Source organism: Mesorhizobium sp. BR1-1-2 (genome assembly GCF_020165435.1).
GTDB lineage: Bacteria > Pseudomonadota > Alphaproteobacteria > Rhizobiales > Rhizobiaceae > Mesorhizobium.
This window is the reverse complement of the sequence record NZ_JAIUID010000014.1, coordinates 1-55,495: the sequence shown is the minus strand read 5'-3', so window position 1 is coordinate 55,495 and position 55,495 is coordinate 1. Positions and strand designations below refer to the sequence as shown.

The following is a 55,495-nucleotide window of genomic DNA, read 5'->3' as shown; positions in this document are numbered from 1 at the left end:
CACGGCGGCGCGGGACGAGATGCTGACCCTGCCGCTCGGCGGAACAGCGATCGGCACCGGCCTCGGCTCGGCGCCCGGCTACCGCAAAGCGGTCTACCGCCACTTGCGCGAACTCGTCGGGGCCGACGTGCGCCCGGGCGAGAACATGTTCGACGCCATGCAGAACGCCGACGGCTTCGCGCGCGTCTCATCGGAGATGAGGATCTGCGCCGAGGTCATCGGGAAAATCGCCTCGGATCTAATCATCCTGTCGTCAGGCCTTAACAGCGGCGTGGCGGAGTTGCGGCTGCCTTCAGTGCAGCCCGGCTCCTCCATCATGCCCGGCAAGATCAATCCGGTCCTTCCCATGATGATGCAGCAGGTCGCGTTCGCCGTGGTGGGCAACGACGCGGCGGTGTCGCTGGCGTCGCTCCAGGGGCAACTCGAGATCAATCATTTTGAGCCTGTCATTGCTTCGCGCCTATTCGACTCCATCGAACTTCTCGCGAAATCGACCCGTATCTTCGCGGATCGCTGTATCTCCGGTATCGAAGTCGACCGCGACCAATCACTGAAGAACCTGATGTGCTCGGCGGCCATTGCGACCGTTTTCGTTCCGAAGCTCGGCTACACAACGGCTTCGAAGCTTGTGCACGCGTCGGTGATGGAGCAGCGGCCGTTTATCGATCTGGCTGTAGAGGTGGGCTTGGTGACCCGCGACGAGGTACTGGACGTGCTGCACAAGAGCACTGCCTATCACGAGGACGTCGCATGAAGCCCCACTCGGCACTTGCCATCCTGCTGCGTGATCTAGCGGTAAGCTCGTGGATTGAAGCGGCCGCAATAGCGCCGTTCTTCGGACTGTTCGAACGCGCCAGCCGGCTGAAATCACCGGTCACCGGCGAGTCCAGCAGATGGAGGTCAACACGCTGGGTGAGGTGGTGCAGACCGGGCAGAAGCTGATGGTGATCGTGCCCGATGGCACGAAGCTCGATATCGAGGCGATGCTGCTCAACCGCGACAAGGGTTTTGTCGGCGAGGGGCAGGAGGTGCGTGTGAACCTTGAGCCTTTCACACGCTATGGCACCCTGAGCGGCAAAGTGCTAACGGTCTCCAATGACGCAATCCCGCTGGCTCGCCGCAGCAGTCTCAAGCGGCCAAGGAAGAGACCGCGCGGCAGCGCCGGGCCGTTGGTCTTCCCGGTACGCATTGCGCTTAGTGAGGCGTCGATCCGTGTGACGGCAGAGGTCAAGACGGGCAATCAACGGGTGCTGGAATTCCTGCTCGACCCATTGATGAAGATGATGGATGGAGCATAGCGAGGGCAGCGGCCTTGGAGCGGCGAGGGGACTTGCCTACATCGTACATGTCGTCGATATGGAGGTCGATGAGTTCGCCGAAGGTTTTCAGGCGCGCTGTACGGGACCTGGTCGGGGTCTCGCCGCGATCAACTTGACGCTCGGCGTCCGTTGCCCAGCGCCGTGCGTCGTCTCGGCGCAGGAAGGTCTCGCTGACGTAGCGATCTTTGCGACAGACTTGGACGCGCCAGGAACCGGACGAGAGTTTGTTAGGTGGCCATTTTTTCGTGTGCGCTCCGTGTGCACTGAGAGATCGAAACGTGGCGAAAAGGGTCGTATTCTGGCGTAAATTCGGATTGGCTCGCTGGGAGCTAAGAATTTGATGTTAAAGAAAATAAATCAAGATCATAGAGTGGCCGTGGCCCCCATGATGGACTGGACGGACCGCCATTGCCGGTTCTTCCATCGCCAGCTGACGCGCCGTGCGTTGCTCTACACCGAGATGGTGGTGGCGGACGCGGTCATCCAGGGCGCGCGCGAACGCCTGCTTGGTTTTGATGATGCGGAACATCCCGTCGCGCTGCAGCTCGGCGGCTCCGGTCCGGGGAAGCTGGCCGAGGCGGCGCGCATTGGCGAGGCTTTCGGCTATGACGAGATCAACCTCAATGTCGGCTGCCCGTCGGACCGCGTCCAGTCCGGTACGTTCGGCGCCTGCCTGATGAAGGCGCCTGACCTCGTCGCGGACTGCGTCGCGGCGATGAAGGCGGCCGTGGCCATCCCGGTAACCGTCAAATGCCGCATCGCCGTCGACGAGCAGGATCCCGAGCCGGCGCTGGATGCGCTTGCAGACGGCGTTTTTGCGGCCGGCGCCTACGCCCTTTGGGTGCATGCGCGCAAGGCATGGCTGGAAGGGCTGAGCCCCAAGGAAAACCGCGACATCCCGCCGCTCGACTATGGCCGCGTCTATCGGCTAAAGGCGAGAAAATCGAGCGAATTCATCGGCATCAATGGCGGTATTCAATCGCTTGAAGAGGCGCGGACGCATCTCCATTACCTCGACGGCGCCATGCTCGGCCGCGCCGCTTATCATACTCCAGGTATTCTGACCGGCATCGATTCGATGTTTTATGGAGAGCGGGCCGGTCCCTTCGATTTCGCCGCGCTGATCGATGTCATGGCCGGCTACGCCGCACGCCATATCGAACAGGGCGGGCGGCTCGGCCACGTTACCCGCCATATGGTCGGGTTGTTCCATGGATTGCCCGGTGCGCGCCGCTACCGCCAGATCCTCTCCACGGATGCAACGCGCCCCGGCGCTGGGCCGCAGGTGCTGAAGACGGCGTTCGCTGCGGTCGACCTCAGCGCGGCGGTCGACAAGGCCGCCTGAACCGCTTTTGCCGAACGTCAATCCCGGAGGGTCATCCGGTCGCCGCGCACGTCGAAGCCGGACAGCGAACTGATGAAGTTCATGCCGAGCAGGCTCTGGCCAAGCATACCGGGCGCCGCGACCATCACCGGCATGTTCTTGCGCACGATGCCGCCGATCGCCAGTTCGTTGGTTTTCACCGCGGCGGCGCGCGCCGTGCCGTTGGCGGTCGAGACCGGTATGGTGAAATCGAGAGCGGCGGGATTGATACCGGCTGCCTGGGCGTCCTGCGAGGTCAACACGGTGCTGGTCGCCCCGGTATCGACAACCGTGCGCACCGGCGCGCCGTTGATCAGGATGCGCGCCTCGAAATGGCCATTGTCGGCCTTGTCGAGCGTCACGGTGGCATGGCCGTTCTCAAAGCCCAGCGCCAGCGGGCTGCCGGGAACGAGCCCGGCGGTTACCCGGCTGGCGAAGTCCTGCAATTCGTAGCGATATTGATAGCCGGCGATCAGCGCGAGCGCGATGGCCGCCCATGCGCCGAGATTGCGCGCCATGGCGCTGAGCGGGCGGCCCGATCTTAGAAGGCCGGCGCCGATGAGCGCGCCGAAGGCGCCCAGCCAGATCAACCGGCCGAAATCATCGTTTTCGACGCCGAGCGTATTGCCGGCGGAATCGTTGAACATCAGCAGCACCGCGCCGACGCCGATGAGGAGCATCAGGATCCAGAACAGGCGGTTCATGTCGGCGATCCGTTCACGAGAGCGCGTCGCGTTCGCGCGCCATGCGGGTGCGGCGGGTTTCGCGGCGCGGCCGGCGCTCGATCGTCTCCAGCCTCGCCGGCAGTTGGGCCATGACGTCGCGGCGCGCCTGCGCCGTCATGTCGATCCAGGCGCCGATCTCGTCCCGGGTGCGGCCGCACCCAAAACAGAAACCGGTCTTCATATCGATCGAACAGACCAGAATGCATGGGGATTCGATGGCCGTCATGGATGTTTCCTTGGCTGACTTCCACATGGTGCAACGACATGGCCTTTGCAAGCCCTCGGGAATGCGTCGCCCGCGGCCGCTTTTACATCAAGAGTGGGAGGTTGTGCCGGCGCACGAGGGCGGCTATGCCGCTGCGATCTGCAAGGACGATTTCCACGACATGACCAGAGCACAGCCTTTCGATGATTTCCGTGATCTGCTGGCCAATCTGCCGGCGGCCGACACGGCAGCGGAGGCCCGTGTGCGAACGCTGTTCGCCAAGGCGGACAAGCCAAGGAACTCGCTTGGTCGCATCGAGGATATCGCTGGCTGGCTGGCGGCATGGAGCGGCCGTGCGCCGCCGGCGGTGACGCGGCCTCTGGTCGCCGTCTTTGCCGGCAACCATGGTGTTGTCAGGCACGGCGTCTCGCCGAGGGCCGTGGCGGCGACCGCCAACGCCGTCGAACTGTGTGCGGCCGGCGGTGCAGCGATCAACCAGGTCTGCGTCGCCAACGACCTCGGGTTGAAGGTCTTCGATCTCGCCTTGCATATTCCGACAGCCGACATCACGCAGGATGCCGCACTCGACGAGCGGGGCTGTGCCGCGACCATGGCCTTCGGCATGGAGGCGATCGCCGGCGGTGCCGACCTGCTTTGCCTCGGCGATCTGGGCGTCGGCAATTCCACCGTCGCCGCGGCCCTGTTCGCGGCCCTCTTGGGCGGCAAGGGAGCCGATTGGGTCGGCGCGGGCTCCGGCGCCGATGCGGCGATGCAGGCGCGCAAGGCGGAGGTGGTCGATGCGGCGCTGGCTTTCCACGCCGGCCATCTCGATGAGCCGTTGGAGGTGCTGCGCCGGCTCGGCGGCCGCGAGTTCGCGGCGATAGCCGGCGCCATCCTTGCGGCAAGGACGCAGAGGATCCCTGTGCTGCTCGACGGAATTGCGGCAACGGCCGCGGCGGCAGTGCTGCATGCCGCAAACCCTGCGGCGCTGGATCATTGCCTGCTCGCCGGCCTGTCGCCGGAGCCCGCGCATGCGCAGGCCGCCGAGCGCCTTGGCCTTCGCCCCTTGCTTGACCTCGGCGTCGGCCACGGCGAGGGAGTAGGCGCGGCACTTGCCGCAGGCCTAATCAAGGCAGCGGCACTGACCAGTTCGGGCATGGCCGCGGCCGTTCGCGACTAGGCCGAGCATTCGTCGCTCATTCCACGCATGAGGCGCGTCAACGCCGACGCGCCGCGACCGCAGCGGTCGGCAGGGCCGGCAGTTCCTCCATCACCCGGCTCAGCGGGAAGATGGCGATCGCCTCTGTGCCTTCGCGCAGCTTGGAATGAAGTTGGAACTCGCCGCCATGCATGGCGAGCAGGCCCTGCACGATCGGCAGACCAAGTCCGGTGCCCTGTTCGGCGCTCTTGATGGCGATCGAACCCTGGCCGAAGGCCGAAAGCACTACCGGGATCTCGTCTTCCGGTATGCCGGGGCCATTGTCCTTGACCGAGATGTATTGTCCGCCACCGGCCGTCCAGCCGACGCGCACGCGGATTTCGCCGCCGGTGGCGGTAAACTTGATCGCGTTGGACAGCAGGTTGAGGGTGATCTGGCGCACCGCGCGCTCGTCGGCGAACAGGCGCGGCAAGGCATGTTCGAAATCCTGAATGACGCGGATATCCTTGTTGCGCGCCTTCAACTCCATCATGTGGCAGCAATCCTCGACAATGCCGAGCAGCATCACCGGCTCTTCATTGAGCTGGTAGCGGCCGGCCTCGATGCGCGACAGGTCGAGGATCTCGTTGATGAGGTCGAGAAGATGCTGGCCGGATTCGTGCACGTCATGGGCATAGTCGCGATAAGTGGGATTGCTCATCGGCCCCAGCACTTCGTTCGACATCACTTCGGAAAAACCGAGAATGGCATTGAGCGGCGTGCGTAATTCATGGCTCATCGAGGCAAGAAAGCGCGATTTCGCCAGATTGGCATCTTCCGCGCGCCGCCGCGCCTCGTCCGACATCGCCTTCGCCGTCTCAACCTCCGCGACCAACGCGTCGGTTTCGGACCGGAACGACAGGAGCATCAGCGACGAGCGGTTGAGGTGTCGCGCCACATAAACGAAGAAGGGTATCGACACGACAAGCAGCCCGGCCATGATCGCCTCGACCGGCATCCACAGGCGGATTCCGGTATAGGCGTAAATCGCCACCGGAATGGCGAAGGTCGCCAAAAGGGCGCCGCTCAGCGACGACGCCATGACGGCGGTTGCCGCCATCGCGAACAGCAGCACCACCGCCTTGACCACCTGGAACTGGTCGACCTGGCACACGTCGCAGCCGAGCCAGACGAACCAGCCCCAGCCGAGGCCGCACAGGAAATGTCCGAACAGGAATTCCCTCTGTGTTTGCAAGGGGTTAAGCTCGGACGCTTCCGCGCGTTCGACGCGGCGCGCAATGAAAGCCACGATCGTGTAGCAGGTCAGGGTGAACAGCGCCCAGAGAATGATCTCATTGCCGATGCCGGCCAGCCGGCCAAGCGCGGCGATCGCCAGGACGACCAGCGGAATGGCAATGGCTCCGCTGGTCATCGCGCGCGCATGGAGTTTCAGCAATTCGCGATCGAAATCCGGATTGCCGGCCTGTTGCGAAAGACGGTCGCGCGTCTTGCGCACCGCGCGCGCGACATCGCTGTTGCGATGGCGTTTCCTGCGGTCCACAATGAATTTGTCCGCTGTGTTCGAGCGTTGCAAAGGCATGAAGACTTCAATTATGCGGGCGGCATTTCGAGGTGTTAAGCTACGTTCGAATGATTAACCAACCGTTTGCCATATGAGCCGTTCCTGGTCGCAAGGACCGCGCCAGCGGTACGCTGCGCCGCGCCCGCGAAGCCCATGGCGCAAGTTGCTGGACTATGGGCTGACGGTCATCGTTCTGGGGTTGCTCATCGTGCTTGCGGCGCGCCTCGATCGCGTGGAGACGCGAAAGACACAGGGCGTCGCCATCATCAATGATGGCGACTCGATCACGCTCGGCGCCGAACGCATCCGCATGCGCGGCATCGACGCGCCGGAATACACCCAGATCTGCCGCAAGAAAGGCGCCGACTATTCCTGTGGCACGCTTGCGCGCCAATCTCTGGTGCGCCTGATCGCCGGCAGGCCCGTCATCTGCAGCGGCTGGCAGCGCGACCGGTACGGCCGGCTGCTCGGCGATTGCAAGGCCGGGGACACCGATCTCAACCGCGCACAGGTGGAGGCAGGCTGGGCTGTCGCTTTCGGCGATTACGAGAGCGAGGAAGCGATCGCGCGCGCGGCAAAGGCCGGCATCTGGGCAGGTACGTTCGACCAGCCGCAAGATTGGCGCGACAGCCACCATGGCGAGTCCGTCGAGAGAAAACATGGCACGCTCGCCTCCATCGGCGATGCCGTGCGAGAGATTTTCCGCTTCTGGTAAGCCGGCGGAAGCTGAACCCTGCCATCACCGGCAAGAACTGGAGGATCGAATGAAGCTCTTCGACGGCGGCCGAGCGCCCAACCCAAGACGGGTTCGCGTTTTCCTGGCCGAGAAGGGAATCGCGGTTCCGCTGGTGTCCGTCGACATGGGCGCGCTGGAACACCGGCAACAGGCGGTCAGCTCGCGCAATCCACTGCGGCGACTGCCGGTGCTGGAGCTTGACGATGGCACCGTCATCACCGAGTCCGTCGCCATCTGCCGCTATTTCGAGGAACTCAACCCCGAGCCCGCACTGTTCGGGCGCGGGGCGCTCGGCAAGGCGCAGGTCGAGATGTGGCAAAGGCGGATGGAATTCAACCTGCTGACCTGCGTCGCGCAGGCCTTCCGCCATATCCATCCGGCCATGAAGGAATGGGAAATCCCGCAGATTCCCGAATGGGGCGAGGCCAACAAGCCGAAGGCAATCGAATTCCTGAGACTTCTCGACGGCGAGCTGGGAACCCGCGAATTCGCCGCCGGCGACGCCTATTCGATCGCCGATATCACCGGGATGATCGCCATCGATTTCATGAAACCGGCGCGCATCAAGGTGCCGGACGAGTGCAGCAATGTGTTGCGCTGGTATCGGATGATTTCGAGCCGGCCGAGTGCCGCGGCCTGAGGATGACTGCGGAACTCGAAAGCCTTGCCGCGACGGTTCGCTCCTGCCGCATCTGCGTCGACAATCCGATCGGCCGGCCGCTGCCGCACGAGCCGCGCCCGGTGCTGCGGCCCTCGTCGAATGCCCGCATCCTGATTGCCAGCCAGGCGCCGGGATCCAAGGTGCATCTGTCGGGCATGCCGTTCACCGATGCTTCGGGCGACCGGCTCAGAGACTGGCTCGGCGTCACCAGCGAGGAGTTCTACGACACCGAGAAGTTCGCCATCGTGCCGATGGGCTTCTGTTTCCCCGGCCAGGACGCCAAGGGCAGCGACTTGCCGCCAAGGCGGGAATGCGCGCCGGCCTGGCGCGCGCCGTTGATGGGGCTCATGCCACAGATCGACCTGGTGCTGACGATCGGCATCTACGCGCAGTCCTGGCACATGGGTGCCGCGCGGCGCCCGTCCCTGACGGAAACGGTGAGGGACTGGCGCTCCATCTGGGAGGAATCCGCTGGCCAGAAGGTGCTGCCGCTGCCGCATCCGTCCTGGCGCAACACCGGCTGGCTGAAGCGGAATCCCTGGTTTGAAATGGATTTGCTGCCTTTCCTCAGGTCGGAAATCCGCTATCGCCTCGGTTAGACATTCAGCAAGAAACCACCGGCTTTTCCGCCAATCAGCAGAATTTTTTTCTTGTGAAAGGCTATAATAACGCCGATTATGGCCAATCCATTCCTTCAGGAGCATTCGATGGACCGCCTTGACCGAAAAATTCTCCGCCTCCTGCAGGAGGACGCGACGCTCGCGGTCGCAGATGTCGCCAAGAAAGTGGGACTGTCGACGACCCCTTGCTGGCGGCGCATCCAGAAGCTCGAGGAAGAGGGCGTCATCAAGCGGCGTGTCGCCATTCTCGATCATGAAAAGGTCAATGTGCGGGTCACCGTCTTCGTCTCGATCCGCACCAATTCGCACAGCCATGAATGGCTGCGGCGCTTTTCCGAAGTCATCCAGGAATTCCCCGAGGTGGTCGAGTTCTACCGCATGAGCGGCGATGTCGACTATCTCCTGCGTGTCGTGGTGCCCGACATTGCAGCCTATGATGCCTTCTATAAGCGGCTGATCGCCAAGATCGAGATTCGCGACGTCTCGTCCTCCTTCGCCATGGAGCAGATCAAGTACACGACCGAGATCCCGCTCGACTACATGGTGCTGGACAAGGAATCGGGTGCGAACGCGGCCTGAACGCGCGGGGCCTTGCGCATGCAAAGTCACGCAAGCTCGCCTTGCTTAGTTCTTCTTTTTGTTGAGGAAAGTCCAAGGCGAGTTGACCGGTAGGGTGACTGTGTCCGGCACGGTGTCGACGCCGGTCACGCTTGCCCTGCGCACGGTGTAGCCCGACTGGATGACCGAGACGCCGTCCAGGATGAAGAGCTGGCTCTTCTCCATGCCTGGTTTCAGCGCGCCGGTTACGGAAACCGGCTGGTAGGCCTGCGACATCCTGTAGGGATGAGCCGGGGTAACCAGGACGATCTGGTTGGGTGGCGGTGTCGGCATGTGGCTGCAGGCGCCGGTCCACGGCACCAGCAGGAACTGATAGACAAGGTCGCCGTCGCGATCGACTGGCAGGGCGTAGCCGGCCAGCTCGATGGTCTTGTCCTGCAGCTTCAGGGACAACGTCTCGCCATGGTCCGGAATCTTGGCCGCGATCATCGGCAAGCCGGCATCCTCGGCGGCGGCCTGGCTGGCGGGCCGCAGATCCTTCCAGAGTACATGGGCGGTCTCGGCCGAGGCGCCGGCGGCGATGGACCCGAACATCGCGACTGCCAGCGCGGCGGTTTTGAGATGGTTGCTCATTGGGCCGCTCCCTTCGGTCCGAATTAAGCCGCTGCCATCAGCAACGTCAACGTTCGGCCCGCATCACATGTCGGCGAGAACCCCATACGGACGATCTCAGGCACTTCTCTCGACAAGCCGGTCCAGCGTCTTTGGACCCGTTAACTCCTTCACGGCGTCCCGGCCGATCCAGCGCGCTGTCTTGTCGGATGATCCGGCCAGCTTTTGCGCAAGCGCAAGGGCAGGAGCATGCAGTGCCGCCGAGCGTTTGCCAATCTGCCGCAGCGCCCAGTTGACCGCCTTCCTGACGAAATTGCGCGGATCGCCGGCATGCGCCTCGATCAACCGCAGATAGACGAGAAAGGTCGCGTCCGGCTCCTGCTTCAGATGCACTGCGCTCCAGGCCACCATGGCAAAGCCGGCGCGGCGCACGAACTCGCGTTCGTCGGCAACAAACTCCTCGATCAACTCACGCCGGAACGGCGTTTCGGCAAAGAGATCCGAGACGCTGTCGACGATCTCCCAGGAATCGAAATCGCCGGCCCAGCGGCGGCACTGCTCGGCCGTGATCCTTTTCGGCTCGCCGGTGAACGCCGCCATCAGCCGCGCCTCGCGAACACCGCTGTCCCACAGGGCAAGCGCCCGCTCGTGATTGCGCTTCAGCTTGCGCGCCAGCGGCCGCAAATCCGAATTGCCTACACCAAGCGCCGTCGCGGTGTTTATGCCGAACCGGGCCATGCCGGCGCGGTTTTCCTGCGTGCCGATCGAGCGCAGGTGAGCGACGATCTCGTCCGCGCTCCAGCTCGGGCCGGGCAGGGACATCTCCGCTCTACTTCTCCAGCCGCGCCAGCAGCGAGGACGTGTCCCAGCGCCTGCCGCCCATCGCCTGGACGTCCTTGTAGAACTGGTCGACGAGCGCCGTCACGGGCAGCGTGGCGCCGTTGCGGTCGGCTTCATCAAGGCAGATGCCCAAATCCTTGCGCATCCAGTCGACCGCGAAGCCGAAGTCGTATTTACCTGAATTCATCGTCTTGTGCCGGTTCTCCATCTGCCACGAGCCCGCCGCGCCCTTGGAGATCACATCGATGACCTTCTCGATGTCGAGCCCGGCCTTCTTGCCGAAATGGATGCCTTCGGACAGTCCCTGCACCAGCCCGGCGATGCAGATCTGGTTGATCATCTTGGTGAGCTGGCCGGCGCCTGCCGGTCCCATAAGCCCGACCATCCGGGCATAGGCGTGGATGACGGGCCTGGCTTTGTCGAAGGCGGCCTGATCGCCGCCGACCATGACGGTCAGAACGCCGTTTTCGGCGCCGGCCTGGCCGCCGGAGACCGGCGCATCGAGAAACGAGAAGCCGCGCTCCTGTGCGGCCTCGGCCAACTCGCTCGCGACCTCGGCCGATGCCGTGGTGTTGTCGATGTAGACGGAGCCCTTTTTCATGGCCTGAAAGGCACCGTCCTTTGCCGTCGTCACCGAACGCAGATCGTCGTCATTGCCCACGCACGAGAAAACAAAGTCCTTGCCTTCGGCAGCCTGCGCCGGCGTCAGGGCGAGAGCGCCGCCATGCTGGGCGACCCATTGCTCCGCCTTTGCGCTGGTGCGGTTGTAGACGGTGACGTCGTGGCCACCCTTGTTCTTCAGATGCGCGGCCATGGGGTAGCCCATGACGCCAAGACCGAGAAATGCCACCGATGCCATGGCTTGTTCCTTCCGACAGGAGCAGAGATTGCAGTTGCGGAAGGTCTAGGCCATGCGGCGGATTCGTCAAGGCGCGTGCCGCACCATCGACTGGCACAGATCAGGTAGGCTTACCGTTTCAGGTGAATGGTGATCCGGCGCTCGATCCATTCGACGCCGTGGCGCAGGATCTCGACCATCACCAGATAGACGATCGCCACCCAGACATAGGCCTGGAAGTCGAAGGATTTGGCGTAGGCGAGTTTCGCATTGCCCATCAGGTCGTAGACGGTGATGATGGCGACGATGGCGGAAGCCTTGATCATCAGAACGAGTTCATTGCCGTAGGGTCGCAAGGCCACGATGATCGCCTGGGGCAGAATGACCTTGCGCAGCGTCTGCTGCTTGTGCAGGCCGAGCGAAGCGGCGCCTTCCCACTGGCCCCTTGGAACACTCTCGATGGCGCCGCGCAGGATTTCCGCCTGATAGGCGGCCGTGTTGAGCGCAAAGGCGAACACGCCGCAGTTGAAGGCGTCGCGGAAGAACCACCATAGCCCGACCGATTCGAGCTGCACGCGGAAAGAACCGACCCCGTAATAGACCAGATAGACCTGGACGAGCAGCGGTGTGCCGCGGAAGAAGTAGACGTAGCAATAGGCAGGCCACGACAGCAACCGGTTGTTCGACATGCGGCCATAGGTGACGGGCAGCGACAGGATGGCGCCGGCCACCATCGACACCGCCACCAGCGACAGGGTGGTTCCAAGTCCCTGCAGATAGGCCGGAGCATATCGTGCGAAGAACTCGCCATTCCAGGCGGAGACCAGATAGGCCAGTATACCGAAGCCGAAGAGGATCCAGAGGCCGACGAATGCGTATCCCACGATACGGGCACGCGGCCAGCCGCGCGCCGGCGGCGGCGGCCGATCGACGGCAATGGTGTTGGTGACGCTCATCGTGCTTCCTTCTGTCCGAGCGACCGCAAGATGAAGCCGGTGGCGATCGAAGACAGGATGGCCAGGATGAGAAAGACCAGCGCCGCGACGCTGTAGAACAGGAACGAATGTTTGGTGACGCGCGCCGCGACGCCCGCATTGCGCAAGGTCTCGGCGAGGTTGACGACCGAGACCAGGGCTGTGTCCTTGAGCAGGCTGAGCCAGCAATTCTCGAGACCGGGGAAGGCGATGCGCAGCAATTGAGGCAGGATCACCTTGCGCATGGTCAGCCACTTCGACAGACCGATCGCATAGCCGCCCTCATACTGGCCCTTCGGAATGGCGCGAAAGGCCGAAAGGAACACCTCGCTGGCATAGGAAGAGAAGATCAGCGAGAGCACGATCATGCCGGCGATGAAGCTGTCGACATCGATCGTCGCCTCGGGCCTGAAGAAGCGGATGATGTATTGCAGCAGGATGGGCATGCCGAAGAAGAACAGGAAGAGCGTCACCAGCTCCGGAAGGCCGCGAAACATGGTGGTGTAAATGTTCGCGGCCAGCCGCAGCGAAGGCTCTTCGGATTGCTTTGCCCAGGCAATGAAAAAGCCGATCGTCAGGCCGATCGGAAGCGTGGCGAGCGCCAGAGCGATGGTGACCACCGCGCCATAGGCGATATCGTCAAGCCAGCCATTGGGTCCCCAACTGAGAAGTGTCCATATGCTTTGGGCTGGCATCGAGTGGTGTTATCTCCAGAGCTCCCAGATCGGGTAAGGCGGCAGGGGAGACCCTGCCGCCCTTGGAGTGATTATCAGGACTCGGCGCCGTAGACGTCGAACTTGAAGTACTTGTCGTTGATTTCCTTGTATTTTCCGTTGGCCCTGATGGCGTCGATCGCGGAATTCAGCTTGTTGACCAGATCGGTCTCGCCCTTGCGGACGGCAATGCCGGCGCCAGGTCCGAAAATCTCGACCGGCTGCGGCGAGGGCTGGCCGAGGATCTTGCAGCAGGCACCGTCAGGCGAATCCAGCCACTGCTGCAGCACCACGATATCATCCTCGATGGCGTCGAGGCGGCCGTTGGCCAGATCCGCCTGTTCCTCGGGGCTGCTCGGATAACCCTTGATCGTGCTGTCAGTGTAGGTCTTCGAGGCATAGTTGAAATGGGTCGTCGTGGTGGCCACGCCGATACTCTTGCCGGCGAGGTCCTCCTTGGTCACGCCCTTCAGCGTCGAATCCTTCGGCACCGCCAGCGCCGAGGGCGTGTTGTAGTATTTGTGAGTGAAGTCGACCTTCTCGGCACGCTCCGGCGTGATCGACATCGAGGCTACGATGGCGTCGAACTTGCCCGCCTGCAGCGCCGGGATGATGCCGTCCCAATCCTGGGCGACGAAGGTGCACTTGACCTTCATCTCGTCGCAGAGCGCCTGTGCGATGTCGATGTCGAAGCCGACAAGCTTGCCGTCCGAGGTCAGGTTGTTGAAGGGCGGGTAGGCGCCTTCGGTGCCGATCCTCAGGGTTTTTTCCCGGGCCTGGGCTACGCCGAGCGTCAGCAGCGCGGCCGAGGCGGCGAGCGCGATACGCAGTGCAATACGCATGATGGTCCTCTCTTTATGGTCCCGGCCGTCGTTCCGAAACGGCTCTGTGGGGCGGTGCTTTTGACCGCCCGCTGGCCCGATACTCCCACTCTTTCCAAGAAAAAAGCAACTGCAAAACCACGAAAATCGGCAATGTCCTTCTGCCGTTACGTTACTTCTTCAAGCAACGAGGCCGGTCGCGCGCTCGATGAAGTCGGCTATCGATTTCACGTCGTCGAGATCGAACACCGGCAGGCTGTTGTCCTCGATGACGAAGTCGGCCGCGATGGCAACGATCCCGGGATCACCCGCCGAAAGCGGCGTCCGGTCCTTCGCCTCCAGGCGCCGGGTTTCGATCTTGAGATGGGCTTCGCGTTTGTAGCCTTCGACCAGCACGATGTCGGACGGCGCAAGCCGCGACAGGATCGCTTCCAACGCCGGCTCATCCTCTCCGCGCAGTTCGTGCATCAGCGCCCAGCGATTGGCGGAGACGATGGCGACCTCCATGGCTCCTGCCTGCCGATGGCGAAAGCTGTCCGCGCCCGGCTTGTCGATGTCGAAATCATGATGGGCGTGCTTTACGGTCGAAACCGTCCAGCCGCGCCCAACGAGTTCCGCGACCAGTTTCTCAGTCAGGGTCGTCTTGCCGGAGTTCTTCCAGCCGGTGATGCCGAAGAGGCGCTTGTTCATCTCAGATGCTCTGCAGCAACCGCGCCGCCTTGGCAAGATCGTCGGGCATGTTGACGTCGAAGAAAGGATCGACAGCCTGGCCCTCGGTTTCCAGCAGTGGAAATTCAAAATCCCGCAATGTCTCTCACCATCGAGCCCTTGCGCCGTCGCGGAAAATCACGGGGTTCTCCGCGAGCCCCTCATATGCCGTCCGGGGCCATGGCAGGACCAGTGCTTTCCGCGACGATCCTGCGCCGGCCGACGACCCGCTCACGATAAAGCGCGTAAAGGCCGGAGCCCACGATTGTGCTGGCGCCGATGATCATCGTCATATCGGGGACATCGCCGAAGACCAGCAGGCCGAGCACAATGGACCAGAGCAGCGCCGTATAACGGAACGGCGCTATGAAAGAAATCTCGCCCGAGCGCATCGCCATGATGATGAATTGATAGCCGATGAGCACCAGCACTGCCGCGAGCGCCAGCAGCGCAGTGGCTTTTCCCGTCATCGGTGTCCAGCCGCCCATCGGCGACAGCAGCAGCGCGCCGACCACGGTCATGGCCAATGCCGTTGCGGTGGAGACGAGCAGCGTCGGGATAGCCTGCGGAATCCGCTTGGTGGCGAGGTCGCGCACCGCGCAGCAGGCGACGCTGGCCAGCGCCACCAGGGAAAACATGCTGAACCCGTCGAAGCCCGGGCGCACCACGACCAGCACGCCGGCAAATCCGACAGCGATCGCCAGCCAGCGGCGCCAGCCGACCGCCTCGCCGAAGACAAGGGCCGCACCCATTGTCACGGCCAGCGGCAGTGCCTGCAGGACGGCCGAGACGCTGGCGATCGGCAAATGGGCAAGCGCGACCAGGAAGGTCACCGTCGCGCCGGCCTCGGCAAGGACGCGCAGTGCCACCAGCGGCTGCAGCATCGAGCGCGGCCGGACCAGCGCGCCGCGCTGCCAGGCGAGCAGGCCGACGAAGAGCGAGGCAAATGCGCCTCTGATCAACATGACCTGCGCCATGTTCATCGACTGCGACGAGTATTTGGTGATGGCGTCATTGAGGGTGAAGCCGGCCATCGCCACCACCATGAACAACGCACCGCGAAGATTGGGAGAAAGGGGCAAGATCTCTACCGGTTCTGCTTTGAAAAAAGCCTGTAGCAGCCGGGAACGAAACAGCAATGACAAAGGGCTGGGCCACGGCCTTGATCGCGGCCCGGAATTCAACCTGCGGAGGCCGACCGCAAGTCTTCGGCGCCGACACCTCGTTGCCGTCCTTGCCCGAGATCGTCCAGCGGAAACGTCAGCCGCCGGTGACGCTCATATGCCGCGACACGGAGGGGCGGCTGGTGCGGCGGTCGATGATGAAATCATGCCCTTTCGGCTTGCGCCCGATCGCCTCGTCGATGGCCGCGCCGATCAGGTCGTTGCCTTCGGACGCGCGCAACGGTTCCCTGAGATCGGCGGCATCCTCCTGGCCCAGGCACATAAAGAGCGTGCCGGTGCAGGTCAGTCGGACGCGGTTGCAGCTCTCGCAGAAATTATGCGTCATCGGCGTGATGAAGCCGAGCCGGCCACCGGTTTCCGCGACATGGACATAGCGGGCCGGACCGCCCGTCTTGAACGGGATGTCTGTCAACGTGAACTGGCGCTCCAGCGAGGCGCGCAGCAGCGACAGCGGCAGGTACTGGTCGGTGCGGTCGGCATCGATCTCGCCCATCGGCATGGTTTCGATGACGGTCAGGTCCATGCCCCGGCCATGCGCCCAGCGCATCATCTCGGGCAATTCGGCGTCGTTGAAATCCTTCAGCGCCACGGCGTTGAGCTTTATCTTCAGTCCCGCCGCCTGCGCCGCATCGATGCCGGCCATGACCTTGCCGAGATGGCCCCAGCGGGTGATGGCGTGGAACTTGTCGGCATCGAGCGTGTCGAGCGAAACATTGATGCGCTTGACGCCGCAATCGGCGAGCTCGGCGGCAAAACGCGAAAGCTGCGAGCCGTTGGTGGTCAGCGTCAGTTCTTCCAGCGCGCCGCTTTCGAGATGACGCGACAGCTGGCGGACCAGGTGCATGATGTTCTTGCGCACCAGCGGCTCGCCGCCGGTGAGGCGCAATTTGCGAACGCCTTTTGCGATGAAGACGCTGCACAGCCGGTCGAGTTCCTCGAGCGACAGCAGGTCCTTCTTGGGCAGGAAAGCCATGTCCTCGGCCATGCAATAGGTGCAGCGGAAATCGCAGCGATCGGTGACCGACACGCGCAGGTAGCTGATCGTGCGGCCGAAAGGATCGATCATGTCCATGCGTGAAGCGTTTCCCGTGCTGTGAACGGCGGCGTTATATATCGCTATGTGATACGATCCGGCCTGTCGTTCAAGATAGCCGCTCTCGATCTTTGGTAACATTCCCCGACCGACACCGGATGTCGGCTGCCTGGTACGGGCTTTTCCAATCCCGCGAAGCGGCGTAGGGAAGGGCGGTTCGAAACGGAAAACACTATGACGGCGCCGAAGGAACTGCGGGTCTCCAAAGACCGCAAACTGCTCTCCGTGACCTTTCCCGGCCACCAGCCATTCGAGTTGCCGGCCGAGTTGCTGCGCGTCGCTTCGCCGTCGGCCGAGGTGCAGGGCCATTCGCCGGACCAGCGGGTGACCGTTCCCGGCAAGCGCGATGTCGCCATCCTCAAAATTGAACCGGTCGGCAACTACGCGGTGCGCATAACCTTCGATGATTTCCATGACACCGGTATCTTCACCTGGAATTACCTGCACACGTTGGGCCACGAGAAGGATGCGCGCTGGAATGCCTACCTTGCCGAACTTGCGCAAAAGGGTCTCAGCCGCGACCGTTAGCCGGCGGGCGTCGTCAAGATGTCATGGAGCGGGAGTAGGGGCGGCGGATCGGGAGACGAGACAATGTCCATCATAACCACCGTCGAACAGCTTGAAGCGCTCTATGGCCTGCCCGGAGAAGCCTCGGTGGTCAAGGAACTCGACCACGTCATTCCCGAATACGCCGCCTTCATCGAGGCCTCGCCCTTCGTCGCGCTGGCGACCAGCGGGCCGGAAGGGCTGGATTGCTCGCCGCGCGGCGATCTCGCCGGCTTCGTGCGCATCGTCGATCCGAAAACCCTGATGATGCCGGACCGGCGCGGCAACAACCGCGCTGATTCGCTGAAGAACATCATTCGCGATCCCCGCGTCGGGCTGCTGTTCCTGGTGCCGGGCTCCGGCACGACGCTGCGCATCAACGGCCGCGCGCACGTCACCACGGATGCCGCGCTTTGCTCGTCGTTCACGGTCGACGGCAGGCCGGCGCGCTCGGTGACCGTCATCGATGTCGATACGGTCTATTTCCAATGCGCCCGCGCCATCGTGCGCTCGGAGCTGTGGAACCCGGCAAGGCATGTCGATCCGAAGTCCCTGCCGACGCCAGGAAAGATCCTGGAGATCACGAGCCGCAGGAACATCGACGGCGCCGCCTATGACAAGGAATGGCCGGAGCGGGCAAAAAAGACGATGTGGTGAGCGGGCGGAGCGCAATGGCGGTCAGGCGTCCTTCAATACCTCGTAGATCTTGCGCATCTGCTCGCCGATCATGTCGCATTGCTCCGGCGTCGACTGGCTCATCGCCTTCTCGATCAGCGCCATGTGCACCTTCAGCGCCTGCATCAGCAGTGCCTCGCCGGCTTCGGTGAGGGCCAGCCGCAGGATGCGCTTGTCCTTCTCGTCGCCTTCGCGACGCAGCAGGCCGCGCGCCTCCAGCTGCGGCAACAGCATGGTGATGTTGGAGCGGCCGACGAGCAGCTTGCGGGCGAGATCGTGTTGCGACATGCCGGGATGGCGGTAGAGGTTCATCAAAACATCAAGCTGCGCGGGCTTCAGATCGAGCGGCGCGAGCTTCACGGCAAGCGTGCGCTCCAGCACATGGCAGGCGCGCGCGACGGCGACCCAGTTGCGAAACCGCGGGTTGTCCCAGGGCAGCTCTTGTTTATTGTTCATCTTTGAACTATTATGTTCATGCTTGAACGTATGGATGGATTCCCACTATGGCATCATTCGGACTGAAGGTCATCCGGGGTGTATTCGGGGCCGCCGAACATGTCGCCCCGCGCCTTACGGGGCGCGCCGCATTCGAGCTGTTCTGCCGCACGCCGAACGCCAGGGCGCTGAGCGAGGGAGAACGTCGCGCCGTGGACCGCGCAGCAGATTTCATGGCCGAAGCGCGGCATCACCGGCTGAAGGCCGGATCCGGCTGCATCATGGCGCATGAATTCCGTCCGGAGCCGGGCAGGGCGTCCGCCGGAACGGTTCTCGTCGTCCATGGCTGGCGCTCGCGCACCGAATATATGCGCATGCTGATCGAGGGCTACCGCGCCGCCGGCTACAGGGTCGTCTCGCTCGACCTTCCCGGCCACGGCCAATCGCATGGCCGGCGATTGAACATGGTCAACGCCGTGGATGCGGTGCGAATCGCAGGCGAATGGTTCGGCCCATTCGCGGCGGTGGTCGGTCATTCCTTCGGCGGCGCCGTCGCCGCCAATGCAATCGCGGGATCGATCAGGAACATTGCACCGCTGGCGTCCGGGCGCCTGGTGCTGATCGCCGCGCCGAGTTCATTGCCGGCCATCTTCGCCGACTTCAGCCGCATGCTCAATGTCGGTCCGCGCTCGCAGGCCGCCATGGCGGACCGTGTCGAACATCTTTCCGGTCGGCCGCTCAGCGAATTCACCGGCGATCGCCAGCTTGCCCAGGCGCCGGTGCCGACCCTGGTCATTCACGCACCCGACGATCGCGAAGTCTCGGCCGATCATGCCTGGCGTTATGCCGGCGCCGGTGACCATGTGTTGCTCCACTGGGCCGAAGGGCTCGGCCATCGCCGCATCCTGGCGGACAAGGGCGTGGTGGAACGCGCCGTCAGCTTCGTGGCCGCGCACCGGGAGCCGTCGCTGCTCCATTGAGCCGCAATCAGGGCTGTTTCTTCTTCTCGCCGGGTTCCACCGGCAGTCCGGCAGCCTTCCAGGCGGTGTAGCCGCCAAGGATATGCTTGACCGGCGACAGCCCCATGTCCTGCGCGGTCTTGGTGGCGAGCGCCGAACGCCAGCCGCCGGCGCAGAAGAAGACGAAACTCTTTCCCGAAGCGAAGAACGGCTTGTGGTAAGGGCTCTCGGGATCGATCCAGAATTCCAGCATGCCACGGGTGACATGTTTGGCGCCGGGAATCCTGCCGTCGCGTTCAATCTCGCGAGGATCTCGCAGGTCGACAAAGATGGTGCCTTCGTCCTCGATCAGCCCCGCCGCTTCCTCGGGCGAGAGCACTTCGATCTCGGCATTCGCCTCGTCCAGCAGTTCGCGATAGCCCTTTTTCACCGTCCGATCCTCCGGCCCGTTTAGACTGGCGCTCCGTCCGTTAGGATTTCGAGCACAATGGCCGGCGTTTGTCACGCCGCGTCGGTAGCGGCCATCGTCTTCCAGGCCGCCATTGCCCCGTTCACGGTCGCCAGCAGGGCACCAAGCGAAGCACCGTCGCGCGCCTGGATCGACATGCCGTGCTGAACGGTCGCGAAGAAGGTCGCGGCGGCCCCGCAGTCGAAACTCCCCGGCAATTCGCCTTCGGCCACGCCACGCTCCAGCCTCCTCTGCAAGGCTGCATGGTTTTCGGCGCGACGACGGCGCAGGTCGTCGCAGATGGCGCCGCGCGAGCTGTCCTGATGCAACGCGCCGAGCGTGATCAGGCACCCTTGCGGGCGATCGGTCTGCGAATAGGCCCTGGCGGTCTGGCGCAGGAAATCCTCTATCGCCTTGCGTGCCGTCGGCGCCTCGTCCAGTGCGGTCCAGATGTCGGTGCCTTCCGCCTGCGTGTAGAATTCGGTCGCTTCGAGGAAGAGCGCCTCCTTGCTGCCGAAAGCGGCGTAGAGGCTCGGCGAATTGATGCCCATGGCCCGAGTCAAGTCGCTTATCGACGTGCCTTCATAGCCCTTGGCCCAAAACACCTCCATCGCGCGCCGCAAGGCGGCGGTTCTGTCGAAGGTGCGGGGGCGGCCTCGTTCCGACATGATGCTCTTTCTGTGCTGATCGATACATAATTCAGTTGACGGGGCCGGGCAAGCCTGACAGTTATTTATGTATCGATCGTTACATAAAGGAGAACTCAATGTCATCGAACCGTTTGAGCGGCAAGGCCGCGCTCGTCACTGGCGGCAGCCGCGGGATCGGCGCGGCGATCGCGCGCAGGCTGGCGGCAGACGGCGCCAGCGTGGCGCTGACCTATGTCAATGGCGAGGAACAGGCCCGCGCTGTGGTCGGCGAAATCGAGGCGAAGGGGGGACGCGCCATCGCCATCAAGGCCGATAACCGCGACGCCGCGGCAGTTGCCAAGGCGGTCGACGATGCCGCCTCGGCCTTCGGGCGGCTCGACATACTGGTCAACAGCGCGGGCATCTGGCGCGCCGCGCCCGTCGACACCCTGTCGCTTGCCGACTTCGACGAAACCATGGAGGTCAATCTGAGAGCGCCGTTCGTCGCCTCCAAGGCCGCGGTGGCACATATGGGCGAGGGCGGCAGGATCATCTCCATCGGCAGCAATTTGGCGGAGCGCGTGACCGACACCAGCCTCAGCGCCTATTCCGCGAGCAAGGCCGCGCTTGTCGGGCTGACAAAGGCCCTGGCGCGCGACCTCGGCGCGCGCGGCATTACCGCCAACATCGTTCATCCCGGCTCGACGGACACCGACATGAATCCGGCAGGCGGTCCGCATGCGGATCACCAACGGCAAAAAATGGCCACTCCGCGTTTCGGCGAGGCCGATGAGGTCGCCGGGATGGTCGCCTGGCTCGCCGGTCCCGAAGGGCGCTTTGTAACGGGCGCCGCGCTGACCATCGACGGCGGCGCCAACGCCTGACCTCGCCCGATGACCGTGACGGCCAGAGGGATTGTGTTCGCTCCGGCCGTCACGTTGTTGTGAAACTGTTCTGCAACAGCCGCTCCAAAATTTATGAAAGCTTAACGAAATCGGTATGAATCGGTATAGTTGCGTCTTACATCCGCCATGCGGTGGGCAAGACGGTCGAGCGTGCTGAACGGGAGCCGGTTGCAGCCGGAGCGGGTGATCCATGAAATTGCCGGGAAACAGAGCTACCGCGTTGCCGCTTGCAGCGCTCGCGGCGACGCTGGCCCTGGGCACGCCGCAAGCAGGCGCGCAGGGGCTTTTCGACATGCTTTTCGGGGGCGGCGTGAGGCACGAGCCGCGAGGTGAGTTTCCCCCTCCGCCGCCAAGGTACAAGCCGAAACCCAACGTATCCGCCGGCGGTGGCGGCGGCAGCGTAAAGATCAGCAGCCCTTCCTACTACACCTACAAGGCCGACAAGCTTGTTCGCGTCGACTTCTCGGCGCTTATGGCAGCGCCGCAGCCGGCAACGCCGCAGGACGCCGCCTTCGTGCCGTCCGCCACCGGCAACGCCTTCCGCGAGGCAATCGCCGGACTGAGCGACTATGAGCTCTATGCGGAGCCCGCTATCGCCAAGGCGCTGATCGCCTATTATTCAGCCAATCCGGATTTCATCTGGGTGACCGGAGCCGGCGCCAACAGCCGCGCGCAGGATGCGGTGCGGGTGCTCGGCGAGTCGGCGAGCTACGGCCTGACGCCGTCCGACTACACGGTCGACGTGCCGCCCGCCGCCACGTCGACCACAGGCGATGCCGATGCACGCCTGAAGGAGTTCGTGCGCTTCGAAATGGCGCTGTCGGCGCGCGTGCTCCGCTATGTCCATGACGCCCAAAGCGGTCGTGTCGAACCCAATCGCATGACCGGCTACTATGATTTCCCCGCCAAGCCGCTCGACATGGAAGGCGTCTTGAAGACGCTGGCGCACACCCAGGAAGTGCGCACCTATCTCGAATCGCGGCATCCGCAGAACGCGGAGTACCAGGCGCTGCGCGTCGAGCTGGAAGCGCTGCAAGCGAGCGCCGAAAACGAGATCGTCGTCGATCCCAAGCTGTTGCTGAAGCCGGGCGAAACCAGTCCCGAGCTTCCCAAGCTGCTGACCCTGATCGCGCGCAATCTCGACGACGAGATGGGCGGCGCCTATGGCGAAGTGCTGTCGCGGCTCGTCACCAGCGAGGTCTACCTGCCGGAGCTGGTCCCGGTCATCAAAGCGGTGCAGCAAAAGGCGGGCATGAAGGGCGACGGCGTCATCGGACCGCGCACCGTCGCGTCGCTGGCCGGAACGTCCAAGGCCGACCGGCTGCTCAAGGTGCAGGTGGCGCTGGAAGAACTTCGCTGGCTGCCGTCCGACCTCGGCAGTCCGCGTGTCTTCATCAACCAGCCGGCCTTTACGGCAAGCTACATCGACAATGGCGAGGAAAAGCTGAAAACCCGCGCCGTCATCGGCAGGACCACCAACCAGACCGCTTTCTTCTACGACCAGATCAAGCAGGTCGACTTCCATCCCTATTGGGGGGTGCCGCAGTCGATCATCGTCAACGAGATGCTGCCGAGATTGCGCAGCGATCCGGGTTATCTCGACCGGGCCGGCTATGAGGTGACCGATTCGCGCGGCAAGCGCATCCCGTCATCGGCGGTCAACTGGGGCGGCTATGGCGCGAACATCCCCTACAGCGTGCGCCAACTGCCGAGCGAGGCCAATGCGCTGGGCGAATTGAAGATCCTGTTCCCCAACAAGCACGCCATCTACATGCACGACACGCCGCAGAAATCGTTCTTCCAGCGTGACATGCGCGCGCTCAGCCATGGCTGCGTGCGCCTGCAGGATCCGCGCGGCATGGCGGCCGCGGTGCTGGGCACATCGGTCGACGATATCGCCGAGAAGCTGAAACACGGCCATTCGACCGAGAATGTGACACGCACGATCCCGGTCTATGTCGCCTATTTCACCGCATGGCCCGATATGTCGGGCAAGGTCGAATACTTCAACGACGTCTATGACCGGGACACGCGTCTGAAGCAGGCCCTGGACGCTACCGAAGCGGCGCGCTCGCCGTCGAGCTGAGAATTCAGCGGGCCGTGAGCGGCCGCCGGAAACCGGCGTCGCGACCGGCTATCAGCCAGTAGACAAGCCCGGCGACCAGGCCGGCGGCGGCGATGATGCCGATGTCGGCCCATCGCTCCGGGGCCATGTCCTCCATTGCGCTCGGCCAGATCAGGGCAAAGCCGCCGACCGCCGCCGCCCCGCCGAAGAGCATGTGCAGCAGGGCGTTGCGCAACGAGAAGAATTCGGCGATCAACGCGAAGACCAGGGTCTGCAGCCCAGTCAGCACGATCGTCAGGAAATAGATGAACATGCCGAGCGGCGGCACCGCCAGTGCCGCGATCGGCGTGACACCCATGAAGTCGAAATAGCCCGGCGCGTCGGGCAGGGAACTGAGCACGGCATAGATGGCCGCCACGGCGATGAGGCCGATCAGCACGGCGACGAGATAGCCGGTAAGCATCATCAGGACGCGTTTCAACACATGCTTCGCCATGCCCACCCCCGTGACGCTCCGATGTAATCAGCCATCAAAGCCGAATTGACGCAAGGGTGGCCGGGCCGCGCGCGTATCACGCCACAAGGCCGGGCATTTTCAAAGGGAACCGGTGATCACTGCGGGGAGCGATCGCGGAAACCGGTACTCGCCCTCACAGGTGTCTCCTGACGAAGCTATCTGGGCTCTGCGGTCACGGGATCGTAGGTGATTTCGACCTTTGCCTTGTCGGCGGTGTAATAGGTGACCGTATAGGCGCCATCATCCCAGTCGACCTCTTTGACATAGCGGAAGCCGTCGCGCTGTTCCACCTTGGCGATGATGTCAGACAATTTCTTGGCATTGGGAGGCGGCAAAGGCTTGTCGTCCGCGGCGAAAGCCGGCCCGGCGACGAGAAGAATGGCGACGCTGGTCGCCAGAAGAAGTCTGGACATGGTTTTTCCCTCACTTTGACAGACAGAAACTCCCGATGATGATCGTTTGTTCCGAACGGAAGCCATTGGTCGATCGGAGCTTTCCGGCCGTGATGCGTCATTGCGAGGCATCAAAGCACATGGCGTGTCGAAAGTCGTCCAAGGCCGTTCGCGTAGTTGTGGGAGGCGGAATATCCGGGCTCGGATTTGGGGGATGGTGGGCGATGCAGGGATTGAACCTGCGACCCCACCCGTGTGAAGGGTGTGCTCTCCCGCTGAGCTAATCGCCCGCTCGTTGCCCAAAGGCCAAGCGAGCCGCGATATAAGGGAGGGCGGCTGGGGAAGTCAAGGCGATGTCCGACGTTCTTGCAAGGATCGGATTTCTTGACCTGCGGCACCCCTGCCGGGTGGTCCGTCAGTGTGCGGCGGCGGTCATCAGCCGTTGCACCAGGTCCAGCGTCAGAGCGTCAAAGTGAGAAATAACCGCCGAGGGCTCGAACTCTCGCACGTGGCGGTCGGTGTAGCCGAAATCGACGGCCACCACCGGAATACCGGCGGCCTTGGCGGTGTCGATGTCCGTCTGCGAATCGCCGACCATCAAAGCGCGGTGCGGATCGCCGCCGGCGCGCTTGATGGTCTCGGTCAGGTGGCGCGGGTCGGGTTTGCGGAAGGCGAACGTGTCCTGGCCGGCAATCGCGGCGAAATGTCTGGTCAGGCCGAGCGCCTCGATCAGCGCCAGCGAGTTGGCCTCGTATTTGTTGGTGCAGACGGCCAGGAGATAGCCCGCCTTCTCGAAGCGCGCGATCGCCTCGAGGACGCCGGGGTAGGGGCGGGACTTGCCGGGGATGTTGTCGGTATAGTGATCGAGAAACAGTTTCAGCAGCCGGTCGTGTTCCGCGACATCGAGGGATCGCTGCTGGGCGGCATGCGCCCGTTCGATCATGACGCGGCCGCCATGGCCGACGAAGCGTTTGAAGCCGGCTTCGTCGACGGCCGTGAGCGCGCTGGCGGCAAGGCTGTGGTTGAGGCTGTCGAGCAGGTCCGGCGCTGTGTCGATCAGCGTACCGTCGAGGTCGAACACGATGATCGGGCGGGTCATGATCCATCCTGGCAGTTTATGCAATGGGCAGGCGATAAAGGCTGCGGCGCGTCAAGGCAAGCGCCGGGCAAGCTCGTTCAGGCAAGCAAGCTGCCCGGACCTGGCATTCGCGACGAGCCGCCAGGCATGAAAAACCCGCCAGAGCGGCGGGTCCCGGCGCAAATCCGCACCATAGGCAATATGTAGCATAACTGCCTTCACCCAGTCAATAGTTCCTAAGAAAAAAATCCTATGAACGTCGCCGCATATCGTTCGCCGACCGCACGGGCATACCATTGGCGGGATACCGGGCATCATCAACCTACCCCGCCGCCAAGGGCTTTGACCACGGTCAAAAGCTTTGACCAGGGTCAAAAGCTTTGACCGGACCGGCAAAAATGGTAGGAGCCCCAAACACCAGGTTCCGGGGCGGCAAAAGCGGCATGGATGCAAGACAGTTGAAGATCGAAGCCGCGCGGGCGGCCCTTACCCATGTCACCGACGGCATGCGGCTCGGCATCGGCACCGGCACTACCGCCGACGAGTTCGTGCGGCTGCTTGCCGACAAGGTGGCCACCGGCCTGACCATAATCGGCGTGCCGACTTCCGAGCGCACCGCCTCGCTGTGCCGCGAGCTCGGCGTGCCGCTGTCGACACTGGAGGAGACGCCTGAGCTCGATCTCACTGTGGACGGCGCCGACGAAGTCGACCCTGCGCTGACCCTGATCAAGGGCGGCGGCGGCGCATTGCTGCGCGAGAAGATCGTCGCGGCGGCTTCCGCTCGCATGATCGTCATCGCCGACCGGTCCAAGATGGTCGAGACACTCGGCCGTTTTCCTCTGCCCATCGAGGTCAACCCGTTCGGCCTGCGCGCAACCGAAATCGCGGTCGGCAAGGCGGCTGCAAGGCTCGGCCTTTCCGGTCCGGTTACATTGAGGATGACGGGCGGCCAGGCTTTTGTTACAGACGGCGGCCACTTTATCCTCGATGCATCTTTTGGCCGCATTCCGGATACAAGAGCGCTATCGAATGCTCTCCACGCCATTCCCGGCGTGGTCGAGCACGGTCTTTTCATCGGGCTGGCGTCAGCGGCCATCATCGCCGGGGGCGATGGCATCCAAACCGTCCATGCCGCCTGAAAAACAGGGAGTTCTATCGACCATGATGTTGCATAACCGGGTTCGCCGCCTTTCCGTCATTCTGGCGGCATCGGCCGTTTTCGCCTTCTCTTCGCCGGCGTTCTCGCAGGACGTCACGGAAGCGCACCTGAAGGCGGCGCGCGCCGCGGTCACCGCGATCCACGCGACCGACCCGTTCGACAACATCCTGCCGCAGGCCGCCGCCGCTCTCGAATCGCAGCTCATCCAGAAGAACCCCGACATGCAGGAGCTGATCGCCAAGACGATCAACGAGAAGGCCCTGGCGCTGGCCTCGCGCCGGGCCGACCTGGAGAAGGAAGCGGCGCTTGCCTATGCGAAGGTGTTTTCCGAGAAGGAACTCAACGACATCGCGACCTTCTACAGTTCAGACTCCGGCAAGAAGCTCCTCGACAGCGGCCCGGCCGTTACGCGCGACCTGGTGAAGGCCGCCGATATCTGGCAGAACGGGCTTGCTCGCGACCTCGCCCAGCAGGTCGGTGAAACGTTGGCGGCGGCGGCCAAGGCGAAAGCGCCGGCAGCGCCTGCCGATGCGGCCGCGCCCGCGAATGGCGCCGCGCCCGCCGACGGGTCGGCGCCTGCCGACGACACGCAGAACTGATCCTGCATTCCAAAGGCCCTTGCGGCCATCTGTGAAGCCCGGCTTGCCCGGGCTTTTCTTTTGATGGTTTGCGGCCTACCTGTCACTCACATTTCCCGAAGCCCAAGGAGCCGCGCAATGGCCGGTTACGACTACGATCTTTTCGTCATCGGCGGCGGTTCGGGCGGGGTGAGGGCGGCGCGTGTCGCCGCCGCGCTCGGCAAGCGCGTCGGCATCGCCGAGGAATACCGCTTCGGCGGCACCTGCGTCATCAGAGGCTGCGTGCCGAAGAAGCTCTATGTCTATGCTTCGCAATTTCCCGAGCATTTCGCCGATGCCGCGGGCTATGGCTGGACGGTGCCGGAAGCCAGTTTCGACTGGCCCACGCTGGTCGCCAACAAGGACCGCGAGATCAGCCGGCTGGAGGCGATCTACAAGAGGAACGTCGAGGGCGCCGGCGGCGAGGCCTTTCATACGCGCGCCATGATCGTCGATCCGCATGTGGTGCATCTTCTGGACGGGGACCGTACCGTCACCGCCGACCAGATCCTGATCGCCACCGGCGGCCGTCCGGCGCCGCACCCGGCATTGCCCGGCCACGAATACTGCATCTTCTCCAACGAGGCCTTCGACCTCGAGCAGTTGCCCAAGTCGATCATGATCGAAGGCGGCGGCTATATCGCGGTCGAATTCGCCAACATCTTCCATGGCCTGGGCGTCGATACCACGCTGGTCTATCGCGGCAAGGAGATCCTCAGCCGCTTCGACATGGACCTGCGGCGCATGCTGCACGAAACGATGGAGAAGAAGGGGATCAAGATCCTTTGCCACGCCGTGTCGGAATGGATCCGCAAACGGCCGGATGGCCGGCTCGACGCGTTGCTCACCGGCGGCCAGACGTTGACGGTCGACCAGGTGATGCTCGCCATCGGCCGCATCCCCAACACCGAGAATATGGGGCTGGAAGGCATCGGCATCGAGATGACCGCGACCGGCGCGATCCAGGTCGACGCGTATTCCCGCACCAACGTCGAAAACATCTGGGCGATCGGCGACGTCACCAACCGCGTGCAACTGACGCCGGTGGCGATCCACGAGGCGATGTGCTTCGTCGAGACCGCCTTCAAGGGCAACCCGACCGCGCCCGACCACGACACGATCGCGACTGCCGTGTTCTCGCAACCGGAGATCGGCACGGTCGGCCTGTCGGAAGACGAGGCCATCAAGCGTTTCTCCGATATCGAGATCTATCGCGCGACATTCCGGCCGATGCGGCACACCTTGTCCGGGCGCGACGAAAAGATGCTGATGAAGCTGGTGGTCGATGGCGCGTCCAAGAAGGTGCTCGGCGCGCACATATTGGGGCCGGATGCCGGCGAGATGGCGCAGCTTCTCGCCATTCCGCTGAAGGCCGGGCTGGTCAAGGATGATTTCGACCGCACCATGGCCGTGCATCCGACAGCCGCGGAAGAGCTTGTGACGATGTACAAGCCGACCTATCGCGTGAAGGATGGCGAGCGCATCGGCTGACAGACAAACGCGCCGCGGCAAGGTGCTTGCCGCGGCGTAGTTGGGAGAGCCGCTACAGCAACGTGCCGCGCAGGATCACCTGCGCCACCGAGAAATAGATGACAAGCCCGGTGACATCGACCAAGGTGGCGACAAACGGCGCCGACGCGCTGGCCGGGTCGAAGCCGATGCGTTTCAAGGCGAACGGCAACATCGATCCCGACAGCGAGCCGAAGGTGACGATGCCGACCAATGCCGCTCCGACCGTCGCGGCGATCAACGCCCAGTGCGGGCCGTAGTCGTAGAAGCCGAAATACTGCCACAGCGCGATGCGGCAGATGCCTACGACGCCGAGTATCGCGCCGAGCAGGAGGCCGGTGGGCAATTCGCGCAATGCCACCCGCCACCAGTCGCGAAGCCCGATCTCGCGCAACGCCAGCGCGCGTATGACCAGCGAGGTCGCCTGCGAGCCGGAATTGCCGCCGGAGCTCATGATCAGCGGAATGAAGAGCGTCAGCACGATCGCCTTTTCCAGCTCGCTTTCATAACTCTGCATCGCATTGGCCGTCAGCATCTCGCTGACGAACAGCGCGCACAACCAGCCGGCGCGCTTCTGGATCATGGCGAGGAAGCTCATCTTCATGTAGGGCTCGTCGAGAGCCTCCATGCCGCCGAAGCGATGCACGTCCTCCGTCGTCTCCTCGATCATCGTGTCGATAATGTCGTCGATGGTGACGATGCCGAGGATCTTGCCGTGGTCGACGACGGGAACGGCGAGCAGATCGTATTTGGAAATCGTCTGCGCCAGGGTTTCGCGATCGGTCAAAGGCGTGACGGTCACCGGCACGCGGTCCGGCGCCACCGACAGGATCGAATCGCCAGGCTCGCCGGTGATGAGCCGGCGCAGGCCGGTCGAGCGCACGAGCAGATGCGTCTCAGGATCGACGATGTAGATGGCGTAGACGGTTTCGCGCGTCCGCTCGACCTTGCGGATGTAATCGAGCGTGCGGCCGACGGTCCAGTCCGAGGGCACGCTGACGAACTCCGTCGTCATGATCGAAGCGGCACTGTCTTCGGGGTAACCGAGAATCGAAAGCAGGGTTGCGCGCAGCTGCGGCGCCAGCACGCCGAGCAGCTCGGAGCGGGCGGGTTCGTCAAGATCGCGCAGGATGTCGGCGGCGCGATCGACCGACATGGCGGTAAGCAGCTTGCCCGCCTTGGCGCGAGGCAAGGCCTCCGCCAGTTCAGGCGCGCCCTCGAGCTCCGGCTGGTCGAAAATCTCGACCAGCCGCTCGAATGGCACTTCGCAAAGCAGCTCGGTCGCAGTTTCGCGCGACTCGCGGTTGAGCGCTTCGACCACGTCGGCGACATGGTCGTTTGCAAGGATGCGGGCGATGGCGACGGCCTCGTCGTCCGCTACGGGGGAAAAATCGTTCATGGTTCACTCCTTGCCGTCCGGCAAGACGTGAACCATCGAGGTCACGTCAGGGCGGACGGCGGTTGCGTTCGATTGTGACTGTCGCCAGGCATGGCGCGGTGACCTTTCCGCTCGCGGGTTCGAGTTTGATGTCTGCGAGCGGGCGCAACATAGGAGCTCGCCTTGCCCTGTCAATCGATGTGATCGAGGAAAATGCGGCCAACATGCCCCACTCGCGAGACTGTGATCGCTGAGGCGTGTCGCGTAGAAATGGCGAAATGACTGGCCGGCCTATGCCGCGGCCAGTCCGGCTACTTCTGCTTCAGCCGGCGCGGGAAACGCAGCCATTTATCGTCGACCGGCCTTGGGACCGGCCCTGGCTGTGCGAGAATGGTGGTGAGCTCGGGAGGCAGGCTCGGAACCAGCGGCTTCTTGGTGGCGACGCCGTCGGCGATCGCGACGATCGAGTGATAGAACTCGGCACCGGTGACCGATCGCGGCGCCACTGCTTCATGCATGACGCTGATTACCGTGACATCGGGGCAGTTGTCCTTGATCGCCTGGTGGAAGGCAACCTTGCCCTCCGGATCGAGTGCGCCGGTCGCCTCGTCGAGGAACAGCAGCCCGGGTTGCTGGAGCACGATGCGAGCCACCACCAGCTTCTGTTTCTGGCCGCCGGACAGGACCTGGTCCCAGCTTTTGCCTTCGCGGCTTTCGTCGGCCATATGCTCGATGAAGTCGCCCAGGCCCGCTCTGTGCAGCGCGGACGCGACCTGCGCGTCGCGATGGTCGTGCTCGGAGCCCGGCAGGCAGACCAGCTGCTTCAGCGTCACCTGCTGCAGCTTGACTTCCTGAGCGGCGTAGAAACTCTTCACCCCTTCGGGGAAGACGATGGTGCCGCGGCCGTACGGCCAAAGGCCGTTGATGGCCTTGATCAGCGAGGTCTTGCCGCAACCGGATTCGCCTTTCAGGAAAGTCCATTCGCCGCGGCGGAAGCGCAGGTTTGCCGCAACGAGGAAAGGCGTTGCGTCCTCGCCCTGATGCGCCAATTCGAGCTTCTGGATGGTCAAGCCGAAAACCGGGTTCTGACTGGCGTAGCGGAAGTCGGAACGGCCGCTCTGGCTGTAGAATTCCTGGGGGTGCTGAACGTTCTCGATCGCGTTGGCCAGCTCGGTGACGCGCTGGCTGTTGGCGCGCAGGGTGGCGATTGCGGGCATGACATGGATGAACCACGAACATTGGCCGATCAGCGAATTGACCAGTTCGGAGCCGGTTATGTAACCCTTGAGGTCGAAGCCGTTGTGGATGAACGGCACAAGGCCCGGCCCGTAGGCAACAATGCGGGCGCCGATGAAATTGTAGATCAGCTCGAACGACATGTAGACGGTGTTGACGATATTGAGCCGCGTCCAAGTGCCGTCAATATCGCCATAGAGGCGGCCATGCATGGTTCTTTGCACGCCTTCGCCGCGCGAGGCCGCGACATGGAAACTGCGGCGCAGGAATGTCGTCAGCTCGCCGCGGTAACTGCCTTCGGCCTGCTGCATCCTGACATTGAGACGCTCGAGCATGCCACCGAGCTTCATCGCGATCCAGGTGTTGAGCGGCACGTAGATAGCGACGGCAAGGAGGGCGAGGATCGCGCTGCCATAACTGCCGAGGAATTCAAGCCCCTTCACTTCGACCGAGGTTTCGAGCAGCTTCTGGCCGACGAAATACAGCGAAGTAGCGACACCCAGCACGCCCATGGCCAGTCCGATGGCGCCGCCGGTCATGTCCTTGATCGATTCCTGGACGCGCTGATCGATGTTGTCGGGGGCTGGCGCGCCATTGCCTGTCGAGGCATGCTGGGCGTGGAAATGGGTGTGATTGCCGTCCAGCAGCGCCTCGTTGAAACGGCTGTCGAGCCAACCGCGCCATTTGCGGTGCAAGGTTGCCGACACGAGATTGCGGATGCCGGTGAAGCCTGCGTCCTTGAGCACCACCAGCAGCACAAGGATACCGGCATTGACCAAAAGCGTCTGGAGAGGGGTGGTGTTGGCGGCGTCGTGGAAGAAGGCGATCGAGTTGACCAGTTCCCCGGACGCTTCTGCGAACCAGACGCCGGCCTTGCTGGACAGAGCGGTGAGCAGCGCGATCACCAGCGTCAGCGTCCAGGCCTCCTTCCACCGGTCCGAGACCCAGTAGGCCCGCATCAGGCCCCAGAAGCTGCGCATCGAGGAAACCGGGGTCAGAAGCGGCCGCCTTGCGGCATCGCTGTGTAGTCCATCCGTTCCTGACTGTTGCGGTGGTCTGCCGACCCGAATCACAATCCCGCCCAAACCTTTTTTGTTTTGTTACGGATGGTAACACCAATTGATCATTTTCCATTAATTTTTATAGGGGACAGGCGACATTGAAGCGCTGGCCGTGGCTGCAGGGCAACAGGGCTGACTTTCCGAGCGTCGCGCCAAAGCCTATAAAAAGCGGGTTTAAGCTAGAGATATCAGGTAATTACGCGGTATCGTGGCGCCGCGTTTCTACCTTCCCTTAGGTAAAGCGTTTGCACGAATTTGTGACCCGCTTGGCCTGCCCGGTAAGCCGGCTTTTCATCGCAGGCTAATCAAAAATTCCGGAAAACATGTCGCCCCGGACGGCTGATTCCTCGCCGGCATGTCCACGCCGGAGGTCCGGAAATGCCTTGGGACGCTGGGCAGCCATCGATCGACCGGACCGGCGGCATCAGCGCAGACCGCGACGCCGGGAAAGCCAACGCAAGCGCGGATCCCCCGGGGTCAGGCGTTGCCTCACGCCCGGGCAGGGCTGCTTTGAAAATCCTGCGTTGAGGATCGGGCTCAGTCGACTTTTTCCAGTTCGCCACGCGCCTTGGCGGCGGCTACCTGGCGGATGGCGTCGGCGAGCGTGTCGACGTCCTGCGCGCCCATCACCGCATATTTGCCCTCCAGCAGAAAACACGGCACGCCTGATATGCCCATGCGCGAGGCCGTGGCGATCTCGGTGCGAACCGCCTCGACATCGGCATCGGTCGGCAAGAGCGTCTCGACAACGGATGCGTCCATTCCGGTCTCGCGCGCCGCCTCGACCAGCACGGCCTGATCGCCGATGTTGGCGCCTTCTTCGAAGTTCAGCTGGAACAGGCGGCGCACCAGCCGGTTCTGCACGTCTTCGCCGGCCGCACCGGCCCAGCGAATGACGCGATGGGCATCAAGCGTGTTGGGCGCGACCTTGATGGCGCCGAAAGCGAAGGAAATGCCTTCGGCTTCACCGAGCGGCTCGATACGGGCGTGAATCTGGCGAATGTGTTCGTCGCTGCCGAACTTGGCCAGCATGTACTCGCGGCGATCCTTGCCTTCCGGCGGAATGGTCGGGTCAAGCTGGAACGGCCGCCAGCGTATATGCACATCCACCTCGCCGGCGGCGGCGACCGCCTTGTCCAGCCGCTTCTGGCCGATGAAGCACCATGGGCAGACGACGTCGGATACCACGTCAACGGTGATCGCATTCGCTTGGCTCATCTCGATCTCCTGAACGTCTTGGGTGCCGTGCACTTCCGCGAGAACCGGGCTTCCCCTCCTCGGGCCCATGCTCAGTTCAGCTTGCGCCACCAGGTCGGCAACTGGTAACCGAATATGGGCGTCTTTCGCGGATGGTCCAGATAATTCCAGTAAGCGATCCATTGCTGCGTGTTGTGCTGCATCGGCACCATGTAGTTGCCGGAGATCAGCAGCCGGTCGAGTACGCGCACGGCGGCGACATAATCCTCTTTCGTGCGGGCGCGCAACATGGCGTCGATCGCAGCGTCCACCGCGGGATCGGCGACGCCGGCGAGGTTGAACGAACCTTCAGCCTTGGCGGCGGAGGATGACCAACGACCGATCTGCTCGATGCCGGGCGACAGCGAATTGTTGAAGCCGCTCGAGCCGATCAGCACCTCGAAATCGAAACGCTGCTTGCGCGACTGGATCTGGTCGCCGTCGAGGCTGCGGATGGAGACATCGATGCCTATCTTTTCCAGCGTGCGCTGGTAGATGCCGGCGAGACGCTCCTCGTCCTGCGAGGCCGTCAGGATCTCGAAGCCGAAGGGCTTGCCTTCGGGGTCGAGCATCGTGCCGCCCTGCAGGTGGTAGCCGATGCTTTTCAGGAGATCGAAGGCCGCTTTCAGCACCTTGCGGTCCTGGCCCGAGCCATCCGTCACCGGCGGCCGCCAGGTTCCGTCCATGACGTCCGCCGGCACGCGGCCGGAGTAGGGCGCCAGCAACGCCTTTTCCCTGTCGTCGGCCGGATGGCCGAGCGCGGAAAGCTCGGAATTCTGCCAGTAGCTCATGGTGCGCGCGTATTTGCCGCCGAACAGGTTCTTGTTGGCCCATTCGAAGTCGTAGAGCATGCCGAGCGCCCGACGCACCACGGGATTCGAGAATTTCGGCAGCCTCGTGTTGAACAGGAAACCGGTCACGACGGGCGGAATGCCGGTGTCGAAGGTTTCGGCAACCACCTCACCTCTATGGAAGGCGGGAAAATCCAGATCGCGTTCGCGCTTAACCGGATCGCTGTCGTCGTCGATGGCGCAAAGCCCTTTCTTGAACGCCTCGAGCTTGGCATTGGCGTTGAGGAAATATTCGATGGTGATCTGGTCGTAATTGTCGAAGCCGCGCTTGGCCGGAACATCCTTGCCCCAATAATCCGGATTGCGCTTGAAGACGATACGCTGACCGGGTGTCACCTGTGCGATCCTGTAGGGGCCGCTGCCGATCAGTGGCTTCAGCGTGGTCCTGTCGAAAGTCTCCATGTCGAAGGCGTGCTTGGGAATGATCGGCGTCAGCGCGATGATCAGCGGAAACTCGCGATCGGCCTTGTCGTTGAAGGTGAAGCGCACGCTGTGGTCGCTGGTCTTCTCAAGCTTGGCAATCCTGGCCATGCGGTCGCTGTAGGGCGGACGGCCCTTCTGCGTGTAGGCATCATAGGTGAACAGCACGTCCTCCGGCGTCACCGGCTGGCCGTCCGACCATTTGGCATTCGGGTTGAGATGGAATTCGATGCTCTTGCGCTCGGGATCCATGTCGGCCGACTCGGCAAGCAAGCCATAGAGCGTGAAGGCCTCGTCGGCATTGCGCTGCATCAGCGGCTCGAAGACCAGATTGCCGAAGATCGTGTCCATCATGCCGCGCGCCGTGGTGCGCAGGCTCTTCAGGATGAAGGGGTTGAGATTGTCGAAACTGCCGACGACGCAATAGGTGATGCTGCCGCCCTTCGGCGCGTCGGGATTGACGTAGTCGAAATGCGCATAGTCGGGCGGTAGGGCCGGCTCACCCTGCATGGCAATTGCATATCTGGGTTCCGACGCCGCCGGCAGGGACGAAAGGACGAAAAATGATGTCGCGGTGATCAGCCAAACGAGAACGCGGCCCATGACCGTCTCCTTACCGGGTCGGCTTGATGATTCGGTGCGCACACTAGCATGAGGCACCGCCAATGTTCGTTGCCAAGAATCGCAGATTGCAGGCTGGATTCGGCACGGCTTGCAGTGTAACACGCCGTCCGAAGTCATTCTGTTGCCTCATTTCGGCAACAGGTAGCTGGACCACATGGCGCGAAGAAGCCGGCCCCCGGGATCATTTGAGAGGAAGTGCACGACATGACGAGCCTGAACAGCAATGCGTACCGCCTGTCGGTCATGGCCGCTGGCGTGATCGGCTTTCTGGGCGCGGCAATTCCCGTTGCTTCCGCACAGCAGCAACAACAGATCCCGCAGGGCTGGTTCAAGGCTTGCACAAAGCAGGAAGACGTCGACATCTGCAACGTGCAGAACATCACCACCGCCGGCAACGGTCAGTTGGTCACCGGCGTGAGCCTGATCGAGCTGAAAGGCAAGGTGAACCGCAAGGTCTTCCAGGTGACGGTTCCGACCGGTCGTCTGGTTGGTGCCGGCATCGGCCTCCAGATCGATACCGGCAAGACGCAGAAGCTCGAATATGTGGTCTGCTTCCCCGACCGCTGCGTTGCGGAAGTACCGCTGACCGACCAGCTCGTCGCCTCCTTCAAGAAGGGCCAGGCGATCACCTTGACCTCGATCAATTTCCAGAACCAGCCCAATCCGATCAAGGTCGCGCTGCAGGGCTTCAGCGGCGCCTATGACGGCCCGCCGCTGCAGCAGTCCGACATCGAGGACCGGCAGAAGAAGCTCCAGGACTTCGTCGCCAAGAACAACCAGGACTTCGCCAAGAAGCTCAAGGAAGAGCAGGACAAGGCGAAGACCGCGAACTGATCGGTTCGGGCACTCTCAAGCCACAAAAAAGCGGGGTCATGCCCCGCTTTTTTCTTCTGCACCTGACCTCGCTGATCAGTGCCTGGACTGCCGTTTAGGCTCGTAGCGCCCGTCCGGCTTTTTGTCGAACATCTCGTTGATCTGTGGATGGCGGACCGGTTCTCCCGACTGGTCCTCAAGCAAATTCTGCTCGGACACATAGGCAATGTATTCGGTTTCCGAATTCTCGGCGAGCAGATGGTAGAACGGCTGGTCCTTTCGCGGGCGCACGTCGACGGGGATGGCCTCGTACCATTCGTCCGTATTGGCGAATTGCGGATCGACGTCGAAAATGATTCCCCGGAACGGAAACAGCCGATGGCGAACCACCTGTCCGATCGCGAATTTGGCTGTTTTCATCGTACTCACCACTGAATTCCTTAGCTTTATTTGGCGCAGACTCCGAGTCAATTCAATCCCGAAGCGTTTGTGCGTCCTCGAGCTGCCTATGATGCGGAGCAAAGATTTTGGGCGAGCTGCCGGCCATCGATGCCTGCCGGCAGCAAATGTGTTCGCAAGCTCACCGCTGGCGCGCTTGCTTCCCCAGGCCACCGCCAAGCGCCGCAAACCCGCTGCCGGGACGGAGCCCTTCGCGCATGAAGAAAGCGCGAAGCGGTGCAAAACCGCCAAGCACGCCGAGCCCGGCGCCGCGCGCCATCTGCGCCGGCAATATGTCGGAAAGCAGCGACATGTTCAGCAGATTGACCGCGCTGCTGCGCGCCAGAATATCGGGCCGGCGTTTGAAGTCATAGACGGCGAGGGCTTTCGCGGCCCCTGGGTCTTCATAATTTTCATTCGCGATTCCAATAAGATCGTCGATATCCCTAATGCCAAGGTTAAGCCCTTGTGCGCCGATCGGGGGAAATACGTGGGCGGCTTCGCCGACAAGCGCCACCCGGTCGCGCGCAAAACGCAGCGGCGTCGCGGTTGCGAGCGGATAGACCTGCCGGCCCGGCTCGACCGTGACCCGGCCCAGCATGGACTGCATCCGCTGTTCGACCCGCAGCGATAACGTCGCATCATCCAGCGCAGCGAGTTCCTTGGCGGTCTCGGGCTTGACCACCCAGACCAGACTCGAGCGGTTGCCGGGCAGCGGAACCTGCGTGAACGGACCGGTTTCGGTATGGAACTCGGTCGAGGTAAAGGCATGGTCGCGGCTGTGGGAGAAGTTGAGCACCAGCGCTGCCTGGGGATAAGTCCGTGCGGCGGTCGAGATGCCCGCCGCCTGACGCGCCGGCGACAGGCGCCCGTCGGCGGCAACCGCCAGGGATGCTTCGATCACGCTGCCGTCGGCGAGGGCGGCGCGAGCCTTGTCGGCGCCGAGATGCCAGGCGTTGACCATGGATGTCAGCCACGCGATCCCGGAATGCGCGCCGACCCTGCCGGCGAGCGCGGGAATGAGGACGCTGTTGGGCAGGTTGAGCCCGAACTGATCCTCGTCGATCTCGCTGGCGCGGAAGGTGACGACCGGACTGCGGATCAACCGGCTTGTCGCGTCGACGATGCGCATCACCTTGAGGGGCGCGGCCTGTGGCTTGATGTCGGCGAGGACGCCCAGCCGCTCAAACACCTTCAAAGCAGGGTTCATCAGCGCCGTCGTGCGGCCATCGGGGGCGGATGCCTCCGGCCCGACGAGCGTCACCGGGAAGCCGGCGTCGGCGAAACCGAGCGCGGCGATCAACCCTGCGGGCCCCGTGCCTGCGATGAGTATCCGTGCTGTTTTCTGATGCTCCAAGATCGGCTTCCGGCTTGCAATGCGAGGCAGCCCGCGCGCCCCGCCACTCGATGAGCATATAGGTCAGGTCATAAGGCTTGATCAACGTGGCGATTCGGCCCATTCGAATGTCATGACCGGCCGTCAGGACGACTTCAGCCATCTCGACAGCGCAGGCCGTGCGACGGCCGATATTGCGCGCAACCCGCGTTTGACGGTGAACCTCGTCGTCGGCGGCGGCATCCTGCTTGCCTGGCTGTCCCTGGCGGCAATGGCGATCCGCGCCGCGGAGGGACGCGCCGCGGGTATCGGCGCGCCCGGCGACGCCTTGTTGAAAACCCTGCCGCAGCTCCCGTTGCCCGATTCCCTGGCCCGGTTCTTCGCCCTCTGCCTCTCGGCCGCGCCGCTGGACGGAGATATCGGCCCGCGCGCCGGTGCGCTGACGGCAATGTGGTTCCTGATGGCGACCGCGACGATGCTGCCCTCGGCGGCGCCGATGATCCGAACCTATTGCGAGATTGCCGATACGGCCAGGATCAGGCATGAGCCGGTCGTCCATCCGCTGGTGCTGGTATCAGGCTATCTCTCGATATGGCTGGCCGCGTCGGCTGGGCTTGCGGCGCTGACGCTCGCCCTCGATGCGTTCGCCTCGTCAGGCCAGATGCTCGATCCGGTCCTGGGCATTGCCGGTGCCGTCGCCCTGCTGGTTGCCGGCTTCTACCAGTTCAGCGGCTTGAAGGAGGCCTGCCTGAAGAAATGCAGGAACCCGTTCGCGATCCTGTTTTCCAACTGGAGCGCGCGGCCTACAGCCATTTTCCGGCTCGGCGTCGCGCAAGGCGTCTGGTGCCTTGGCTGCTGCTGGGCATTGATGCTGGTGATGTTCGCCGTGGGCGTGATGAACGTCTTCTGGATGGCGCTGATCGGCCTGTTCACCCTGATCGAAAAACAAGCCGCAAGCAGGCTTCCAACCCGGCTGGCCGGTGCGATACTGCTTGTCTGGGCGGCCGCGCTGCTATTAGTCTCGCTATGAGTGGGGGAAACTCGATGACGGATCCGAGCTGGGCAATGAAAGGGGAGCTCGTACTCTCCTGCAATTGCACGGTTTTTTGCCCTTGCGTGCTGTCGCTAGGCAGCCATCCTCCGACCGAAGGCTACTGCCAGACCTGGGCGGGTTTCCGTATCGATGCCGGTCATTTCGGAGAGGTCGACCTGTCAGGCCTCAATCTCGGACTGATCATGGAAATCCCCGGCTACATGAGCCGCGGCAACTGGACCGCCGGCCTGTTCATCGACATCAGGGCCTCGATCTACGCGGTCAAGGCGTTGACGAAGATCTTCACCGGCAAGGCGGGCGGGACCACCTCGCTGCTTTCGATCCTCGTCGGCAAATTTCTCGGCGTCGAACAAGTGCCGATCACCTATGAGACACGCGACAAGACGCGTATCTTCCAGATACCGAAGATCATCGACGGGGCGGTCACGCCAATTGTCGGCAAGGACCGCGACAAGGACACGGTGATCAGCAATTCGGAATACTGGATCGCGCCGGAGATCATCGTGGCCAAGTCCGACAAGAGCAAGATGCGAGCCTTTGGCCGCAACTGGAATTTCGGCGGCCGTTCAGCCGAAATCTGCAAGCTGGACTGGCAGGGCCCGTGAGCAAGAACACAACGGCCAGGAAAGCCGCCAAGAAAATCGCCGACCGGATTCCGCGGCCGAAGAAGAAAGTCACCTGGCCGCAGGCAAGGGCCTTCTCAGTCCATCTGCTGACGGCGTCGGGCTCGTTCCTCGCCTTCCTGTCGCTGGTGGCGGCGAGCGAGGAACGCTGGACGGCCATGTTCTGGTGGCTGGGGCTGGCGCTGTTCGTCGACGGCATAGACGGGCCGATCGCGCGTAAGCTCGATGTCAAGGAGATCCTCCCGACATGGTCGGGCGAACTCCTCGACAACATCATCGACTACGTCACCTATGTGCTGATCCCGGCCTTCGCACTCTACCAGCGTGGCTTCATGGGCGAGGGCCTGTCGTTCCTGTCGGCGGCCATCATCGTGGTGTCCAGCGCTATCTACTATGCCGACACCGGCATGAAGACGAAGGAGAATTTCTTCAAGGGATTTCCGGTCGTCTGGAACATGGTGGTGTTCACGCTGTTTGTCATCGAGCCGGGGCAATGGGTCTCGTTCGCGGTGGTGGTTGTGGCCGGCATTTTGACGTTCGTGCCGATCAATTTCATTCATCCGGTGCGGGTGGTGCGGCTGCGGCCCATCAATCTCGCAATGACGCTTCTGTGGTGCGCTTTCGGCGCGCTGGCGCTGGCGCAGGCGGCTCTCGCGGCCTTTTATGACCAGATCGGCGTGCTGGGCGCGCAGGTCAGCACCTTCATAAAGATTGGCATTACCGTTACCGGGCTCTATCTCGCCTGTATCGGCGGCATCATGCAGTTCTTTCCAAATCTCGGTGCCAAGAAAGCCTGATCGGCCATTTCTCAAGGAAGCCTACCATGCCCAAAGCAATCCGCATCCACGCCCATGGCGGTCCGGAAGTCCTGGCCTATGAGGACACCGATCCCGGGCAACCGGGATCGGGGCAGATCCTGGTCAGGCACACGGCAATCGGTCTCAATTTCATCGACGTCTATCATCGCTCCGGTCTCTATCCGCCGCCCGGCGGGTTTCCGCTCATCCCCGGCAGCGAAGCCGCCGGTTTGGTGCTGGCAGTGGGCGAGGGCGTCGACTGGCTGAAGCCGGGCGACCGGATCGCCTATGCCGTCACCACAGGCGCTTATGCGCAGGAGCGCGTCATCGATGCCAGCAAGGTCGTCAAGGTGCCGGAGGGCATCAGCGACGAGCAGGCGGCAGCGATGATGCTGAAAGGCATGACCGCCGAATATCTCTTGCGCAGGACCTTCAAGGTCAAGGCAGGCGACACCATCCTGTTCCATGCGGCAGCCGGCGGCGTCGGGCTCATTCTCGGCCAATGGGCGAAGCATCTGGGCGCGACCGTTATCGGCACGGCAAGCTCGACCGACAAGATCGAGCTCGCCAAGGCACACGGCTTCGACCATGTCATCAACTACAAGGAGCAGGATTTCGTCGCCGGCGTCGCGGCCATCACCGGCGGCAGGAAATGCGACGTCGTCTACGATTCCGTCGGCAACGACACGTTCCCGGCCTCGCTCGACTGCCTGAAGCCGCTCGGCATGTTCGTCAGCTTCGGCCAGTCCTCGGGTCCGATCCCGTCATTCTCGATGTCGCTGCTGGCGCAGAAAGGGTCCTTGTTCGCCACAAGGCCGACATTGTTCGTCTACAATGCAAAACGCGAGGACCTGGACGCCTCGGCCGCGGCCCTGTTCAAGGTCGTGCTTAGCGGCGCCGTCGAGATCAAGATCAACCAGCGTTATGCACTCAAGGACGCGGGCAAAGCTCACGCGGATCTTGAAGGCCGCCGGACCACGGGCACGACCATACTGGTTCCCTGACGGGAACTGCCCTGGTTTTCAGCTCTCTGCCGCAGGTGCGGGCACGGTTTGCGCGAAAAGCCGGCCCGCTGCATGGTTGCATGAAGAAGGCTGATCTTTACCCTTGAGTTTCCGCTGAAATTCTTGAAGCTCTTTCAAGTCGAGTGCTGCTTTCGCATGGGAGCTGGCCGCGCATACGATGCTTGCGGGAACACAGAACATATCCGGGAACCCGGATGGGAGGCACTGTGAGTGCAAATCATAACGGAGCGAATCTGCTTGAGGTTCGCGGCCTTACCAAGATTTTCGGCACGCTGACGGCGTGCGATCATGTCGACCTCGACATCGCCAAGGGTGAGATCCACGCGCTGCTCGGCGAGAACGGCGCCGGCAAATCGACGCTGGTCAAGATGCTGTTCGGCTCGCTGGAACCCAATTCCGGCGAGATATTCTGGAATGGCCAGGCCGTCCGAATTACCAGCCCGGGCGTCGCGAAAAAGCTCGGCATCGGCATGGTGTTCCAGCATTTCTCGCTGTTCGAGGCATTGACGGCGGCCGAGAACATCGCGCTTTCCCTGGATGACGGTTCGCCGATCAGCAGCATCGCGGCCAAGGCGAGGGCGCTTTCCTACAGCTACGGCCTGCCGCTCGATCCTGAATCGCTGGTCGGCGACCTGTCGGTGGGCGAGCGCCAGCGCATCGAGATCATCCGCTGCCTTTTGCAGACGCCGCAACTCATCATCCTCGACGAGCCGACTTCGGTACTGACGCCGCAGGAGGCCGACAAGCTGTTCGAGACGCTGGAGCGTCTGCGCTCGGAAGGCAAATCGATCCTGTACATCTCGCACCGGCTGGAGGAGGTCAAACGGATCTGCGACCGCGCCACCGTGCTGCGGCACGGCAAGGTGGTCGGCCACTGCAATCCGCGCGAGGAAACAGCCTCGTCGCTGGCTCGCATGATGGTCGGCAACGAAGTGCAGGCCGTGGTGCGGGCGCCGGTCGCGGGCATCGAAACAGCGCAGTCCCTGCTCGAAATCCGCAGCCTCAGCCGCAAGCCGGCGACGCCGTTTTCGATCCCGCTGAAGAACATCAACCTCACCGTCCGCGCCGGCGAGGTGATCGGCATCGCCGGCGTCGCCGGCAACGGCCAGGGCGAGTTCTTCGAATCCGTCTCCGGCGAAGTCCTGCAGCCGGATGGTGCCTCGGTGCGCATCCGCGGCAAGGATGCAGGCAGCCTCAGCATCACCGGGCGCCGGCTGCTGGGCGCCGCCTTCGTGCCGGAAGAGCGCCTCGGCCATGGCGCCGCGCCGCGCATGAGGCTTTCGGAAAACCTGCTCCTGTCGCGCCATGCCACCGACGGCAAGACCTTTGTCGGCACGGGCGGAATGGTCAAGAGCGGCACCGTCTACGCCGCCGCCCAACGCATCATCGAGGCGATGGACGTGCGCAAGAGCGCGCCCGATCCGGAGGCGGCAGCGCTATCCGGCGGCAATCTGCAGAAATTCATCGTCGGCCGCGAACTCGACCGCAGGCCTGATGTCATGGTGGTCAACCAGCCGACATGGGGTGTCGATGCAGGCGCCGCCGCCCATATCCGCCAGGCACTCATCGAACTGTCCCGCAGCGGCTCGGCGGTGCTGGTCATCAGCCAGGATCTCGACGAGCTGTTCGAGATATCGGATGCGATCGCGGTGATGCACAATGGCGAGCTGTCCAGGCCGCTGCCGATCGCCGAGGCGACCTTCGAAAAGATCGGCCTGCTGATGGGCGGCGCCGAACCAGGCCACGCCGAACACACGCTGGAGACGGCATGATGCGCCTCGAACTCGTCAAACGGCCGCAGCGCTCGGCGCTGTTTTCGATGCTGTCGCCATTCATCGCCTTCGCGCTGACGATCATCGCGGGCGGTATCATGTTCGCGCTGCTCGGGGTCAATCCGTTCAGCGCGTTCAACATCTATTTCATCGAACCGATCAGCCAGGTCTGGCAACTGCACGAGCTGGCGATCAAGGCGGCGCCGCTGATCCTGATCGCGGTCGGCCTGTCGGTCTGCTACAAGGCCAACATCTGGAACATCGGCGCCGAAGGCCAGTTCATCTTCGGCGCCATCTTCGGCTCGGCCGTTCCGGTGCTGTTTCCTGGGTTCGAGGGCCCATTGGTGCTGCCGTTGATGCTTCTGCTGGGCATGGTCGGCGGTGCCGCCTACGCGGCTATCCCCGCATTTCTGAAGACCCGCTTCAGCACCAACGAGATCCTGACGAGCCTGATGCTGGTCTATGTGGCACAGCTCTTCCTCGACTGGCTGGTGCGCGGACCGTGGCGCGACCCGCAGGGCCATGGCTTCCCGCAGACCATCCAGTTCGGCGACTCGGCCATTCTGCCGGAGCTGATGCCCGATGCCGGCCGCGCCAATTGGGGTTTCGTGTTCGCGCTGGTCGCGGCGGTGCTGGTGTGGCTGATGATGAGCCGAATGCTCAAGGGTTTCGAGGTCCGCGTGCTCGGCTCCAGTCCGCGGGCAGGGCGCTTCGCCGGCTTCGGCCTCAACCGCATGGTGTTCTTCGCCTTCCTGTTGTCGGGTGCGCTGGCCGGGCTTGCCGGCATATCGGAAGTTTCCGGCGCCATCGGGCAACTTCAGCCCGTCATTTCGCCCGGCTACGGTTTCACCGCCATCATCGTGGCGTTCCTTGGCCGCCTCAATCCGCTCGGCATCGTCGCGGCGGGCCTGGTGCTGGCCTTGACCTATCTCGGCGGCGAGGCGGTGCAAAGCGCGCTCGGCATCTCCGACAAGGTGGCGCGCGTGTTCCAGGGCATGCTGCTGTTCTTCGTGCTCGGATGCGACACGCTCATCCATTACCGCATCCGGCTGATCGGTCTGGCGCTGACCAAATCGGAGAGTGCCGCGAAGCTCGAGGCCGCGCCAAAGTTGAAGGAAGCCCGCTGATGGACATCACCGTCAACATCCTCCTGACCATCGCCACGGCGGCGACGCCGCTGCTCATTGCCGCGATCGGGGAACTGGTGGTCGAGCGCTCCGGGGTGCTCAACCTTGGCGTCGAAGGCATGATGATCATGGGCGCGGTCGGCGGTTTCGGCGCAGGCTATCTGACCGGCTCGCCCTGGATCGGGCTCTTGGCGGCCGTCGCCATGGGCGCGCTGTTCTCGCTGCTGTTTGCCGTCATGACGCTGTCGCTGGCCACCAACCAGGTGGCGACCGGCCTGTCGCTGACGCTGCTCGGCCTCGGCCTCTCCGGCATGATGGGAACCAGTTTCGTCGGCCAGCCCGGCGTCAGGTTGCCGAACCTGTATATACCCGGCCTCAGCGACATTCCGGTCGTGGGCCGGCTGCTGTTCGGCCAGGATCCGGTCTTCTACATTTCCATCGCACTGACGGCCGCCGTGATGTGGTTCCTGTTCAGGACGCGCACCGGGCTGACACTGCGCTCGATCGGCGACAGTCACGCCTCGGCGCATGCGCTCGGCATCAAGGTCATCCGCTACCGTTATCTCTCGGTGATCTTCGGCGGCGCCTGCGCCGGTCTTGCCGGCGGCCATCTCTCGCTGGTCTACACGCCACAGTGGGTCGAGAACATGAGCGCGGGCCGCGGCTGGATCGCGCTTGCGCTGGTGGTGTTCGCGTCCTGGCGGCCGTGGCGGGTGCTGGCGGGCGCCTATATCTTCGGCGCGGTGTGGATCGGCCAGCTTCATGCACAGGCTTTTGGCATTCCAGTGCCTTCGCAACTGCTTTCTTCGTTGCCCTATCTGGCGACGGTCGTGGTTCTCGTTCTAATCTCGCGCAACAAGCGTCTGACGATGATGAACACACCGGCTTCCTTGGGGCAGCCATTCGTTCCGGATCGTTGACAACAATAACAAGACGGGAAGCTCCAAGGCTTAACTCAGAGAGGTAACACGATGAAAAAACTGCTTATTGCCCTGATGACGACGACAGCGGCATTTTCGCTGGCCGCGTCCGCGGAGGCCGCCGACAAGCTGAAGGCATGCTGGGTCTATACAGGCCCGATCGGCGACTTCGGCTATTCCTACCAGCACGACCAGGGCCGTCTCGAAGTCGAAAAGGCGCTCGGCGACAAGGTCGAGACCGCCTATCTGGAGAACGTTTCCGAAGGCCCAGATGCCGACCGCGCTTTCGAGCGTCTGGCGCGCGAGGGCTGCAAGATCATCTTCGGCACGTCCTTCGGCTTCATGGACGCCGAAGTGAAGGTCGCCAAGAAGTTCCCAAAGGTGATGTTCGAGCACGCCACCGGCTACAAGACGGCGGACAATCTCGGCATCTACAATGCGCGCTTCTATGAAGGCCGCTATGTGCTCGGTCAGATCGCGGCCAAGGAATCGAAGTCCGGCGTCGCCGGCTACATCGTCTCCTTCCCGATCCCGGAAGTGGTGATGGGCATCAACTCCTTCATGCTCGGCGCGCAGTCGATCAATCCGAACTTCAAGGCCAAGATCGTCTGGGTGAATTCCTGGTTCGATCCGGGCAAGGAAGCCGACGCGGCCAAGGCCCTGTTCGACCAGGGCGCCGACATCATCGTCCAGCACACGGATTCGACCGCGGCCCTGCAGGTGGCCGAGGAGCGCAAGTTGCACGGCTTCGGCCAGTCCTCCGACATGATCAAGTTCGCGCCGCACGCGCAGCTGACCTCGCTGACCGACGAATGGGGACCCTATTACATCAGCCGGGTTCAGGCAGCGATCGACGGCACCTGGAAGCCGGACAATGTCTGGCTCGGCATCAAGGACGGCGCGGTGAAACTCGCGCCCTACACCAACATGCCCGACGACGTGAAGGCGATGGCCGAGGCGACCGAGAAGAAGATCGCCGGCGGCTGGAACCCCTTCACCGGACCGATCGCCAAGCAGGACGGCTCGCCATGGCTGAAGGACGGCGAGGTCGCCGATGACGGGACGCTGCTCGGCATGAATTTCTACGTCAAGGGCGTCGACGACAAGTTGCCGCAATAGGCTCTACCTACGTTCGACAGGGAAGGGCGCCGCGAGGCGCCCTTTCTCATTCGGCGGCTTGCGCCGCCGAGACATGGCGAAACCGCACCAGGCCGGCGTCCACCACGAGGCTGAGCCGGATCCTGAGCCAACGCTGCACCGGCCGCTCGAAATAGCGCCAGATCGCCCACGACACCAAAACCATGAGCGCCACACAGGTCCACGCTGCAACCCATTTGCCGGCCAGCGGCGTCAAGGCGTTGATGAAGAGATAGCCGGCATTCTGGTGAAGGAGGTAAAGCGGATAAGTCAGCCCGCCCAGAGCCAATGTGAGCGGCGACGGTCTGATCCGGTCGCGCAGCAGGACAGCGCCGGTCAGCGCCGCGTGCATCACCACGTTGGCGGCCACGAGATGGGCGGACGGGACCGCGATGCCGTAATGCCCGATCATCCACTGTTGTGTCACAGACAGCGTATAGCTGGAGAGCACGAAGGCGGCCGCCAGCAACAGCAAGGCCGGCATTGAGCGACCATGCGCGTGGAGATGATGGACCAGCATGCCGGCGGCGAAGAACGGTCCGAACTCGGTGACAAACAGAAGCCGCGCCGCGCCGCTGCCGAGGAAGAGTTCGTTGACGGCCGCGATCGCCAGCGAGCCGAGGATCAGCGCCAATTTCCATCGCTGGAAAACGCCGGCAACGAGGGCCAGCGTCACCCATCCGTAGAAAACCACTTCAAGCGCGACCGACCAGTAGACGCCGTCCATGAAAGGCTGGCCGAAGGCCGGCGCAAACATTGTGAGATTGGCGAGATACTGGCTGAAGGAGGCTGGGAGCAGCGGCGTGCCGGAAAAGGCGATAACCGCGAAGCTTATCGTCATGCAGAGCAGAAAGCCCGGATATAGACGCGCGAAACGCGCGACGGCGAACCTTTCCCAGCCGCCGCCTTCCGCCGACCACGCGATGACGAAGCCGCTGATCAGAAAGAAAAGATTGACGCCGAGATAGCCGTACAGAGCGAGCGGCGCGGCATGAGGATAGCCGTCCGTGAGAAAGCCGTCTGCTGCCGCACCGCGGAAGAAATAGTGAAACAGCACGACGGCCAGCGCCGCGGCCAGCCTCAACAGGTCCAGAGTCGCGATATAGTCCTGGCGGGCAGGTCTGGGGTCCATCCTTAGTCCCTGCGTTTACGGTCCGGAAACCATAAAGCAGGCGGCGGCCAAACAGGGTAAATGGCCGGAACTATCGCGAAATGTGGTAAATCGCAGTCCTCAGACGGCCGAACCGTAGAGATCATAGGCGTCGGCGCGATCGACCTTGACGGTGACGATGTCGCCGGCGCGCAGCGGACGGCGCGACTGGATGTGAACGGAGCCGTCGATCTCCGGCGCATCGTATTTGGTGCGGCCCTTGGCCGATGTGCCGTGCGCTTCGTCGATCAGCACCGGCAGGCGCTTGCCGACCTTCTTGGCCAATTGCGTCGCCGAGATCTTCTGCTGGCGCTGCATGAAGCGGTGCCAGCGCGCCTCCTTGATCTCCTGCGGCACCTGCTCAAGGCCGAGTTCGTTGGAGCGTGCGCCTCGTACAGGTTCGTATTTGAAGCAGCCGGCGCGATCGATCTTCGCCTCATCCAGCCAGTCGAGCAGCATCTCGAAATCCTCGTCGGTCTCGCCGGGAAATCCGACGATGAAGGTCGAGCGAATGGCGAGGTCGGGACACACATCGCGCCAGCCGCGAATGCGCTCGAGCGTCTTTTCGCCATGTGCCGGCCGGCGCATGTTCTTCAATACCTGCGGCGAAGCATGCTGGAAGGGGATGTCGAGATAGGGAAGGATCTTTCCCTCGGCCATCAGCGGGATGACGTCGGCCACGTGCGGGTAGGGGTAGACATAGTGCATGCGCACCCAGATGCCGAGCTTGCCCAGTTCCTCGGACAGATCGAGGAATTTCGCCCGTACCTCACGGTCGCCGAACATGCTGGTCCGATATTTGATGTCGATGCCGTAGGCGCTGGTGTCCTGTGAGATGACGAGGAGCTCCTTGACGCCGGCCTTGGCCAGTTTCTCGGCTTCACGCAGCACATCGGCCGCCGGCCGCGAGACAAGGTCGCCGCGCAGCGCCGGGATGATGCAGAAGGTGCAGCGGTTGTTGCAGCCTTCCGAAATCTTCAAGTAGGCGTAGTGGCGCGGCGTCAGCTTGACGCCCTGGGGCGGCAGCAGATCGATATAGGGATCATGGCTGGGCGGCGCCGCCTCGTGCACGGCCGCCATGACGCTCTCATAGGCTTGCGGACCGGTTATGGCGAGAACGTTGGGGTGCTTCTCGCGAATGACGTCGGGCTCGGCGCCCAGGCAACCGGTGACGATGACCCTGCCGTTCTCCGAAAGCGCGGAACCGATGGCATTGAGCGATTCATCGCGGGCGGAATCGAGGAATCCGCAGGTGTTGACCACGACGAGGTCGGCACCGTCATGCTTGCGCGCGATCTCGTAGCCCTCGGCGCGCAGGCGCGTGATGATGCGTTCGGAATCCACCAGGGCCTTGGGGCATCCGAGACTGACGAAGCTGACGCGCGGGGCGGACATGGGCAAGTTTCCAATGGAGGTGAACCGGAAACGCTGATCCGGCTCGAAGTCTCGGCATATAACGGTTTGCACGGCTCTGGCAGGAGCTCAAGTCGGGCGGCGCAATAGCACGGCTTGCCCGATCAGGCAAACAGGGCGGCGAGCGCAGGGTTCCAGCTCAGTGGCCGCTCGACCCGAACCAGGGCGCCAGGAAAGCGAATTGGTCGGGAAACTGCTGCACGGCGCCGTCGAGAAGCATCTTCACGGCGACGTAAAGGATGATCAGCAGGCCGATATAGGCGATCCAGCGGTATTTGTGCAGCAGGCGCGCGACGAAGGACGCGGCGAAGCCCATCAGCGCAATCGACAGAGCGAGGCCGATGATCAGCACCGTTGGATGGTTCATGGCCGCACCCGCCACGGCCAGGACATTGTCGAGCGACATCGAGACGTCGGCAATGACGATCTGCCAGGCGGCCTGCGAGAAGGTCTTGCGCGGCGACTTGCCGGCGATGGTCCCATCCTTGTCGAAATCGCCATTCGACAGCGCTTCGGTCGCGTCGCGCTCCTGCTCGTGACTGACACCCAGCTCCCGCCACATCTTCCAGCACACCCAAAGCAGCAGCAGGCCGCCGGCGATGAGCAGCATGGGGCCAATTGTCAGCAGCCATTGCGTGATCAGGGCGAAGAAAATGCGAAGGATGGTGGCAGCGATGATGCCGACCAGAATGGCCCGTTTGCGCTGACTGGCCGGCAAGCCGGCCGCCGCAAGGCCGATGACGATGGCGTTGTCCCCAGCCAGCGCAAGATCGATCGCGATTACCTGAAAAAGGGCCGATAAGCCTGCGGCAGTAAATATTTCCATCGACCTGGAAGCCCTTGCCTGTTCGCCGAGTGTTTGTTGTCGATCGCCCAGCCCGCCCTAAAGGCATGGTCCCTTGCCGTCAAGACATCGCTTCGGGCAACGCGCAAAGCCGCTTTCGTTGCAGCGGCGCCATTGAGGGGATTCGACAATCGCGGCAGGCGAGCCGAAACGGCAGTGAAAACCTAGCCGTAGAGCCTAATCGTAGAGATTGTATTTTGCCCAGTCGGTCTCCGGAATCTCGTCGCCGATGCGGTAGCGGAGCTGTAAAACCTCCATATGGTCCGGCGCGGTCTCACACTTGAATTTCAGCCGGTACCATTGCCCCTTGCTGCGGAAGGCGGCTCCCGGGCTCTTGATGGCGTCGTCGCTCATGACGGGCGTGGCAAAGGCGTAAGCGACCACCCGATCCGCCTTGTACTTGCGGTCGTCATGGGTGATGCGGTCGAGGACTTCAGCATCACAGCGCTGTTCGAGGCGGGTTTGCGGGTCGAGTTTCAGGAGGCCGGCGCGCAAGGCGCTGTCCATGGCGTTGGCCGGAAAAGCCAGGGTCAAGAACGCCATGACCATCGTGCAGAGTGTCTTCATGGGCGGGACAAGCAGCATATTTTGTCTGAAAAATCAACCAAAGGGCCGGGCGTTGTCCCGCGCTCAGGCACTCGGCGCGTTCAAAATCCCGTGTCGGGATTCATCGTGCGATGGCTGCGGCCAACGCATCAGCGAGGCACGGCCGGCGTCGGTCAGATCGTAGACGCCGCGGTCGACGCGCGCGAACCAGCCATAGACATTGTGCAGCAGGATTTTCGGCGCAAGCGGCGTCAACGCCTTGAGATCGCGCGGGCACTTGGGCCCGTCGGCCAATGCCGCGGCGCAGGCGAGGGCGCTTTGGCGGTACGCTGTCATGATGGGATTGCGCGATCCCCCGCCCGCGACAGGATCGCCCCGGCGCCGGCGATGTTCGTCGACCAGCCGCGAGCGGCGCCGTGGGTTCTTGCGCGGCATGACTGTGACCGGGCTCAGAATCACCTCGACCCGGTCGCTCGCCGTGACGCCGAGCAGGCCGAAGCCAAGCCGGCGGCAAAGATTGCGGAACCGCGCGTCGCTCTCGCGTCCCTTGCCCCTGGCCGACATGCGCGCGGCCAGCCACACCTCGTCGCAGGCGGTTGCGCGATCGACGCCTTGCAGCACCAGTTCGAGATTGAACGCCAGCTTCAACTCGCAAATCACGACGACGGGCGGCTCCCCCTCACGCAGCGCGATGATGTCGCAGCCGCCGATCTCGCCCTTCACGGCAAAGTCCAGGCTTTCGAGAAACCGCTTCACCGGCGCGTAGAGTGAGGTTTCGTTCATGGGTTCAAGGCTTAGCCGATTCGGCGCAAAAAGCCTCGGGAGTGACCCTCACCACATCATGAAGGAAGCGACATCGGCGTCCCACACCCTGCCGACGCCGACGTCCGCGTTCGGCGCGACGCTTTCGGTCACTTCATCAGCGGTCAATGTCGCGTTCCGAGCGTTTGGCTCATCAGGCAGGCCTACATGCCTTTCTGGGTTCGCCGAACCATCGTGATGCGGCTTGGGCGGCTTCCTCCGGGTTGGGGGCATCCTCGCCGGCCCAGGCCACGAAGCCATCGGGGCGCACGAGCACGGCGCTCAAGCCCAGCTGATCCCTGGCGTTGCCGGCGATGTAGGTGATCCGGTCACCCCAACGACCTGCAAGCGCTTCAAGCGATGGGCGAGCGTCAAAGTCAAGGAACAGGCCCTTGCCCGGGCTGAGGAGTTCGCCGATTTTTCTTCCTTCGATCAGCTCGAAATCGGGAACACTGCGCCCGACCAGCCCGTGGCCGCCGCCAGGATCGTAGCGAAGAGAAATACCCCATACCCGTTCGGCGAAATATGTCGCGCCGTCGCGCGTGTCGATCAGGTCGCGGATGATGGTTTCGAGCGCGCGCGTTGCCGGGCTTGGCCGCATGAGCGCGACCTGGGCGCGCGACCAGTCGAGGATTTGCGCCCCGACCGGATGGCGTTCGCTGAAATAACTGTCGAGCAGACCGTCCGGCGCGTCGCCGCGGATCGTGGCGGCCAGCTTCCAGCCAAGGTTCATCGCGTCGCCGAGCCCGAGGTTGAGGCCCTGGCCGCCCAAGGGAGAATGGATATGCGCGGCGTCGCCGGCAAGCAGCACTCGTCCCTTGCGGTAGGTCGTTACCTGGTAGGCGCGATCCGTCCAGGTGGCGGCGAGTTTGAGGGCCGTCAGCGTGACGTCCGCGCCGGACACTCGGCGCAATACCGCCTGCACGTGGTCGCAGGTGATTGGCTGGGTTCGGTGGAAAGCCCCGCCATCGAACTCGACCATCGCGACGGTACCGGGCTTTTGATAGGTGTACATGCCGGTCGGCGTGTAGTGGCGGCCCGGCGTGAGCCTGTCCGGATCGGCCATTTCGACCTGAACGGAATAGCCTGTGAATTCCGGATCGGTACCTACGAACGCGAAGTCGCCGGCCTTGTGCACCGTGCTGCGCCCGCCATCACAGCCGACAAACCAGCATCCACGAAAAATCTCACCGCCGGCGCGAACGGTCACGCCTTCATGCGTCTGATCGAAATCCTCAACACCGAAGCCGCGCCTGATCTCGACCCCGATTGCGATTGCGCGCGCGGCCAAGACGGACTCGAGATGCGCCATCTCGACCGCGATTGCGGCGGTGGCCGAACCTGGCAGGCGGTAGTGCCATTTCGCGGCGTCGATAGCATCGTGGAAGAACTGGATACCTGCGAAATGGCCGCCCGGACGGCGCGGTTGATTCAGCCAGTGCGCGCCAGTCGCAGCGCCACCATTGCCCGTTCCATCCTTCGCATTCTGTTGAGCGGCGATGTCGTCCAGCAGACCGCGACGGTAGAGGGCTTCGATGGTGGGAACCGAGAGGCCGCGCAGCCCGAACGGAAGCCGCTTCAACGGGGAGTGCGGGTCTTCGGCTTGCTCCAGCACCAGCACCGAGAGGTCGGCGAGGCGCAACTCACAAGCGAGGAACAGGCCGACAGGGCCTGCACCAGCAATTATTACGTCATGGGAATCGAGATGGCGGTTGTGCATGAACTGCTCCTTTGTCGATGTTCGACCGGAGCGTTCCTCGGATTTGAGAACCACACGGACGAACGATTGGACGCGCGGGAAGCGTCCGATGTTCGTCGTGGGGATCTCCTGCGGGAGGCCAAAGACCAGAGCTTTCGTTACCGAAAGGACTTGGGCTTACCAAACCAAGTCTGCCTTTTCCGACACCGGCTTATAGCGTTGCTGTGAGCGATCCGCAACAGAGGGGCTTGCGGCCGATGCCGAACGGAATCATACGCGCTCAGGCTTGAACCAATCAACGAAGCGCCGCCCGAGTCGTTCATCCCGTCGCAGTTTCGCCGTCGGTCGACTTGAATGGAATGCATTCCAGGCGCCATTCCCGTGGCACAACCCTAAGGGCTTCCTGACGGTGGACGGCTTTCGCGCTTTGTGACGACTTCTCCGAGCTTGAATTGTTCGAGTGCCGCAGCGACATCCGTCGCGCCCAGGCCAACGTCCGCACAATCGCTACTACCTCGCCTACGAAAATTCGATCTGCCACAAGCGGGAGGATAGCGGCGCAATCCGTCATCACCAACTGCCCGTGGCTTGGTAACGCCTATGGTCCAGGGATGGCTAAAGGTGGCCCGGTAATCTCCATATCGAATTGGGCCGCGATTGCTTTGACTTCCGCGAGATCACGCGGAATCTCTAGCCCCTGCGCGGCAACCGTCGGGAAAAAACTCTCGAGACCGCCCGGGGACAGGATGGCGATCCATCGTGCATGCTCAACGACGACGAACGTGTGCTCTACGCCAGCGGAAATGTAGAATAGTTCTCCGGCGGTGCGTTCGGAAGCTTCGCCGGCACACCAGAAGCGTAGCCGCCCCTGGAGAATGACAAAGATTTCATCTGACTTGGGATGACGGTGGCGCGGCGGTCCATGGCCCCGACCAGCATCGGATGCAAATGCGCCAAACTTGCCGCCGGTCTCGCGTTGGGTCAGAAGCGCTTCGTAGTGCGTACCATTCCAGTCGGTTTGGGTACCAGGTGCTACCCGCGTTTGCATATCCCGCCACAGCTGTTGCATCCGAGTCTCCCGTGAAAGAAATGGCTTTGCATCGTCACGGATAGCTATCCCCAATTTCGGGTCGGTGCCTCGTATGAACATATGAGATGGGCGCCGGACCGGCGGAGAAATGGTTGTCACTGAAGCCGGCTTGCGGCAAACTGCAAGTCCCGTCGGATGATGGAGCGGTAAATTCCGGCCGAGACAGATGTCAGAAGCGCGCGTCCACGACTTCGATCGACTGGTCGGGCAGGTCTATGATGCGGCGCTCGAGCCCGGCCGCTGGCCGCAGGTTCTCGAAGCCCTGTCGGATTTCCTCGAGGGCGCCGCCACCAAGCTGACATTCCAGAACGCGAGGACATTGCGCAGCGAAGCGAGTTCTGTACGCATGCCGCCGGAGGCGGACCTCACCTACGCGCAGTACTACCACAAGACCAATGTGTTCCTGCCGCGCGTCGCCAGGCTGCATGCGGGCACCTTGATTCCGGTGTGGAACCTCCTGCCGCGCGAAGTCTATCAGCGCTCCGAATTCTACAATGACTTCTGCCGGCCCGGCGACATGTGCCACCCGATCGGGGTCGTGCTCGCCAACGAGCCGGACATGCGCGTCGTCTTCACCTGCGGACGTGCCAGGACGGCCGGTGAGTTCGAGCCCGAGCACCTCGACCGGCTGCGCCGCATCGGGCCGCATTTGGTCCGCGCGGCGAGCGTGAGGCTGCGGCTCTCGCGCTCCGATATCTCCAGGAATGCCAACGCCGAGGCGCTCAATCGCGTCGCCCAGGGCGTACTGATCGTCGCCGCGAACGGGGATATTTTGTTCGCCAATCGGACGGCCGAGGCGCTGCTCGCCGAAGCCGACGGGATCAGGACTGAAAAAACGGCGCTGCGCGCAAGCAGGCCAGCGGATGCCGCGCAACTTCAGCGGTTGATCGCCACAGCCGCGGAGCGAGCGGACGCCGCAGGCGGCGTAATGGCGCTCGGGCGACCGGGGCCGCGCCGGCCACTGAGCGTTTTGATAGCCCCGCTGATCATTGAGTCGACGTGGTTCGTGACAGGTCGTCCAGCCGCGATCGTGTTCGTGGCCGATCCGGACAACGCGCCGCGGACGGCCCAGGACCAGTTGCGCAATCTCTATCGGCTGACCCCAGCCGAGGCGGCCGTGGCCATGGCGATCGCACGCGGCGAAGGGCTGCAGGCGGTTGCGGATGAACTTGATATCAGCCTGACGACCGCGCGCACCCACCTGCAGCACGTATTCGAAAAGACGGAGACGCGGCGACAGGCAGAGTTGGTGCGCCTCATCGCCGCCAGCGGGCCTTACGTCCGACAATAGGCTAACGCAGCGCATGGAAGCTGCGAAGACCAGCGCAGGAGCAGCAATCCAGCGCTTCGAATGCCCCGTGGAACCGCTACGCAGTGGCACTGCACGCGCGGGAAAGTTTTTTTGAACGACCCGAGACATAGGTGACGAAACGTACCGGACACATGGGTAACACTTTTCGCTTTGCGGGAGGTGTTGATG

General features: G+C 63.1%; 57 protein-coding genes and 1 tRNA gene (1 of these 58 cut by a window edge). 26 read left to right on the top strand and 32 right to left on the bottom strand.

Annotated features, from left to right (window positions below; all coding sequences use genetic code 11):
- The 3 genes from LB551_RS24330 to dusA all read left to right on the top strand — a co-directional run.
- Positions 1-754, top strand: the 3' portion of a protein-coding gene (locus tag LB551_RS24330) for an aspartate ammonia-lyase (protein ID WP_224660673.1). Its footprint begins 647 nt before the window's first position; only the last 754 of its 1,401 coding nucleotides appear in the window; the start codon falls outside the window, past its left edge; its stop codon occupies positions 752-754.
- Positions 755-893: 139 nt separating this feature from the next.
- Positions 894-1,298 carry an HlyD family efflux transporter periplasmic adaptor subunit gene (locus LB551_RS24325; RefSeq protein WP_224660671.1) on the top strand — a complete coding sequence of 135 codons (405 nt, stop codon included), beginning with the start codon at positions 894-896 and terminating at the stop codon, positions 1,296-1,298.
- Between the two features lie 361 nt (positions 1,299-1,659).
- Complete coding sequence (gene dusA, locus LB551_RS24320; protein WP_224660670.1) at positions 1,660-2,664, top strand: tRNA dihydrouridine(20/20a) synthase DusA; 1,005 nt, start codon at positions 1,660-1,662, stop codon at positions 2,662-2,664.
- A 17-nt stretch (positions 2,665-2,681) separates the two neighbouring features.
- Here dusA and LB551_RS24315 read toward each other — a convergent pair whose 3' ends face one another.
- Positions 2,682-3,386 (bottom strand): TIGR02281 family clan AA aspartic protease, encoded by a 705-nt coding sequence (locus LB551_RS24315; RefSeq protein WP_224624614.1) that lies wholly within the window; start codon positions 3,384-3,386, stop codon positions 2,682-2,684.
- A 13-nt stretch (positions 3,387-3,399) separates the two neighbouring features.
- Positions 3,400-3,633, bottom strand: a complete 234-nt coding sequence (locus LB551_RS24310; protein WP_140548438.1) for a DUF1289 domain-containing protein — start codon at positions 3,631-3,633, stop codon at positions 3,400-3,402.
- A 160-nt stretch (positions 3,634-3,793) separates the two neighbouring features.
- Between LB551_RS24310 and LB551_RS24305 the strand changes: the two genes are divergently transcribed.
- Entirely contained in the window at positions 3,794-4,792 is a 999-nt protein-coding gene (locus LB551_RS24305; RefSeq protein ID WP_224660717.1) for a nicotinate-nucleotide--dimethylbenzimidazole phosphoribosyltransferase, read from the top strand.
- Between the two features lie 37 nt (positions 4,793-4,829).
- Here the strand turns inward: LB551_RS24305 and LB551_RS24300 are convergent, their stop codons facing one another.
- Positions 4,830-6,350: a sensor histidine kinase gene (locus tag LB551_RS24300; protein ID WP_224660669.1), complete on the bottom strand. Its 1,521-nt coding sequence runs from the start codon at positions 6,348-6,350 to the stop codon at positions 4,830-4,832.
- A gap of 73 nt (positions 6,351-6,423) precedes the next feature.
- On the opposite strand from LB551_RS24300, the gene LB551_RS24295 reads away from it, so the two are divergent.
- The 4 genes from LB551_RS24295 to LB551_RS24280 all read left to right on the top strand — a co-directional run bounded on the left by LB551_RS24295 (position 6,424) and on the right by LB551_RS24280 (position 8,928).
- Positions 6,424-7,047 carry a thermonuclease family protein gene (locus LB551_RS24295; RefSeq protein ID WP_224660668.1) on the top strand — a complete coding sequence of 208 codons (624 nt, stop codon included), beginning with the start codon at positions 6,424-6,426 and terminating at the stop codon, positions 7,045-7,047.
- A gap of 49 nt (positions 7,048-7,096) precedes the next feature.
- A complete protein-coding gene (locus LB551_RS24290; RefSeq protein ID WP_224660667.1) occupies positions 7,097-7,708 on the top strand; it encodes a glutathione S-transferase in 612 nt (203 codons plus the stop codon).
- Positions 7,648-8,328 carry a uracil-DNA glycosylase family protein gene (locus tag LB551_RS24285; protein WP_224660665.1) on the top strand — a complete coding sequence of 227 codons (681 nt, stop codon included), beginning with the start codon at positions 7,648-7,650 and terminating at the stop codon, positions 8,326-8,328. The genes LB551_RS24290 and LB551_RS24285 overlap by 61 nt, the downstream gene beginning before the upstream one ends.
- 108 nt (positions 8,329-8,436) lie before the next feature.
- Positions 8,437-8,928, top strand: a complete 492-nt coding sequence (locus tag LB551_RS24280; RefSeq protein ID WP_006205209.1) for an Lrp/AsnC family transcriptional regulator — start codon at positions 8,437-8,439, stop codon at positions 8,926-8,928.
- A gap of 45 nt (positions 8,929-8,973) precedes the next feature.
- Here LB551_RS24280 and LB551_RS24275 read toward each other — a convergent pair whose 3' ends face one another.
- The 9 genes from LB551_RS24275 to moaA all read right to left on the bottom strand — a co-directional run bounded on the left by LB551_RS24275 (position 8,974) and on the right by moaA (position 16,669).
- Entirely contained in the window at positions 8,974-9,540 is a 567-nt protein-coding gene (locus LB551_RS24275) for a DUF3299 domain-containing protein (protein WP_224660664.1), read from the bottom strand.
- Between the two features lie 96 nt (positions 9,541-9,636).
- Entirely contained in the window at positions 9,637-10,341 is a 705-nt protein-coding gene (locus LB551_RS24270) for a DNA alkylation repair protein (RefSeq protein ID WP_224660663.1), read from the bottom strand.
- A gap of 7 nt (positions 10,342-10,348) precedes the next feature.
- Positions 10,349-11,218, bottom strand: coding sequence for an NAD(P)-dependent oxidoreductase (locus LB551_RS24265; RefSeq protein ID WP_224660662.1), 870 nt, complete (start codon positions 11,216-11,218; stop codon positions 10,349-10,351).
- 110 nt (positions 11,219-11,328) lie between these two features.
- Complete coding sequence (locus LB551_RS24260) at positions 11,329-12,153, bottom strand: ABC transporter permease (RefSeq protein ID WP_224660661.1); 825 nt, start codon at positions 12,151-12,153, stop codon at positions 11,329-11,331.
- Complete coding sequence (locus LB551_RS24255) at positions 12,150-12,866, bottom strand: ABC transporter permease (RefSeq protein WP_140498632.1); 717 nt, start codon at positions 12,864-12,866, stop codon at positions 12,150-12,152. Before LB551_RS24255 ends, LB551_RS24260 begins: the two co-directional genes overlap by 4 nt.
- A 74-nt stretch (positions 12,867-12,940) precedes the next feature.
- On the bottom strand, positions 12,941-13,726 hold the full coding sequence (locus tag LB551_RS24250; protein ID WP_224660660.1) for an ABC transporter substrate-binding protein: 786 nt from the start codon (positions 13,724-13,726) through the stop codon (positions 12,941-12,943).
- A gap of 159 nt (positions 13,727-13,885) precedes the next feature.
- The gene (mobB, locus tag LB551_RS24245) at positions 13,886-14,395 is read right to left on the bottom strand and encodes a molybdopterin-guanine dinucleotide biosynthesis protein B (RefSeq protein ID WP_224660659.1); all 510 of its coding nucleotides are present in this window, start codon (positions 14,393-14,395) and stop codon (positions 13,886-13,888) included.
- A gap of 179 nt (positions 14,396-14,574) precedes the next feature.
- A complete protein-coding gene (locus tag LB551_RS24240) occupies positions 14,575-15,495 on the bottom strand; it encodes a DMT family transporter (RefSeq protein ID WP_224624605.1) in 921 nt (306 codons plus the stop codon).
- A 178-nt stretch (positions 15,496-15,673) separates the two neighbouring features.
- Positions 15,674-16,669, bottom strand: a complete 996-nt coding sequence (moaA, locus tag LB551_RS24235; protein ID WP_224660658.1) for a GTP 3',8-cyclase MoaA — start codon at positions 16,667-16,669, stop codon at positions 15,674-15,676.
- Between the two features lie 195 nt (positions 16,670-16,864).
- Here moaA and LB551_RS24230 point away from each other — a divergent pair, with 195 nt between their 5' ends.
- Complete coding sequence (locus tag LB551_RS24230) at positions 16,865-17,218, top strand: gamma-butyrobetaine hydroxylase-like domain-containing protein (RefSeq protein ID WP_140498625.1); 354 nt, start codon at positions 16,865-16,867, stop codon at positions 17,216-17,218.
- Positions 17,219-17,281: 63 nt separating this feature from the next.
- Positions 17,282-17,893: a pyridoxamine 5'-phosphate oxidase family protein gene (locus LB551_RS24225; protein WP_224660657.1), complete on the top strand. Its 612-nt coding sequence runs from the start codon at positions 17,282-17,284 to the stop codon at positions 17,891-17,893.
- 21 nt (positions 17,894-17,914) lie between these two features.
- Here LB551_RS24225 and LB551_RS24220 read toward each other — a convergent pair whose 3' ends face one another.
- On the bottom strand, positions 17,915-18,367 hold the full coding sequence (locus tag LB551_RS24220; protein ID WP_140548466.1) for a MarR family winged helix-turn-helix transcriptional regulator: 453 nt from the start codon (positions 18,365-18,367) through the stop codon (positions 17,915-17,917).
- A gap of 47 nt (positions 18,368-18,414) precedes the next feature.
- Here LB551_RS24220 and LB551_RS24215 point away from each other — a divergent pair, with 47 nt between their 5' ends.
- A complete protein-coding gene (locus LB551_RS24215) occupies positions 18,415-19,326 on the top strand; it encodes an alpha/beta hydrolase (RefSeq protein ID WP_224660656.1) in 912 nt (303 codons plus the stop codon).
- A gap of 7 nt (positions 19,327-19,333) precedes the next feature.
- Here LB551_RS24215 and LB551_RS24210 read toward each other — a convergent pair whose 3' ends face one another.
- Positions 19,334-19,735, bottom strand: a complete 402-nt coding sequence (locus LB551_RS24210) for a rhodanese-like domain-containing protein (RefSeq protein ID WP_224660654.1) — start codon at positions 19,733-19,735, stop codon at positions 19,334-19,336.
- Between the two features lie 71 nt (positions 19,736-19,806).
- Positions 19,807-20,421, bottom strand: coding sequence for a TetR/AcrR family transcriptional regulator (locus LB551_RS24205; protein WP_224624600.1), 615 nt, complete (start codon positions 20,419-20,421; stop codon positions 19,807-19,809).
- Between the two features lie 98 nt (positions 20,422-20,519).
- On the opposite strand from LB551_RS24205, the gene LB551_RS24200 reads away from it, so the two are divergent.
- Together LB551_RS24200 and LB551_RS24195 are read left to right on the top strand one after the other, a co-directional pair.
- Complete coding sequence (locus LB551_RS24200) at positions 20,520-21,266, top strand: SDR family oxidoreductase (protein ID WP_224660653.1); 747 nt, start codon at positions 20,520-20,522, stop codon at positions 21,264-21,266.
- A gap of 211 nt (positions 21,267-21,477) precedes the next feature.
- Entirely contained in the window at positions 21,478-23,373 is a 1,896-nt protein-coding gene (locus LB551_RS24195; protein ID WP_224660651.1) for a murein L,D-transpeptidase, read from the top strand.
- A 4-nt stretch (positions 23,374-23,377) separates the two neighbouring features.
- Here the strand turns inward: LB551_RS24195 and LB551_RS24190 are convergent, their stop codons facing one another.
- From LB551_RS24190 to LB551_RS24175, 4 genes are all read right to left on the bottom strand, one after another.
- On the bottom strand, positions 23,378-23,848 hold the full coding sequence (locus LB551_RS24190; protein WP_224660650.1) for a hypothetical protein: 471 nt from the start codon (positions 23,846-23,848) through the stop codon (positions 23,378-23,380).
- A 176-nt stretch (positions 23,849-24,024) separates the two neighbouring features.
- Complete coding sequence (locus LB551_RS24185) at positions 24,025-24,282, bottom strand: PepSY domain-containing protein (RefSeq protein ID WP_224660648.1); 258 nt, start codon at positions 24,280-24,282, stop codon at positions 24,025-24,027.
- Between the two features lie 194 nt (positions 24,283-24,476).
- A tRNA-Val gene (locus LB551_RS24180) sits at positions 24,477-24,551 on the bottom strand.
- A 125-nt stretch (positions 24,552-24,676) separates the two neighbouring features.
- Complete coding sequence (locus LB551_RS24175; protein WP_140548494.1) at positions 24,677-25,360, bottom strand: phosphoglycolate phosphatase; 684 nt, start codon at positions 25,358-25,360, stop codon at positions 24,677-24,679.
- Between the two features lie 422 nt (positions 25,361-25,782).
- Between LB551_RS24175 and rpiA the strand changes: the two genes are divergently transcribed.
- From rpiA to gor, 3 genes are all read left to right on the top strand, one after another.
- Positions 25,783-26,478 carry a ribose-5-phosphate isomerase RpiA gene (rpiA, locus tag LB551_RS24170; protein WP_224660647.1) on the top strand — a complete coding sequence of 232 codons (696 nt, stop codon included), beginning with the start codon at positions 25,783-25,785 and terminating at the stop codon, positions 26,476-26,478.
- 22 nt (positions 26,479-26,500) lie between these two features.
- Positions 26,501-27,097, top strand: coding sequence for a DUF2059 domain-containing protein (locus LB551_RS24165; RefSeq protein WP_224660646.1), 597 nt, complete (start codon positions 26,501-26,503; stop codon positions 27,095-27,097).
- A gap of 117 nt (positions 27,098-27,214) precedes the next feature.
- Positions 27,215-28,606, top strand: coding sequence for a glutathione-disulfide reductase (gor, locus tag LB551_RS24160; protein WP_224660644.1), 1,392 nt, complete (start codon positions 27,215-27,217; stop codon positions 28,604-28,606).
- A 52-nt stretch (positions 28,607-28,658) separates the two neighbouring features.
- Here gor and mgtE read toward each other — a convergent pair whose 3' ends face one another.
- The 4 genes from mgtE to LB551_RS24140 all read right to left on the bottom strand — a co-directional run bounded on the left by mgtE (position 28,659) and on the right by LB551_RS24140 (position 35,409).
- Positions 28,659-30,023: a magnesium transporter gene (gene mgtE, locus LB551_RS24155; RefSeq protein WP_224660643.1), complete on the bottom strand. Its 1,365-nt coding sequence runs from the start codon at positions 30,021-30,023 to the stop codon at positions 28,659-28,661.
- A 290-nt stretch (positions 30,024-30,313) separates the two neighbouring features.
- Entirely contained in the window at positions 30,314-32,218 is a 1,905-nt protein-coding gene (locus LB551_RS24150; RefSeq protein ID WP_224660642.1) for an ABC transporter ATP-binding protein/permease, read from the bottom strand.
- 618 nt (positions 32,219-32,836) lie between these two features.
- A complete protein-coding gene (locus tag LB551_RS24145) occupies positions 32,837-33,517 on the bottom strand; it encodes a DsbA family oxidoreductase (protein ID WP_140548506.1) in 681 nt (226 codons plus the stop codon).
- Between the two features lie 71 nt (positions 33,518-33,588).
- Positions 33,589-35,409 (bottom strand): extracellular solute-binding protein, encoded by a 1,821-nt coding sequence (locus LB551_RS24140; RefSeq protein WP_224660641.1) that lies wholly within the window; start codon positions 35,407-35,409, stop codon positions 33,589-33,591.
- 225 nt (positions 35,410-35,634) lie between these two features.
- Here LB551_RS24140 and LB551_RS24135 point away from each other — a divergent pair, with 225 nt between their 5' ends.
- Positions 35,635-36,264 carry an invasion associated locus B family protein gene (locus LB551_RS24135; RefSeq protein WP_140638130.1) on the top strand — a complete coding sequence of 210 codons (630 nt, stop codon included), beginning with the start codon at positions 35,635-35,637 and terminating at the stop codon, positions 36,262-36,264.
- 75 nt (positions 36,265-36,339) lie between these two features.
- Here the strand turns inward: LB551_RS24135 and hspQ are convergent, their stop codons facing one another.
- The gene (gene hspQ / locus LB551_RS24130) at positions 36,340-36,663 is read right to left on the bottom strand and encodes a heat shock protein HspQ (protein ID WP_181169261.1); all 324 of its coding nucleotides are present in this window, start codon (positions 36,661-36,663) and stop codon (positions 36,340-36,342) included.
- 160 nt (positions 36,664-36,823) lie between these two features.
- Complete coding sequence (locus LB551_RS24125; RefSeq protein ID WP_224660640.1) at positions 36,824-38,038, bottom strand: UbiH/UbiF family hydroxylase; 1,215 nt, start codon at positions 38,036-38,038, stop codon at positions 36,824-36,826.
- A gap of 112 nt (positions 38,039-38,150) precedes the next feature.
- On the opposite strand from LB551_RS24125, the gene LB551_RS24120 reads away from it, so the two are divergent.
- The 8 genes from LB551_RS24120 to LB551_RS24085 all read left to right on the top strand — a co-directional run bounded on the left by LB551_RS24120 (position 38,151) and on the right by LB551_RS24085 (position 46,454).
- Positions 38,151-39,047, top strand: a complete 897-nt coding sequence (locus LB551_RS24120; protein WP_224660639.1) for a DUF2182 domain-containing protein — start codon at positions 38,151-38,153, stop codon at positions 39,045-39,047.
- 14 nt (positions 39,048-39,061) lie between these two features.
- The gene (locus LB551_RS24115; RefSeq protein ID WP_140548513.1) at positions 39,062-39,676 is read left to right on the top strand and encodes a DUF1326 domain-containing protein; all 615 of its coding nucleotides are present in this window, start codon (positions 39,062-39,064) and stop codon (positions 39,674-39,676) included.
- On the top strand, positions 39,673-40,491 hold the full coding sequence (pcsA, locus tag LB551_RS24110; protein ID WP_318012756.1) for a phosphatidylcholine synthase: 819 nt from the start codon (positions 39,673-39,675) through the stop codon (positions 40,489-40,491). Before LB551_RS24115 ends, pcsA begins: the two co-directional genes overlap by 4 nt.
- Before the next feature lie 26 nt (positions 40,492-40,517).
- On the top strand, positions 40,518-41,495 hold the full coding sequence (locus LB551_RS24105; RefSeq protein ID WP_224660638.1) for a quinone oxidoreductase family protein: 978 nt from the start codon (positions 40,518-40,520) through the stop codon (positions 41,493-41,495).
- Between the two features lie 215 nt (positions 41,496-41,710).
- Positions 41,711-43,288, top strand: coding sequence for an ABC transporter ATP-binding protein (locus LB551_RS24100; RefSeq protein ID WP_224660636.1), 1,578 nt, complete (start codon positions 41,711-41,713; stop codon positions 43,286-43,288).
- Positions 43,285-44,415, top strand: a complete 1,131-nt coding sequence (locus LB551_RS24095) for an ABC transporter permease (RefSeq protein WP_140548520.1) — start codon at positions 43,285-43,287, stop codon at positions 44,413-44,415. The genes LB551_RS24100 and LB551_RS24095 overlap by 4 nt, the downstream gene beginning before the upstream one ends.
- The gene (locus tag LB551_RS24090; protein ID WP_224624585.1) at positions 44,415-45,335 is read left to right on the top strand and encodes an ABC transporter permease; all 921 of its coding nucleotides are present in this window, start codon (positions 44,415-44,417) and stop codon (positions 45,333-45,335) included. Before LB551_RS24095 ends, LB551_RS24090 begins: the two co-directional genes overlap by 1 nt.
- 51 nt (positions 45,336-45,386) lie before the next feature.
- Positions 45,387-46,454 carry a BMP family ABC transporter substrate-binding protein gene (locus LB551_RS24085; RefSeq protein WP_140548524.1) on the top strand — a complete coding sequence of 356 codons (1,068 nt, stop codon included), beginning with the start codon at positions 45,387-45,389 and terminating at the stop codon, positions 46,452-46,454.
- 46 nt (positions 46,455-46,500) lie between these two features.
- Here LB551_RS24085 and LB551_RS24080 read toward each other — a convergent pair whose 3' ends face one another.
- The 7 genes from LB551_RS24080 to LB551_RS24050 all read right to left on the bottom strand — a co-directional run bounded on the left by LB551_RS24080 (position 46,501) and on the right by LB551_RS24050 (position 53,994).
- Positions 46,501-47,604: an acyltransferase family protein gene (locus tag LB551_RS24080; RefSeq protein ID WP_224660635.1), complete on the bottom strand. Its 1,104-nt coding sequence runs from the start codon at positions 47,602-47,604 to the stop codon at positions 46,501-46,503.
- A 99-nt stretch (positions 47,605-47,703) separates the two neighbouring features.
- A complete protein-coding gene (gene rimO / locus LB551_RS24075) occupies positions 47,704-49,017 on the bottom strand; it encodes a 30S ribosomal protein S12 methylthiotransferase RimO (RefSeq protein ID WP_140548528.1) in 1,314 nt (437 codons plus the stop codon).
- A 157-nt stretch (positions 49,018-49,174) separates the two neighbouring features.
- Positions 49,175-49,861 carry a TerC family protein gene (locus LB551_RS24070; RefSeq protein ID WP_224624583.1) on the bottom strand — a complete coding sequence of 229 codons (687 nt, stop codon included), beginning with the start codon at positions 49,859-49,861 and terminating at the stop codon, positions 49,175-49,177.
- Between the two features lie 195 nt (positions 49,862-50,056).
- Positions 50,057-50,464 carry a DUF930 domain-containing protein gene (locus LB551_RS24065; protein ID WP_140548530.1) on the bottom strand — a complete coding sequence of 136 codons (408 nt, stop codon included), beginning with the start codon at positions 50,462-50,464 and terminating at the stop codon, positions 50,057-50,059.
- 45 nt (positions 50,465-50,509) lie between these two features.
- A complete protein-coding gene (locus LB551_RS24060; protein ID WP_224660634.1) occupies positions 50,510-51,208 on the bottom strand; it encodes a DUF2161 domain-containing phosphodiesterase in 699 nt (232 codons plus the stop codon).
- Between the two features lie 172 nt (positions 51,209-51,380).
- On the bottom strand, positions 51,381-52,946 hold the full coding sequence (locus LB551_RS24055; RefSeq protein ID WP_224660633.1) for an FAD-dependent monooxygenase: 1,566 nt from the start codon (positions 52,944-52,946) through the stop codon (positions 51,381-51,383).
- Between the two features lie 577 nt (positions 52,947-53,523).
- Positions 53,524-53,994 (bottom strand): cupin domain-containing protein, encoded by a 471-nt coding sequence (locus LB551_RS24050; RefSeq protein ID WP_224660632.1) that lies wholly within the window; start codon positions 53,992-53,994, stop codon positions 53,524-53,526.
- A 187-nt stretch (positions 53,995-54,181) separates the two neighbouring features.
- Between LB551_RS24050 and LB551_RS24045 the strand changes: the two genes are divergently transcribed.
- Positions 54,182-55,306, top strand: coding sequence for a helix-turn-helix transcriptional regulator (locus LB551_RS24045; protein WP_224660631.1), 1,125 nt, complete (start codon positions 54,182-54,184; stop codon positions 55,304-55,306).
- Positions 55,307-55,495 lie beyond the last annotated feature (189 nt).

Coding starts and splice junctions, on each gene's coding strand:
- LB551_RS24325 (WP_224660671.1), top strand. CDS start 894: ATGGAGGTCAACACGCTGGGTGAGGTGGTGCAGACCGGGCAGAAGCTG.
- dusA (WP_224660670.1), top strand. CDS start 1,660: ATGTTAAAGAAAATAAATCAAGATCATAGAGTGGCCGTGGCCCCCATG.
- LB551_RS24315 (WP_224624614.1), bottom strand. CDS start 3,386: ATGAACCGCCTGTTCTGGATCCTGATGCTCCTCATCGGCGTCGGCGCG.
- LB551_RS24310 (WP_140548438.1), bottom strand. CDS start 3,633: ATGACGGCCATCGAATCCCCATGCATTCTGGTCTGTTCGATCGATATG.
- LB551_RS24305 (WP_224660717.1), top strand. CDS start 3,794: ATGACCAGAGCACAGCCTTTCGATGATTTCCGTGATCTGCTGGCCAAT.
- LB551_RS24300 (WP_224660669.1), bottom strand. CDS start 6,350: ATGCCTTTGCAACGCTCGAACACAGCGGACAAATTCATTGTGGACCGC.
- LB551_RS24295 (WP_224660668.1), top strand. CDS start 6,424: ATGAGCCGTTCCTGGTCGCAAGGACCGCGCCAGCGGTACGCTGCGCCG.
- LB551_RS24290 (WP_224660667.1), top strand. CDS start 7,097: ATGAAGCTCTTCGACGGCGGCCGAGCGCCCAACCCAAGACGGGTTCGC.
- LB551_RS24280 (WP_006205209.1), top strand. CDS start 8,437: ATGGACCGCCTTGACCGAAAAATTCTCCGCCTCCTGCAGGAGGACGCG.
- LB551_RS24275 (WP_224660664.1), bottom strand. CDS start 9,540: ATGAGCAACCATCTCAAAACCGCCGCGCTGGCAGTCGCGATGTTCGGG.
- LB551_RS24270 (WP_224660663.1), bottom strand. CDS start 10,341: ATGTCCCTGCCCGGCCCGAGCTGGAGCGCGGACGAGATCGTCGCTCAC.
- LB551_RS24265 (WP_224660662.1), bottom strand. CDS start 11,218: ATGGCATCGGTGGCATTTCTCGGTCTTGGCGTCATGGGCTACCCCATG.
- LB551_RS24260 (WP_224660661.1), bottom strand. CDS start 12,153: ATGAGCGTCACCAACACCATTGCCGTCGATCGGCCGCCGCCGCCGGCG.
- LB551_RS24255 (WP_140498632.1), bottom strand. CDS start 12,866: ATGCCAGCCCAAAGCATATGGACACTTCTCAGTTGGGGACCCAATGGC.
- LB551_RS24250 (WP_224660660.1), bottom strand. CDS start 13,726: ATGCGTATTGCACTGCGTATCGCGCTCGCCGCCTCGGCCGCGCTGCTG.
- mobB (WP_224660659.1), bottom strand. CDS start 14,395: ATGAACAAGCGCCTCTTCGGCATCACCGGCTGGAAGAACTCCGGCAAG.
- moaA (WP_224660658.1), bottom strand. CDS start 16,669: ATGGACATGATCGATCCTTTCGGCCGCACGATCAGCTACCTGCGCGTG.
- LB551_RS24230 (WP_140498625.1), top strand. CDS start 16,865: ATGACGGCGCCGAAGGAACTGCGGGTCTCCAAAGACCGCAAACTGCTC.
- LB551_RS24225 (WP_224660657.1), top strand. CDS start 17,282: ATGTCCATCATAACCACCGTCGAACAGCTTGAAGCGCTCTATGGCCTG.
- LB551_RS24220 (WP_140548466.1), bottom strand. CDS start 18,367: ATGAACAATAAACAAGAGCTGCCCTGGGACAACCCGCGGTTTCGCAAC.
- LB551_RS24215 (WP_224660656.1), top strand. CDS start 18,415: ATGGCATCATTCGGACTGAAGGTCATCCGGGGTGTATTCGGGGCCGCC.
- LB551_RS24205 (WP_224624600.1), bottom strand. CDS start 20,421: ATGTCGGAACGAGGCCGCCCCCGCACCTTCGACAGAACCGCCGCCTTG.
- LB551_RS24200 (WP_224660653.1), top strand. CDS start 20,520: ATGTCATCGAACCGTTTGAGCGGCAAGGCCGCGCTCGTCACTGGCGGC.
- LB551_RS24195 (WP_224660651.1), top strand. CDS start 21,478: ATGAAATTGCCGGGAAACAGAGCTACCGCGTTGCCGCTTGCAGCGCTC.
- LB551_RS24190 (WP_224660650.1), bottom strand. CDS start 23,848: ATGGCGAAGCATGTGTTGAAACGCGTCCTGATGATGCTTACCGGCTAT.
- LB551_RS24185 (WP_224660648.1), bottom strand. CDS start 24,282: ATGTCCAGACTTCTTCTGGCGACCAGCGTCGCCATTCTTCTCGTCGCC.
- LB551_RS24175 (WP_140548494.1), bottom strand. CDS start 25,360: ATGACCCGCCCGATCATCGTGTTCGACCTCGACGGTACGCTGATCGAC.
- rpiA (WP_224660647.1), top strand. CDS start 25,783: ATGGATGCAAGACAGTTGAAGATCGAAGCCGCGCGGGCGGCCCTTACC.
- LB551_RS24165 (WP_224660646.1), top strand. CDS start 26,501: ATGATGTTGCATAACCGGGTTCGCCGCCTTTCCGTCATTCTGGCGGCA.
- gor (WP_224660644.1), top strand. CDS start 27,215: ATGGCCGGTTACGACTACGATCTTTTCGTCATCGGCGGCGGTTCGGGC.
- mgtE (WP_224660643.1), bottom strand. CDS start 30,023: ATGAACGATTTTTCCCCCGTAGCGGACGACGAGGCCGTCGCCATCGCC.
- LB551_RS24150 (WP_224660642.1), bottom strand. CDS start 32,218: ATGCGCAGCTTCTGGGGCCTGATGCGGGCCTACTGGGTCTCGGACCGG.
- LB551_RS24145 (WP_140548506.1), bottom strand. CDS start 33,517: ATGAGCCAAGCGAATGCGATCACCGTTGACGTGGTATCCGACGTCGTC.
- LB551_RS24140 (WP_224660641.1), bottom strand. CDS start 35,409: ATGGGCCGCGTTCTCGTTTGGCTGATCACCGCGACATCATTTTTCGTC.
- LB551_RS24135 (WP_140638130.1), top strand. CDS start 35,635: ATGACGAGCCTGAACAGCAATGCGTACCGCCTGTCGGTCATGGCCGCT.
- hspQ (WP_181169261.1), bottom strand. CDS start 36,663: ATGAAAACAGCCAAATTCGCGATCGGACAGGTGGTTCGCCATCGGCTG.
- LB551_RS24120 (WP_224660639.1), top strand. CDS start 38,151: ATGACCGGCCGTCAGGACGACTTCAGCCATCTCGACAGCGCAGGCCGT.
- LB551_RS24115 (WP_140548513.1), top strand. CDS start 39,062: ATGACGGATCCGAGCTGGGCAATGAAAGGGGAGCTCGTACTCTCCTGC.
- LB551_RS24105 (WP_224660638.1), top strand. CDS start 40,518: ATGCCCAAAGCAATCCGCATCCACGCCCATGGCGGTCCGGAAGTCCTG.
- LB551_RS24100 (WP_224660636.1), top strand. CDS start 41,711: ATGGGAGGCACTGTGAGTGCAAATCATAACGGAGCGAATCTGCTTGAG.
- LB551_RS24095 (WP_140548520.1), top strand. CDS start 43,285: ATGATGCGCCTCGAACTCGTCAAACGGCCGCAGCGCTCGGCGCTGTTT.
- LB551_RS24090 (WP_224624585.1), top strand. CDS start 44,415: ATGGACATCACCGTCAACATCCTCCTGACCATCGCCACGGCGGCGACG.
- LB551_RS24085 (WP_140548524.1), top strand. CDS start 45,387: ATGAAAAAACTGCTTATTGCCCTGATGACGACGACAGCGGCATTTTCG.
- LB551_RS24080 (WP_224660635.1), bottom strand. CDS start 47,604: ATGGACCCCAGACCTGCCCGCCAGGACTATATCGCGACTCTGGACCTG.
- rimO (WP_140548528.1), bottom strand. CDS start 49,017: ATGTCCGCCCCGCGCGTCAGCTTCGTCAGTCTCGGATGCCCCAAGGCC.
- LB551_RS24070 (WP_224624583.1), bottom strand. CDS start 49,861: ATGGAAATATTTACTGCCGCAGGCTTATCGGCCCTTTTTCAGGTAATC.
- LB551_RS24065 (WP_140548530.1), bottom strand. CDS start 50,464: ATGCTGCTTGTCCCGCCCATGAAGACACTCTGCACGATGGTCATGGCG.
- LB551_RS24060 (WP_224660634.1), bottom strand. CDS start 51,208: ATGAACGAAACCTCACTCTACGCGCCGGTGAAGCGGTTTCTCGAAAGC.
- LB551_RS24055 (WP_224660633.1), bottom strand. CDS start 52,946: ATGCACAACCGCCATCTCGATTCCCATGACGTAATAATTGCTGGTGCA.
- LB551_RS24050 (WP_224660632.1), bottom strand. CDS start 53,994: ATGCAACAGCTGTGGCGGGATATGCAAACGCGGGTAGCACCTGGTACC.
- LB551_RS24045 (WP_224660631.1), top strand. CDS start 54,182: ATGTCAGAAGCGCGCGTCCACGACTTCGATCGACTGGTCGGGCAGGTC.